The 57,671-nt window shown below is 47.2% G+C and carries 50 protein-coding genes and 1 other RNA gene (2 of these 51 cut by a window edge); 3 read left to right on the forward strand and 48 right to left on the reverse strand.

The features are described from left to right. The 6 genes from thiI to G9G57_RS03570 form a co-directional block, all read right to left on the reverse strand. Positions 1 to 528 carry the start of a tRNA uracil 4-sulfurtransferase ThiI gene (gene thiI, locus G9G57_RS03545; RefSeq protein ID WP_016821566.1) on the reverse strand. Its footprint begins 699 nt before the window's first position, so the window shows 528 of its 1,227 coding nt (coding positions 1-528); it begins with the start codon at positions 526 to 528; its stop codon lies off the left edge, out of view. Position 529: 1 nt separating this feature from the next. Further along, entirely contained in the window at positions 530 to 1,678 is a 1,149-nt protein-coding gene (locus tag G9G57_RS03550) for a cysteine desulfurase family protein (RefSeq protein WP_164964481.1), read from the reverse strand. A gap of 155 nt (positions 1,679 to 1,833) precedes the next feature. After that, positions 1,834 to 2,532 carry a lytic transglycosylase domain-containing protein gene (locus tag G9G57_RS03555; RefSeq protein ID WP_016821568.1) on the reverse strand — a complete coding sequence of 233 codons (699 nt, stop codon included), beginning with the start codon at positions 2,530 to 2,532 and terminating at the stop codon, positions 1,834 to 1,836. A 163-nt stretch (positions 2,533 to 2,695) separates the two neighbouring features. Beyond that, the gene (locus G9G57_RS03560; protein ID WP_016821569.1) at positions 2,696 to 3,091 is read right to left on the reverse strand and encodes a hypothetical protein; all 396 of its coding nucleotides are present in this window, start codon (positions 3,089 to 3,091) and stop codon (positions 2,696 to 2,698) included. Between the two features lie 41 nt (positions 3,092 to 3,132). After that, complete coding sequence (locus tag G9G57_RS03565; RefSeq protein WP_025365350.1) at positions 3,133 to 3,360, reverse strand: DUF1540 domain-containing protein; 228 nt, start codon at positions 3,358 to 3,360, stop codon at positions 3,133 to 3,135. Between the two features lie 188 nt (positions 3,361 to 3,548). After that, positions 3,549 to 4,055 carry a YpuI family protein gene (locus tag G9G57_RS03570; protein ID WP_164964482.1) on the reverse strand — a complete coding sequence of 169 codons (507 nt, stop codon included), beginning with the start codon at positions 4,053 to 4,055 and terminating at the stop codon, positions 3,549 to 3,551. 185 nt (positions 4,056 to 4,240) lie between these two features. On the opposite strand from G9G57_RS03570, the gene G9G57_RS03575 reads away from it, so the two are divergent. Further along, a complete protein-coding gene (locus tag G9G57_RS03575) occupies positions 4,241 to 6,121 on the forward strand; it encodes a S8 family peptidase (RefSeq protein ID WP_164964483.1) in 1,881 nt (626 codons plus the stop codon). 53 nt (positions 6,122 to 6,174) lie between these two features. Here the strand turns inward: G9G57_RS03575 and G9G57_RS03580 are convergent, their stop codons facing one another. After that, entirely contained in the window at positions 6,175 to 6,405 is a 231-nt protein-coding gene (locus G9G57_RS03580; protein ID WP_013372124.1) for a hypothetical protein, read from the reverse strand. 88 nt (positions 6,406 to 6,493) lie between these two features. Beyond that, positions 6,494 to 7,969, reverse strand: coding sequence for a MocR-like pyridoxine biosynthesis transcription factor PdxR (gene pdxR, locus G9G57_RS03585; RefSeq protein ID WP_113049911.1), 1,476 nt, complete (start codon positions 7,967 to 7,969; stop codon positions 6,494 to 6,496). Positions 7,970 to 8,085: 116 nt separating this feature from the next. Between pdxR and G9G57_RS03590 the strand changes: the two genes are divergently transcribed. Next, positions 8,086 to 9,306: an aminotransferase-like domain-containing protein gene (locus tag G9G57_RS03590; RefSeq protein ID WP_017428148.1), complete on the forward strand. Its 1,221-nt coding sequence runs from the start codon at positions 8,086 to 8,088 to the stop codon at positions 9,304 to 9,306. A 276-nt stretch (positions 9,307 to 9,582) separates the two neighbouring features. Here the strand turns inward: G9G57_RS03590 and rnpB are convergent. The 34 genes from rnpB to G9G57_RS03760 all read right to left on the reverse strand — a co-directional run bounded on the left by rnpB (position 9,583) and on the right by G9G57_RS03760 (position 51,572). Continuing rightward, an RNA gene (gene rnpB, locus G9G57_RS03595) (RNase P RNA component class A) lies at positions 9,583 to 9,981 on the reverse strand. 79 nt (positions 9,982 to 10,060) lie between these two features. Next, positions 10,061 to 10,627, reverse strand: coding sequence for a flavin reductase family protein (locus tag G9G57_RS03600; RefSeq protein WP_016821575.1), 567 nt, complete (start codon positions 10,625 to 10,627; stop codon positions 10,061 to 10,063). A gap of 62 nt (positions 10,628 to 10,689) precedes the next feature. Continuing rightward, positions 10,690 to 11,805: a Nif3-like dinuclear metal center hexameric protein gene (locus G9G57_RS03605; protein WP_164964484.1), complete on the reverse strand. Its 1,116-nt coding sequence runs from the start codon at positions 11,803 to 11,805 to the stop codon at positions 10,690 to 10,692. Next, positions 11,781 to 12,542 carry a tRNA (adenine(22)-N(1))-methyltransferase gene (locus tag G9G57_RS03610; RefSeq protein ID WP_126665831.1) on the reverse strand — a complete coding sequence of 254 codons (762 nt, stop codon included), beginning with the start codon at positions 12,540 to 12,542 and terminating at the stop codon, positions 11,781 to 11,783. The genes G9G57_RS03605 and G9G57_RS03610 overlap by 25 nt, the downstream gene beginning before the upstream one ends. Then, positions 12,539 to 13,378 carry a hypothetical protein gene (locus G9G57_RS03615; RefSeq protein WP_016821578.1) on the reverse strand — a complete coding sequence of 280 codons (840 nt, stop codon included), beginning with the start codon at positions 13,376 to 13,378 and terminating at the stop codon, positions 12,539 to 12,541. Before G9G57_RS03615 ends, G9G57_RS03610 begins: the two co-directional genes overlap by 4 nt. Positions 13,379 to 13,465: 87 nt before the next feature. Beyond that, the gene (gene rpoD, locus G9G57_RS03620) at positions 13,466 to 14,599 is read right to left on the reverse strand and encodes an RNA polymerase sigma factor RpoD (RefSeq protein ID WP_007431230.1); all 1,134 of its coding nucleotides are present in this window, start codon (positions 14,597 to 14,599) and stop codon (positions 13,466 to 13,468) included. A gap of 42 nt (positions 14,600 to 14,641) precedes the next feature. Then, positions 14,642 to 16,516 carry a DNA primase gene (gene dnaG, locus G9G57_RS03625; protein ID WP_017428152.1) on the reverse strand — a complete coding sequence of 625 codons (1,875 nt, stop codon included), beginning with the start codon at positions 16,514 to 16,516 and terminating at the stop codon, positions 14,642 to 14,644. Then, positions 16,509 to 16,985: a YaiI/YqxD family protein gene (locus G9G57_RS03630; RefSeq protein ID WP_016821580.1), complete on the reverse strand. Its 477-nt coding sequence runs from the start codon at positions 16,983 to 16,985 to the stop codon at positions 16,509 to 16,511. Before G9G57_RS03630 ends, dnaG begins: the two co-directional genes overlap by 8 nt. A 122-nt stretch (positions 16,986 to 17,107) precedes the next feature. Then, positions 17,108 to 19,183 carry a glycine--tRNA ligase subunit beta gene (glyS, locus tag G9G57_RS03635; RefSeq protein WP_016821581.1) on the reverse strand — a complete coding sequence of 692 codons (2,076 nt, stop codon included), beginning with the start codon at positions 19,181 to 19,183 and terminating at the stop codon, positions 17,108 to 17,110. Then, entirely contained in the window at positions 19,176 to 20,063 is an 888-nt protein-coding gene (gene glyQ, locus G9G57_RS03640) for a glycine--tRNA ligase subunit alpha (RefSeq protein WP_016821582.1), read from the reverse strand. The genes glyS and glyQ overlap by 8 nt, the downstream gene beginning before the upstream one ends. Positions 20,064 to 20,181: 118 nt before the next feature. Then, complete coding sequence (locus G9G57_RS03645; protein ID WP_155399770.1) at positions 20,182 to 20,328, reverse strand: hypothetical protein; 147 nt, start codon at positions 20,326 to 20,328, stop codon at positions 20,182 to 20,184. Between the two features lie 138 nt (positions 20,329 to 20,466). After that, positions 20,467 to 21,219 (reverse strand): DNA repair protein RecO, encoded by a 753-nt coding sequence (gene recO, locus G9G57_RS03650; protein ID WP_016821583.1) that lies wholly within the window; start codon positions 21,217 to 21,219, stop codon positions 20,467 to 20,469. A gap of 42 nt (positions 21,220 to 21,261) precedes the next feature. Then, a complete protein-coding gene (locus tag G9G57_RS03655; RefSeq protein ID WP_013372137.1) occupies positions 21,262 to 21,399 on the reverse strand; it encodes a YqzL family protein in 138 nt (45 codons plus the stop codon). Between the two features lie 449 nt (positions 21,400 to 21,848). Then, positions 21,849 to 22,751 (reverse strand): GTPase Era, encoded by a 903-nt coding sequence (gene era / locus G9G57_RS03660; RefSeq protein ID WP_016821584.1) that lies wholly within the window; start codon positions 22,749 to 22,751, stop codon positions 21,849 to 21,851. A 56-nt stretch (positions 22,752 to 22,807) separates the two neighbouring features. Further along, positions 22,808 to 23,182, reverse strand: coding sequence for a diacylglycerol kinase family protein (locus G9G57_RS03665; protein WP_016821585.1), 375 nt, complete (start codon positions 23,180 to 23,182; stop codon positions 22,808 to 22,810). Next, positions 23,182 to 23,679: an rRNA maturation RNase YbeY gene (ybeY, locus tag G9G57_RS03670; RefSeq protein WP_016821586.1), complete on the reverse strand. Its 498-nt coding sequence runs from the start codon at positions 23,677 to 23,679 to the stop codon at positions 23,182 to 23,184. The genes G9G57_RS03665 and ybeY overlap by 1 nt, the downstream gene beginning before the upstream one ends. Positions 23,680 to 23,734: 55 nt before the next feature. Further along, a complete protein-coding gene (locus G9G57_RS03675) occupies positions 23,735 to 25,981 on the reverse strand; it encodes an HD family phosphohydrolase (RefSeq protein WP_016821587.1) in 2,247 nt (748 codons plus the stop codon). A 95-nt stretch (positions 25,982 to 26,076) separates the two neighbouring features. Beyond that, positions 26,077 to 27,048 (reverse strand): PhoH family protein, encoded by a 972-nt coding sequence (locus tag G9G57_RS03680; protein ID WP_016821588.1) that lies wholly within the window; start codon positions 27,046 to 27,048, stop codon positions 26,077 to 26,079. 6 nt (positions 27,049 to 27,054) lie between these two features. Further along, complete coding sequence (gene yqfD, locus G9G57_RS03685) at positions 27,055 to 28,248, reverse strand: sporulation protein YqfD (RefSeq protein ID WP_016821589.1); 1,194 nt, start codon at positions 28,246 to 28,248, stop codon at positions 27,055 to 27,057. Further along, the gene (yqfC, locus tag G9G57_RS03690; protein WP_016821590.1) at positions 28,245 to 28,538 is read right to left on the reverse strand and encodes a sporulation protein YqfC; all 294 of its coding nucleotides are present in this window, start codon (positions 28,536 to 28,538) and stop codon (positions 28,245 to 28,247) included. The genes yqfD and yqfC overlap by 4 nt, the downstream gene beginning before the upstream one ends. 402 nt (positions 28,539 to 28,940) lie before the next feature. Then, the gene (locus G9G57_RS03695) at positions 28,941 to 30,350 is read right to left on the reverse strand and encodes an amino acid permease (RefSeq protein WP_164964485.1); all 1,410 of its coding nucleotides are present in this window, start codon (positions 30,348 to 30,350) and stop codon (positions 28,941 to 28,943) included. Between the two features lie 422 nt (positions 30,351 to 30,772). Then, entirely contained in the window at positions 30,773 to 31,351 is a 579-nt protein-coding gene (locus G9G57_RS03700) for a hypothetical protein (protein WP_019688053.1), read from the reverse strand. A 43-nt stretch (positions 31,352 to 31,394) separates the two neighbouring features. Next, positions 31,395 to 32,396, reverse strand: a complete 1,002-nt coding sequence (gene floA / locus G9G57_RS03705; RefSeq protein WP_016821594.1) for a flotillin-like protein FloA — start codon at positions 32,394 to 32,396, stop codon at positions 31,395 to 31,397. Positions 32,397 to 32,438: 42 nt separating this feature from the next. Next, positions 32,439 to 33,806: an NfeD family protein gene (locus G9G57_RS03710; protein WP_164964486.1), complete on the reverse strand. Its 1,368-nt coding sequence runs from the start codon at positions 33,804 to 33,806 to the stop codon at positions 32,439 to 32,441. Between the two features lie 279 nt (positions 33,807 to 34,085). Next, a complete protein-coding gene (locus tag G9G57_RS03715) occupies positions 34,086 to 34,529 on the reverse strand; it encodes a GatB/YqeY domain-containing protein (protein WP_013372151.1) in 444 nt (147 codons plus the stop codon). 16 nt (positions 34,530 to 34,545) lie between these two features. Continuing rightward, positions 34,546 to 34,719, reverse strand: a complete 174-nt coding sequence (gene rpsU, locus G9G57_RS03720; RefSeq protein ID WP_005547957.1) for a 30S ribosomal protein S21 — start codon at positions 34,717 to 34,719, stop codon at positions 34,546 to 34,548. 169 nt (positions 34,720 to 34,888) lie between these two features. Next, positions 34,889 to 35,248, reverse strand: coding sequence for a histidine triad nucleotide-binding protein (locus tag G9G57_RS03725; RefSeq protein WP_013372152.1), 360 nt, complete (start codon positions 35,246 to 35,248; stop codon positions 34,889 to 34,891). Between the two features lie 162 nt (positions 35,249 to 35,410). After that, the gene (locus G9G57_RS03730) at positions 35,411 to 36,754 is read right to left on the reverse strand and encodes an aminotransferase-like domain-containing protein (RefSeq protein WP_016821596.1); all 1,344 of its coding nucleotides are present in this window, start codon (positions 36,752 to 36,754) and stop codon (positions 35,411 to 35,413) included. Between the two features lie 351 nt (positions 36,755 to 37,105). Further along, a complete protein-coding gene (locus tag G9G57_RS03735) occupies positions 37,106 to 37,510 on the reverse strand; it encodes a hypothetical protein (protein ID WP_017428162.1) in 405 nt (134 codons plus the stop codon). A 262-nt stretch (positions 37,511 to 37,772) separates the two neighbouring features. After that, positions 37,773 to 41,159 carry an AAA family ATPase gene (locus G9G57_RS03740; RefSeq protein WP_164964487.1) on the reverse strand — a complete coding sequence of 1,129 codons (3,387 nt, stop codon included), beginning with the start codon at positions 41,157 to 41,159 and terminating at the stop codon, positions 37,773 to 37,775. Then, entirely contained in the window at positions 41,156 to 42,340 is a 1,185-nt protein-coding gene (locus G9G57_RS03745; RefSeq protein WP_164964488.1) for an exonuclease SbcCD subunit D, read from the reverse strand. The genes G9G57_RS03740 and G9G57_RS03745 overlap by 4 nt, the downstream gene beginning before the upstream one ends. Positions 42,341 to 42,368: 28 nt before the next feature. Then, positions 42,369 to 46,388: a helicase-exonuclease AddAB subunit AddA gene (addA, locus tag G9G57_RS03750; RefSeq protein WP_164964489.1), complete on the reverse strand. Its 4,020-nt coding sequence runs from the start codon at positions 46,386 to 46,388 to the stop codon at positions 42,369 to 42,371. Further along, positions 46,385 to 49,951, reverse strand: a complete 3,567-nt coding sequence (gene addB, locus G9G57_RS03755; protein ID WP_164964490.1) for a helicase-exonuclease AddAB subunit AddB — start codon at positions 49,949 to 49,951, stop codon at positions 46,385 to 46,387. The genes addA and addB overlap by 4 nt, the downstream gene beginning before the upstream one ends. A 241-nt stretch (positions 49,952 to 50,192) precedes the next feature. Beyond that, a complete protein-coding gene (locus G9G57_RS03760) occupies positions 50,193 to 51,572 on the reverse strand; it encodes a class I SAM-dependent rRNA methyltransferase (protein WP_153794752.1) in 1,380 nt (459 codons plus the stop codon). Positions 51,573 to 51,869: 297 nt separating this feature from the next. Here G9G57_RS03760 and G9G57_RS03765 point away from each other — a divergent pair, with 297 nt between their 5' ends. Continuing rightward, a complete protein-coding gene (locus tag G9G57_RS03765; protein WP_044785368.1) occupies positions 51,870 to 52,892 on the forward strand; it encodes a Na/Pi cotransporter family protein in 1,023 nt (340 codons plus the stop codon). Here G9G57_RS03765 and G9G57_RS03770 read toward each other — a convergent pair. The 6 genes from G9G57_RS03770 to G9G57_RS03795 form a co-directional block, all read right to left on the reverse strand. Next, positions 52,882 to 53,316: an NUDIX hydrolase gene (locus G9G57_RS03770; RefSeq protein WP_016821604.1), complete on the reverse strand. Its 435-nt coding sequence runs from the start codon at positions 53,314 to 53,316 to the stop codon at positions 52,882 to 52,884. The genes G9G57_RS03765 and G9G57_RS03770 overlap by 11 nt on opposite strands. 103 nt (positions 53,317 to 53,419) lie before the next feature. After that, complete coding sequence (gene mtaB, locus G9G57_RS03775) at positions 53,420 to 54,763, reverse strand: tRNA (N(6)-L-threonylcarbamoyladenosine(37)-C(2))-methylthiotransferase MtaB (RefSeq protein ID WP_016821605.1); 1,344 nt, start codon at positions 54,761 to 54,763, stop codon at positions 53,420 to 53,422. 1 nt (position 54,764) lies between these two features. Continuing rightward, the gene (locus G9G57_RS03780) at positions 54,765 to 55,529 is read right to left on the reverse strand and encodes a 16S rRNA (uracil(1498)-N(3))-methyltransferase (protein ID WP_044785369.1); all 765 of its coding nucleotides are present in this window, start codon (positions 55,527 to 55,529) and stop codon (positions 54,765 to 54,767) included. 159 nt (positions 55,530 to 55,688) lie between these two features. Continuing rightward, positions 55,689 to 56,381, reverse strand: coding sequence for a site-2 protease family protein (locus G9G57_RS03785; protein WP_016821607.1), 693 nt, complete (start codon positions 56,379 to 56,381; stop codon positions 55,689 to 55,691). A 2-nt stretch (positions 56,382 to 56,383) separates the two neighbouring features. After that, on the reverse strand, positions 56,384 to 57,349 hold the full coding sequence (gene prmA, locus G9G57_RS03790) for a 50S ribosomal protein L11 methyltransferase (RefSeq protein ID WP_113049923.1): 966 nt from the start codon (positions 57,347 to 57,349) through the stop codon (positions 56,384 to 56,386). 230 nt (positions 57,350 to 57,579) lie between these two features. Next, positions 57,580 to 57,671: the final stretch of a YfhD family protein gene (locus G9G57_RS03795; protein WP_016821609.1), read on the reverse strand. 94 nt of this gene lie beyond the right edge of the window; 92 of the gene's 186 nt are visible here — the last part of the coding sequence; the start codon falls outside the window, past its right edge; the stop codon is at positions 57,580 to 57,582.

The raw sequence follows: 57,671 nt of genomic DNA on the forward strand, positions 1-57,671 counted from the left end.
TCCTAACGGAAAGCCCCCGACAGCCATAATGACATCACTAAAAATATATGCCGCCTGCTCTCTTACCTCCACACGCAGCTCAATATTAGGTTGACGTACATCGACCCTCAGCGCCGGAAAATTCCGCAATAGAGGAGATCCAATTAAATGATTCATCTCTTGTGAAGAATGGGGAAACCCCTTCCATACTCTGCGGGCATTTACCTTGAATGTCGTTCCCTCGTCTACGTTCAGCTCATGCATTAAAGCTACAGCCGTCTCAATGATAGCATCCAACTCAACAGGAGCCATTTTGACAGGGCTAATCGTCGTGATGCCAAACACCTTCTGCAACACTTGAATGATCTGTTCATAAGGCTCTCCTCCGAGAACCACATAAATCCGTCCAAATTCCTTGCCCAAAGAAGCACCTGGAAAAGGCTTAAGCAACAGTTTTACGTGTTTCAGTACAGCCTTTTCAAAACGAGCACGATTCTTCCCTTTTAATGTAAATTCGCCAAAGCGAAGTAACAGCATATCATAGTGCATTTTAACGTTTCCACCTTTCAAGGGATTCCAGCTTGGCTACAGCCTGTCGAAGTGCGAGTATGAGCTCGTCGATATCCTGTTCCGTATGTTCATCACCAAAGCTGATACGAATGCCGCCGGCTGCTTCTGCCTCATTGCGGCCCATCGCCAGCAGTATCCGGCTGGGCTCGGCTAATTTTGAAGAGCAAGCCGATTTGGTGGACACTGCCACACCCAATTGCTCCAGCGTATGCAGCAGTACCTCGGCCTTCATGCCCGGATACGAAAAGTGGACAATATGCGGCGCTTCTTTCCCACTGTTCAGCCGCAGTTGTGGGATTGTTTTCAATTCTGCAGCCACTCGTTCTCTCCACTCAATCATGCGCTGTGCTGTCTCTGCTTGTCGTTCGCCCGCCAGCCGTACCGCCTTGGACATACCGACAAGCGATGGTACATTTTCGGTACCCGCACGAACCCCTTGCTCCTGAGAGCCGCCACTAAGCAGTGGGAAAAGCTCTACACCTTCTCGAACGAATAGCAACCCCACACCTTTGGGTCCACGTAGCTTATGCGCTGAAAGACTATACAGATCAGCTTGCCACCCCCGGATATCAACCGGCAGCTTTCCAAACCCCTGTACACCGTCAATATGAAATAGGACACGAGGGAACTGTTTCTTCAGCGCAGCTCCGATATCATGCAACGGTTGCACTCTTCCCGTCTCATTATTGACATGCATGATACTAACTAAAATCGTATCTTTACGAACAGCTGCACAAACCTGTTCGGCAGTCACATGACCTTCCTCATCCACAGGTAAAAAAGTAACCTCAAAACCCAAATTTGTTAGCTGTTTGCATGCTTCATACACAGACGGATGCTCTGTCGATACAGTAACGATATGTTTGCCTCTAGTCTGATACTGCAAAGCTGCTCCCTTAACGGCAAGATTATTACTTTCCGTTGCCCCGGATGTGAAGACAATCTCCGAAGGAGATACTCCCAAAGCTGCAGCGCATACTTCGCGCGAGCGCTTAATCAACTTAGCCGCGTCCTCTCCATACCGATGCATGGAAGATGGATTGCCATAATGGCGTCTCATTACCTCGGCAACGGTTGTAATCACCTCTTCAAAAGGCGGAGTTGTCGCGGCATAATCAAAATATTTCATCAAACTCCCCTTTCTGCCCCACAACTGCTACAACAAAAAAAGACCAAAACAGGGAAAGGCCGCTTCATTACAGCGACACCCTTTCCCCATATTGATCCTGTCTGCGGACCTAATCGAATTGAAATTACGCACTTTTATGCTATAAGCTATAGGGCTTAGATGGTATATTTTTCACGTGCATTCTGAATTTTGGAAATATATCTTTGCGTTTCTACCGGAAGCTTGTCCAGTACAGACATCAACTGCTCATCACTACTTACTCCAAGCCGCTGCACCCGTCCAGGACCTGCATTGTACGCAGCCAGCGCCATATTTTCCTGTCCGTTAAAACGTTTAATCTGGTAAGACAAATAGCGTACGCCAGCATCAATATTTTGTGCAGGATCATAGGGGTCACTAACTCCCAGACCTTGAGCTGTAGCATCCATCAACTGCATAAGTCCTTTGGCTCCGGCCGAAGAAGTAACCGATGGATTAAATGAAGATTCCGTATCAATAACTGCTTTAATCAAAGCTACCGGAACGCCGTATTTCTGACTTGCCTCATTAATCAAACTATCATACGCTGTAGCTTTTGTAGGTCCGTCCGTTGCCGCATTGGAAGAAGCCGGATAGACTGCCAATGGCGAAGCCGTTCCCCTCGAAGGTCCCAGTTGTAGCCAGAGCAAGCCGTTTTCATCTCTGGTAACATCGCCTGAATTTTCTTGGGTGACAGCATCATCTGTTTCCAGCTGACCTACTTGTTCCAGCAATCCAGAAAAAGCATCCGCTGTACCCGTCTGGGTCGTAGCACTCATATTATTTAACAGCTGCATGTCTAACATAGATTTGGACACGCGCGGATCAATTTGCATGTGGTGTTCCCAACTTTCTATAGTTGTTATATCCCAAATAGCTTGTCGTTATTGCTATGATACAACTTTTTACTATGTACTTCCATACTTTTTAATGAAAAAAAGCTCCGTTTCTGTCGAAAAGACAGCGGAGCTAAGATATCGGAACCTTTACCCAACAGGGTTAGCGCACAAACGGGATAAAAGCAAAATAACTCAAGGTTGCCAATGCGCCAAGACCAATCGACCAAATACCGGTTGTTTTACTGCCATTTACATAAGCAAAAAATCCTAAAACTGCCGCAATGGGTCCCAGCACAATAGACCACATAAACAATGATGCGATACCAGCAGCCAGCCCAATATAGCCGGAAATACGACCACTATTGTTTATAACCTGCTCTTCACCCTTGTTCTCATGTTTGGTCACAACTGGCGAGCCAGGAGCAACCTCTGCGGCATATTCCTCACGATGATGGCGGCGCTTGGCAGAGCGCTCCTGAACGTGACGAGGATAATCTACACGTTCACGGCTAACATGCTCTTCATTCTTATGCTTATCGTTTTCATGATCTTCCATAATTCCTGCACCTCCAAATGGAAATGAATCGCGTAATAAATCTACAGAGACTTCGGCTTAAAGGTGTGGCAACAGGTTGCAGCAGACGTTGCAGCCTTATCACGTTCTTCTGAACTAAAGCTTTCCCCCGCATATTCTTCTTTAAATTTTTTCCCGGCATGACCATCTACTTCAATCATGATCAAATCTGCCTTGCAAAAGTTGTTTTCTCCCCAATAATGGCAATTGGCTACACTGCACTTTACGATTGGCTTGGCCTCTTGGCTCATGATCATCACCTCGGATTCATTGTCCCCCCGCTCGTCTGCACCTATGCGTTCATGGCATATGGCAGTTGGTGACATACGAAAAAAGCCGCTTCCCTTCGTCTCCTCCAAACTGGCAGGAAACAAGTAGAAAACGGCTTGCTTGTCTTGTTTTAGTTTTTGATTAGAAATGAATTTCTGGATTGAATGCTTTAGGCATGAGTACGACGAGTCTGCATCCGGCGCTGTGTCAAATAATCACTTTCATAATAAGTCAGATCATCACGCAATTCTTCAAAGTTTTTCGTAATGTCCATGATCACTTCGCGTGCGGCTGGCACTGGCGTTTTACGGAAGCGGATAGCATCTTGTCCCGTATAAGCATAGCGTCCGTCCTCTGCGTAAGATTCATTTTTGGGATAAAAAAAGCTGTTCACGCAGTCATGGTATACGTTATACAATGCCTTTTCCGCAAAATCGACGTCAAAGTTGGCACGGCGCAAAGCCACACCCAACTTTTCATAGGATACTTCGGAAAAAACAAGGACATGGCGGAGATCCGACAAAAAACCTTTGTAAAAAAGTACGGACTCCTCATTGCTATCCACAGCCAGTTGCGGCAGAGCATGCTCATTGAGGAATGTTTCCACACGTTTTACGGCAGTTTTCAGTCTCTCCTGCGCCGACTCACATAATTTTTGTACGTTGACTGCTGACATCAAGGCAGCTCCCCCTTATTTGTTGCTTGTTCATCAATTTGGTTACCCGAAAATAGTCCCTTCTAACCGAAAGAGCTGTAATTTTCAGTATTTATCCTACCACAAATAAGCATTGAAAGGTATAAAAACATGCCAACCTCCTCACGCTAAACCATAAATTTATGAATACTTAAGGAGGACGGTTCATGTCTCGGCGAAAATGGTTAAAACCCCTGCTTGGAGCAGCTGCCGGGGTGCTTCTGATCACACTGATGCTACCTTCACGCGATCACCGCCACACACCACAGCCCGAATATACGACCAAGATGGTACCACAGCAGGAGAAGCAGCTTAAAAAAGGAATGTTGGCTTTGGACCTGTCCGCTACAGATACCCTCACACGGATGGACGCAAGACAGGATATTCAATACGTAATGCGGGAGCTGAATGGTAAAACTACCGATCAGAAAAGACAGTTCACCCACACATTGCAGCAATCACACAGTCATCTTCATACGCTCCAGTGGATTCACATTAGGGACGGAAAGACTAACACCTATACAGGTAGCAAAGCACAGACAAGTCTGCTAAGCCATCCTCAAATTCAAAGCAGCTTGGCTGCAGCTCGTCGTTCCGTCACGCAAAATAAATCCTATGAATCGGCTGCTTTTCAGGTTGAAGGCGGTAAATATTTCGTCATGGCTGAACCATCGGCTGACGGAACATGCGGTGTTGCTGCTCTAGTCAGTCAGCAAGTATTGCGTGACGTGGAGAAGCACCAGCGCAAAAATTTGCGTTTAATTCCCTATCCAAGAGAAGGTAGCTACAAAATCGAATCCGTACATCCTGACACATTGCACGATATCACTGTCAAAACGGGACACGACAACGAAAATGCAAGCCATTATTTTGAAAACGAAATTGTCGTTCGCTTCCGTCACAATCCTGATTCACGACAACTGCAGGAAATTGCAGCAGATTTGCACTGTGAGCCAGGTCGCAGGCTTGGTTATACTTATGTATTTCATTCGGATAAGATGAACTTTAAAGAGCTAAAACAATACTTTTCCCGAAAGTGGAACCCGCTTTATGCTGAGCCACACTATATGTATCTAACCAATGAGAAAACGACGGCCGATGCAGACAGCTCCGTTCCCAATGATCTGCTTTTTTCTCGCTATCAATGGAACCTGCCTGCTACCGAAACCAACAGAGGTTGGAAACTAAGCAAAGGCAGCAAGGATGTAATTGTCGCTGTTGTAGATACGGGAGTCGATTTGGATCACCCTGATCTAAAAGGCCAAATTCTTTCTGGGCATAACGTGGTCAACCCGTCCGAAAAGCCTTATGATGACGTCGGTCACGGAACGCATGTCGCGGGCATCATTTCTGCGCTCGTAAATAATGGTGAGGGAGTCGCCGGTATGACGTGGTACAACAAGGTCATGCCGATCAAGGTACTTGACCAATCTGGCTCCGGTACGACTTACTCGGTTGCAGAAGGTATTATATGGGCAGCTGATCACGGGGCCAAGGTCATCAATTTGAGTCTCGGCAACTATGCACAAGCTTCATTTTTGCATGATGCAATCAAATACGCTTATGACAAAGATGTTGTATTAGTTGCAGCCACAGGCAATGATAATACGGAGCGACCTGGTTATCCAGCAGCATACCCTGAAGTATTTGCCGTTTCTGCTACAGATTCTTCTATGCACCGCGCATCCTTTTCTAACTACGGCGATTACGTGGACGTCATGGCTCCAGGTGCAAGTATTGCCAGTACGTATCCAGGGAATCAATATGCTGCGCTGTCGGGTACTTCAATGGCCAGTCCACATGTATCAGCGCTAGCTGCCCTGATTCGATCCATTAACCCTGATCTAACCAATAAAGAGGTAATGGATTTAATGAGAGACAGCGTAATTGATTTGGGCACACCAGGACATGACAAATATTTTGGGTATGGTCAAATCGACGTGTATAAAGCATTGAAAGCAGCACAACGTCCGTATGTTCCCCTGCAATTCTATCCCCAGCATTTCAGTGACAAGTTAAAATCCCTATTGAGGAAACTGGAAGCCTAGGATACCCCAGAAAAAGCAGCCATGTTGCTCCATGGCTGCCTTTTTAGGCTTTCTTAACGCTTGGAACTGGTACGGACAGGCCGCTTTCCATGACTGCGAGTATGACAGCATGGGTCACCAGGATCCTTGACAACCACCGGAAATACGTGGTGGGGCACAGGTATAACATGCGCCTGATTAATAATTTCAATCGGATGAACAACAGGCACCACCTGTGGGTAAAATTGATGATTTACAAATTGGATCGGCGGGCACACAACCGGGTCGTAATGGCAATGACTCATAATGTGCAACTCCTTTCGGTGAATTAGTACAGCATATTAAGAAGGCGTATGCTGTGCTTGGATGTTTACCCCCTAATACATTTATCCCTTATAAAATAGGCTTTCGTTCCACAATGACCGAATGATCAAGAATTTCGCCTAACAAAGTACATAACTTGCGCAGACCTGATTTAAGTGTTTCCTTGTCCGCATACGAAAAAGAAATACGGATATGATTACTATCCATACCACCTGCATAGCACACCGCACCAGGCAAAAAGGAAATGCCTTCACGGTCAGCTACCCGCTCCAATTCTGGAATATCCACCATAGAGGGAAGTTTAATCCATAGATTGAGACCACCTTCAGGAGCATACCAGGCAACCTCTGGCGGAGCATAGCGCTGGAGCGTATTCAATGCGACAGTTAGACGATCACGAATTTGTTCTCGCAATGAAACAAAATGCTGATCAAGTCGATTTCTGATAAAGGGTAGCAGTGCTTTTTGCGTTAATAGAGGGCTTCCCAAATCCGTAGTTGACTTGGCAGCCACTAAACGATCCATTACGCTCCCAGTTGCCGCTACACAAGCTATACGGCAACCGGGAGCAACAGTTTTACTGAAGCTTTTGATATAGACAACATGCCCGGATTGATCATGCGCCTTGATAGAAAGCGGTGGTTTTGCTTTGTAATACAGGTCGGAAAATGGATCATCCTCAACAATGAGACAGTGATAACTTTGAGCCAGATCCAGTAATTGCGTGCGTCTGGCCACCGTCAAAGTTACGCCAGTAGGATTGTGGAAGGTAGGTATCGTATAGATCAATTTTGGGGGATGGGTATCACAGAGACGTGTCAAAATATCAATCCGCATCCCCTCCTCGTCCATCGGAATCATAATTACTTTAGCACCACGACTAGTGAACACATCAATGGCCCCAGTGTAGGTAGGAGCTTCCATGTAGACCACATCTCCCGGGCCAACAAACGTACGCGCCACCAGGTCAATCCCCTGTTGAGCTCCGCTGGTCACAAGCAGTTGCTCTGCCACTATAGGTATACCACGTTCACTCAAGTGGTCTGCGAACACTTCTCTTAGTTCTAAATCACCTTCAAAAGTCCCATATGCAGCCATTACATTGGAATTTTCAGAGGATAAACGTTGAGTATCTGCGATGATTTCGCGCGTGGGAAGAAGCTCCGGTTGTATTGCGGCTATATGAAAAGAATAGGTAGCCTTTCGGCTGTGGTTAAAGTTTCTCCATAATTGTGCGCGCGGCAAATAATCGATGAGCGACATCTGCCAAGACAAATCCTGCGCCCCCTCACGATAAATCGGTACTGAAGCTTCCGCCACATAGCAACCTTTTCCCTGTGTGCACGTAACCAAATTCATGGACTCTAGCTCGGCATACGCCTTGCTTACAGTTACAGGACTCACTGCAAGCAGACTGGACAGATGACGGATAGAGGGAAGCTTCGTACCCTGAGGTAGTAGCCCTGACTGAATGCGATCCGCTAATGTTTTGGTAATCTGTAAATATAATTTGACACTGCTGTTGCGGCTGAGATCAATATGCATCGGAACCCTTCCCTCCAAAAATCAACTGTTACATTTAGACGTTTACTGTTATACTTCATTATCGATATAATACAACAAATTTCTTAGCACAGTATAGAACACAGGAGATGATTGGATTGGAATACAAATTTTCGGGTATGGCTCGTACTCAGGGCTCGTCCATGGTAAGGGACATTTTGAAGCTGACACAGGGAACAGATGTATTATCTCTCGCAGGTGGCCTTCCGGCCGATGCCTTCTTTCCCGTCGAAGCGGTTGCTAAAGCCTATGAGCGGGTATTCCGCCTCGGCGGTACTACCGCACTTCAATACGGCCTAACCGAGGGATACATTCCTCTACGGGAACGTCTGGCAGCAATCATGTCATCCCAAGGCATCTCCGTCACCAGAGATAACATCCTCATGACAACAGGCTCGCAGCAGACCATTGATCTAGTTTCACGTGTGTTGCTTGATCCGCAGGATACTGTATTGGTGGAGTCCCCTACTTATTTGGCAGCTCTTCAGGTATTCAATTCCTATGGCGCTAACATTGTAAGTGTAAATACAGACGCTAACGGTATGCAATTAGATGATCTTGAGTCCAAAATCAAACTGCATCAGCCAAAATTTGTGTATGTCATCCCTACCTTCTCTAACCCAGCAGGAAGTGTATGGAGTATGGAACGCAGAACAGGCGTTGTTGAGCTATGCCGTAAATACGGAACTTTAATTTTTGAAGACGATCCTTACGGGCGACTCAAATTTGATGAGAACCTTAACTTCCCATCCCTATTTTCTATTGATCAACAGCTAGGTGGCGACGGTCATGTAATGTACACTTCTACATTCTCTAAAACTGTCGCTCCAGGTGTTCGCTCTGGATGGTTGGTAGCTGATCAAGCGATCGTCGTTAAGACCGCGAATGCCAAACAATCTGCTGATTTGCACTCCAGCAGTATTGACCAGCGTGCTTTGAATGAACTGTTGGACTTCTTTGATTTGGAGGGACATATACGTACCGTGTCCGCTGAGTATCACACTCGTATGCTGCGTCTTACATCGTTAATGAAAGAACGCCAATGGGAAGGAATCACTTGGAATGATGCACTTGGTGGCATGTTTATGTGGGTTACCTTACCTGAAGGCTTCCGTTCTGAGCAGTTGCTGCAACTCGCGATTCAGGAAGGAGTCGCATTTGTGCCTGGACAAGTTTTCTATGCTGACCTTAGCGGCAGCAACCATATGCGAATCAACTTCACGCATACCGATCCAAGCCTGCTTCCAAAAGCAGTTGACCGATTGGATCGGGCGTTGAAGATGTATATGGAGGAAAATGTAGTAAGAAACGCGCGTTAATAGAGTGCTGATTGCACACCTCATCCTCGCACGTTTTTACGACAGAGAAATTATAAGTCAAAAAAACAGAATGAAGCCCCCAGTGCTATGCTGGGGGCTTCATTCTATAAATGTACGGATTTTGCGCAATCCGGCTGTACATTAAAAAGGGTGCTTCATCATTCCCACAGGAATATGACGCACCCTTTTTAATGCAACAAATACATTTGGATTAAAGATTTCTCATGCAAACAGGTCATTAATAAAATAGATTCATACATTTTAAGGTGTTGCAGTGGGGAAAGTTTTCCGTAAGCCGGGTTCTGTGCTATTCGTGGTACAGACGGGAACTACCCTCCCACTAAAAGCGACAATCATCTATCTAGGCCGAACATTGCTATCCAGCTCCAGCGACCAACCTAGACACGCCTCGGGCTAAGGCTGCTTCGCGAAGAAGCTGTGTCCCTTTAGGTCTTGCTCCAGATGGGGTTTACCAGGAACGAAGTCACCAGCGTTCCTCGGGGTCTCTTACACCTCGGTTCCATCCTTGCCTGTGCCGCAAGCGGCCATCGGCGGTCCATTTCTGTGGCACTATCCTTCAACTCGCGCTGACTGGACGTTATCCAGCATCCTGCCCTATGGAGCCCGGACTTTCCTCTCGTGGCTTACGCCACCAGCGATTGTCTGTTAAACTTTCCGAACAACATTACATAGTATACAGGGAACGCGTGCATGATACAACCCTGAAAATATTGTAAATTATAGAGCACTCTTTTTACTTGCTCAAATAAAACGGATGTACCTTTCTCTGTAATGAATCATCTGCCACGTAATAAGCAGATCTTCCCACGTATAACGGAATTGAAAGCTTACTAAAATCAGGAACGTCCTCATCTAGGAATAGTTCATCATCCCGGTAGGTCTGCTGTATTTCGCCGACAATCCAGTCATGATCTCCGTAGGTATGAATATCCACTACTTTACACTCATAAGCGAGATACGCTTCCAGCAATATAGGCACATCCACTGAAATTCCGTCTTCATATGCAATCCCAAACTGCTGAAACTTATCTACATCTCTACCACTAAAGGTACCTACAGCCTGAATCCATTCCGATCTGTGCGCAGGCAGAAACTGAACACCAAAGCCTCCGCTTTTCTTAATCAGTCCGTAAGAATACGTTTCCTTCCTCAATGAAATGCCATACATGCCCGGTGATGATCCGATATATGTATGCCAGCCTGAGGCCATTACATTATTTACTCCCTCATAACGGGAAGTAACAATTGCAACCATGCCTGGATAGGCATGAATCGCAGAATCGGCTATCATCGTTCGCATACAACCTCTCCCTACGAAAAAATGTAATAGTACGCCTTTATTTTCTCATAGATGTGAAGGTTTTACAAAAATTGAAAAGGTTCGGTGTCCACTTCTGATACATATACTTCTGTTGAGTATCGACCTTCTGCCAAGCGTTTGCGCATCCATTCTGCGGTTTTAGGCTTCATAATCTTTTCTGCGTTATGTCCAGGGTCAATAATAGCAATGCCGGCCATCAGGGCATCGTGAGCCGTGTGATAGTCGACATCCCCCGTCACTAATACGTCAGCGCCTTTAAAAAGCGACTTATTTACATAGCGACTGCCAGAGCCTCCAAGCACGGCTGCTTTTTTGATCCTACGGTCCAAGTCACCCACCACACGTACATGCTCAACGTTGAGACCGTTTTTCACAACATCTACAAACTCCCGCAACGTGCGGGCTTCCTTGAGCTTGCCCACTCGTCCCAATCCAAAGGTACGGCCTTTCAAATCCATAGAGTAAAGGTCATAAGCCACCTCTTCATAAGGATGAGCCTTCAGCATCGCTTGGACAACTTTATTGCGTACACCCTGCGGTACAATAGTCTCAATACGAACCTCTTCACTACGTTCCATTTTACCTGGCTCACCCAAAAACGGCTGTGTGCCTTTACCCGGTACAAAAGTTCCATAACCATCGATGTTAAAGCTGCAATGGCTGTAGTTACCGATATGTCCAGCTCCCGCATTCAGTACGGCATCCAGTACACGTTGATGATGTGTTTTGGGTACGAAAACGACAAGCTTAAATAATTGCTCGGTGTGAACATCCTCCAGTGTACCTTCACTTTGAATACCCAGTGCTTCTGCCATCCAATCATTCATGCCATCCTCTGCCGTATCCAGATTCGTATGACTGATGTAGACAGCAATATCATTCTTGATCAGCTTTTCATACAATCTGCCTGCAGGCTGGTCCGTGTTCAAAGCTTTAAGTGGGCGGAATATAATCGCATGATGCGCAATAATGAGATCAGCTTTTATGCGGATCGCCTCTTCAACAACCTCATCATTGACATCCAGGGCTACTAATATGCTTTTGATTTCCTTTTGCAGGCTACCCAGTTGAAGACCAATTTTATCGTCTGGAACTGCCAAGTATTTCGGAGCCAGCTGCTCCATATAGCTAATTACTGTTTGTCCTTTGGCAAACATGCAAGTACCTCCTTCAGCTGTTCAATTTGCTTGCGCAATTGCTCCTGCTTATGCTGCGCGGATGCCTGATCTGACCGTGCCACTTGCGCCAGCACATCCTGAAGCTTGCGAATCTCCAATTGCCATTTCGAAAAAAAGGTTTCATTTGGTGCTTTGACCAATAACGGTCCAAGTAGCATCAACAAATCCTCTGTCAGTACCAGCGAACTACCAGGAAGTTCCCATGGTCGATACAGCTCGTCCTGTTTCAGTGTGCTTTCGGAAGCAGGTACTGCTGTCAGAACTTCATATATTTTACCATCTTCTTCCATAATATGTTCGTTTATTAATACCCATTGATGCTTAATTAGCCAGCGTCGTAAAATATCCTCGCCCACGTTGGGCTGTAAAACAAGCTGTTTCACTGAATCAAGCTTGTCTTTCCCTTGTTCCAAAATGGAAGCAATCAAGGCACCACCCATACCCGCTATCGTAATAACATCTACCTCATTGACCTTAACTACAGCCAAGCCATCCCCTTTTCTAACCGCAATGCGATCTGTAAGGCCTGCTTCAGCCACCTGCTTTTGAGCCGCACGCAATGGTCCATCGTTGACCTCACCCGCTACGGCTTGTGATACTCTGCCAGAGCGCACTGCAGCCACAGGGAGTAATCCGTGATCCGAGCCAATATCAGCCAGTCTGCTACCGGCAGGAATTTGTTCCAAAATATATTGTAATCGCTGAGAAAGTTTCATGACGTCACCCACGTAATCCATTTTTTTCGAGTCCAAAATAAAATCCCTACGACAAAAGCCAACTTCAGTATGCTAAAAAACATCACTTCGCCTGCTGCTTGATGGCGCAGGACGACCGTGTCTGCTTCCGCCATAAACACAAGGGTCAGTCCTATAGTAAAATAAACCAACGCGAGACGGGGAAAGCGGCGATGTACCCACCAGCTTAATCCAATCAACAATACTGCGTGTAAAATCCAAAATACCTCAAGCATCACTAAAGTAGCTGTAGGCCAATAGCGGCCTATAAGCACCGCATACACTAAAAGCAGCCCAGCAAGACCACAGTAATGAAGCAAGCTGATGCGCAAAGTTAATCCTACGAGACACCATATCAAACCGCACAGGCCCACCAGCACTAGAAACCAAACCTTAGCTTCACCCTGATGAAGCTGAATGATCCATACACCTGAACCCAGCATAATTGCACTGCCTAAAGTGCTCAACATTGCACTCATACTCTTTTCGGAAGACCGCCAAACCGCGGCCATTCCATAGCAAATGGCAGTAACTGCACTTGCCGAGCATATTTGCATTGCCAACGGAAAAGCGGTAAAATAAAAACCGATCAAACAAATGCAGGAAATAATGACAAAACCAAGAAGCCAGGCGATCCCATGCCCGTGTCTAAGATATGTAAGCAGCCCAGTGTTGTTACGGTTTTGGCTTTGTGCCGGATTTTCATCGTCCCGATACAGGTTGGATAGAAAATCGCAATATTGCTCAGGGAGCAGTCGACTTTGCCGCCAATGCTCAATTTCATGTAACAGTATTGTCCGTTTTTTCTCCTGGTCCAAGCTTCTTCCCCTCCACCAAGGCTGCCATGAGATAAAAAAAGACCTTCTGCGCGCTTCAAGCCGCAGAAGGTCCGCAATGTTACGCTTCTATTCGAGGAAATCCTTCAGTCGCTTACTGCGGCTTGGATGGCGCAACTTACGCAGCGCTTTGGCCTCAATCTGACGAATACGTTCACGTGTAACACCGAACACTTTACCCACTTCTTCAAGAGTTCTGGTTCTTCCGTCGTCCAAACCAAAACGGAGACGCAAAACATTCTCTTCCCGTTCGGTCAACGTATCCAGTACATCCTCGAGTTGTTCCTTCAGAAGCTCATAGGCAGCTGCATCTGCAGGCGCCAATGCTTCCTGATCCTCAATGAAATCCCCCAGATGTGAGTCATCCTCTTCACCAATTGGTGTTTCCAATGAAACCGGTTCTTGGGCAATTTTCATAATTTCCCGTACTTTTTCCACGCTCAGCTCCATCTCGGCAGCCACTTCTTCCGGCGTAGGTTCACGCCCCAGCTCTTGCAACAGTTGACGCGATACGCGAATCAGCTTGTTGATCGTTTCCACCATATGCACTGGAATACGGATCGTTCTCGCCTGATCGGCAATTGCGCGTGTAATCGCCTGACGAATCCACCAGGTTGCATAGGTACTGAATTTAAACCCTTTTTCGTAATCAAATTTTTCTACTGCCTTAATCAAACCCATATTACCTTCTTGAATTAGATCGAGGAAAAGCATGCCACGACCAACATAACGTTTGGCAATACTTACAACCAGGCGCAAGTTAGCTTCAGCCAACCGACGCTTAGCTTCTTCATCGCCGTTATTGATCCGTTTGGCAAGCTCCACCTCATCATCAGCAGAAAGCAGCGGTACACGACCGATTTCCTTCAAGTACATCCGGACTGGGTCATTAATTTTAATACCGGGAGGCAGGCTCAGATCGTCATCGAAATTAAAATCATCCCCGTCATTGTTTTCCGGGTCGTCATTTTGACGCAATCTGGTAACTTCTTCGTCGTTGTCATTTACAACCTCAATCCCCAAGTCACCCAGCTGCTCATAAAACTCATCCATTTGCTCGGGGTCCTGATCAAACGGCGACAGTTTTTCCATGATATCTTTGTAGTTCAGAGAGGAACTTTTTTTACCCAACTCAATCAGTTGATCTTTGACCTGATCCAGTGTTAATTCCGTCTCCAGTTCAGTATGCTGATCATTCGCCATCTTTCGACTCCCTCCTCCTAGAAACATCCGACCTCTGTGTGTTCATTGTCTCTCTAGGGCTATAATCTCACTTGCAATTTGTGCTGCACGCAAAAAATCACCTAAGCGCTCAGCGGTTCTCATTTCTTCCCTTTTCAAATCCAGTTGCTCCTGCAATGGAAATTTTCGCACTTGACGAATATAATCATCCAAAATGTGCGGTGCCCATACGCCTGGAGCATCCATCATCATGATCGAACTTACGTTCTTCTCCAGTCGGTCGTCTTGCAAAGATGAAATAAAACGGCTTGTATCCGGTAACTTCCCTTGCGCGTAATAGGCATATAGATAAGCAGCAATTGCTGCATGATCCTCAATATTAAAGGCGTCCCCCAGATGCTTCTCTACATACTCTGCAGCTTCTAAATCCTGCATCATCCAGTGAAGCAGCCTACGTTCAGCCACATGGTAAGCCGGCAACAGATTGGGCGTAGAAACCTGCCCTTTTTTATGCCTACCATTATTCCACCCATTTTCGTTATTATCCCCAAAGTTCTGTTTTTTTTGCAGGGTTTGGCGGAGTAAATTGCATTCTTGCTTTAAGGTTTCAAAATCAACCTTGACTTCGGCTGAAACTTCGCGCAGATACACTTCCCGCTCAGTCGGGGATGACAGAGGTGCAATGACATTTAATGCTTCGCGGGAATACGCGATTCTTCCTTCTTCCTCTTGCAGTATATGGTTTTTTTTCAGATATATAAGCTTAAATTTCACCGTTGAAACAGCACTTTCGATAATTTGGCGCTGAAATCGTTCGGCGCCGTATTGCCGGATAAAATCATCCGGGTCCATACCGTCGCTGACCAACGCTACTTTTACGTGAAGTCCCGCATTTTCCAACAGCGGAAAATTTTTAAGCGCTGCCGCTTGTCCTGCCCGGTCACCATCATAACAAATAATAACCTCGTCGCACAGTCCCTTTAACATCGTAGCATGATGCTCCGTTAGAGCAGTCCCCATGGCGGCCACTCCATTTTGTACGCCAGCTTCCCATGCCGAGATGACATCGCCATAACCTTCAAAAAGAACACTTTGACGAAGCTTGCGAATTGAGGTTTTAGCATGATGGAGATTGTACAGCGTTCGGCTTTTGTTAAATAGCTTGGTCTCCGGTGAGTTCAAATACTTCGGCTGCCCCTCGCCAAGTATACGGCCCGCAAAGGCAATAACTTTTCCGTTTCGATTCCAAATGGGAAACATGATACGATCTCTGAATCGATCTACATATCCGTCACCCTCATGTCGGGGAGAAATAAGCCCTCCCTTCTCCATCTCGACAGGATCAAAAGAACGCTTCTCAAGAAACTGAACGATCGTATCCCATCGGTTGGGTGCATAGCCAATTTGGAATTGGTCAATGATCTTGTCACTGAATCCCCGTGAACGCAAATATTCCATGGCTGGTTTGCCGTGCTCCGTATTTTTAAGCAAAAAATGGTACATCTTAGATGTTAGTTCATACGCTTGCAACAGCCTGTCCAACTCAGGATGCTGATGCGATGAATCACGTCCCTGCCATTCGCCGAGCGGAATATGACTTTCTTCTGCCATTGTCCTGACAGCTTCGGGAAAGGATAGTCCTTCGATTTCCATCATGAACTTGATGGCATTGCCTCCCGCGCCGCAGCCGTAGCAGTAAAAAATCTGACGATCCGGTGTCACGGTGAATGAAGGGGTTTTTTCGGAATGAAAAGGACAGAGGCCTTTCATATATTTCCCCTGTTTGGTCAAATGCACGTACTTGCTTACCGTATCTACAATATCATGATGTTGTAAAACTGACTCGATGATATCGTCCGGTATGTTACCTTGTCCGGCACTCATATTAACCACCTTCATCTCTTTAGCACGTAAATATAATTCGATACCGTTATTCATTCTCCTGCAAGCGAAGTAAAAGTTTTGTCAGTTTATGTTGAAAAACTTCACGATCCTCTAATGTAAACGGTTTAGGACCTTTTCCATAACGTCCTTTTTTCCGTTCTTTGGCAGAAGTGTGGCGTCGGTCCAGCATGAAGTCTATCGAATCGTTTCGATACATCGTTCCGCGAAAAGACATCACTTCACACCCTTTTGCCAAGGCAAGTGCAGCAAGACCATAGTCGTTGGTTGTTACAATATCTCCGCAGCGGATATGATTGGCAATGTAGAGATCGGCACTCTGGTCGCTTCGGTCTACTTTAACAACGCTTACGCCTTTGCTGCCCTGAATGAGATGATCATATGAAGATACCATAATAACGTCAATATGAAAACGGGAAGCTGTCTCTGCTATTTCACTTTTAACCGGACAAGCGTCCCCGTCAACAACGATCCGTATATCCGGGAAATTTCCGGACCCTCCCATGAACATCCCCCATCTCGCATCCGCATTCGAGTAAAATACGGAACGGCTGCAAGATCACTCTTACACCGTTCCGTATATTTATACCCATTTTTTCAAGTTGTTCATACTACCACAACCGACGTTTAAACTACAAGCTTGGAAAAATCAGCAAAACGCTTCAATTCTGAGTCAATAGCAGCCAGCAATGCCAAACGATTATTACGTACAGCATCATCCTCAGCCATAACCATAACGGAATCAAAGAACGCCGTCACCGCAGGAGTAATGGATGAAGCAAGCGTCAATGCTTGTGTCGCATCACCTTCCTGTAAAGCTGTACAATAAGACTCATAGGCGCCATACCATGCTTCATATAGGTTTTTCTCGCCCTGTTCCGTAAATTCACCCGTATTCACTGACTTATGAACTGCTTTAGCAGCCAAATTACCTACGCGATTAAAAGACTCGACTGTTGCCTTGAAGGCATCCCCTGTTTGTACAGCAGTCATTAACGCAGCTCCGCGGTTAACAACGGAAGCAACATCGTCATATCCAGCTGAAAGCACAGCATCCACAACGTCATAACGAAGTGTCTCGGACAATAGTTTCTTCACGCGTAATCCGAAAAACTCATGTAATTCTTTACGTATTTCATCTGCGGAACGTTTCATATTTCCAAAGTTGCTGTGCACATCAAGCGCGATATTGAACACATCAGACAACGTAGCCGAAAGCTTACGATCTAACAGGATCTGCACGATACCCGCTGCCTGGCGACGAAGCGCGTAAGGGTCCTGTGAACCTGTCGGAATAATGCCGATGGAGAAGCAGCCTGTAATGGTATCTATCTTGTCTGCGATACTTACAATCGCTCCAGCGTTCGTTGAAGGAACCGTTTCACCTGCGAATCGCGGCTGGTAATGCTCAAACACCGCTCTTGCCACTTCTTCCTTCTCTCCAGCCTTACGAGCATAATCTTCGCCCATAACCCCTTGCAGTTCCGGAAATTCATAGACCATTTGTGTTACAAGGTCAAATTTACAAATATCTGCTGCTCGGCTAACCGATTCCTGTGTATCTTGGGAAACACGTAGCTTCTCTGCCAGAGCATCGGCAATGCGGCGAATCCGGCGCACTTTGTCTCCAACCGTTCCCAGCTCTTCGTGGAAAACGATGCTTTCCAGCTTGGAGAGTGCATCCTTAATTTCCAGCTTCTGATCTTCTTCATAGAAGAATTTGGCATCAGACAGCCGCGCACGCAATACTTTTTCGTTTCCTTTTGCAATGACTTCCAGCGATTGACTGCCACCATTACGTACCGTAACAAAGTATGGCAGCAGCTTTCCTGTGCGATCCAGCACTGGGAAATAGCGTTGATGTTCACGCATGGAAGTAATCAATACATCCTTCGGAATGTTCAGGAACGCAGGGTCAAAGCCTCCGAACAGCACTGTTGGAGTTTCCACCAGATACAGCACTTCTTCCAGCAAATCGTCCTTGACCGCAATCGTCCAGTCTTTTTCGGCTGCAAGTGCTTCAATCTGCTTCACAATAAGCGACTGACGTTCCTCAATGTCCACAATGACATGCTGCTTGCGAAGTACTTCGACATAGTCCGCCGGGCTTTCTACAACGGCCTCCTGTCCAAGGAAACGATGTCCTCTTGTCACATTCCCTGACTGTACGCCAGCAATCTCCAAATTAACAATATCGTTGCCAAACAAGGCTACCAACCAGCGGATTGGACGAACAAATTTAAAGTCATAACTCGCCCAGCGCATAAATTTAGGGAATGTCATGGCATGTAAAATGTGTAGTAAACCTTCGGACAGCACATCTGCCGTTGGTACACCTATGCTGCTCTTGGTCGCGTAAATATATTCCACGCCTCCAAGTTCTTTGAACGTAAACTGTTCAGGATCAACACCTTGGCTACGAGCAAAGCCTAGAGCAGCCTTACTCCAGTTACCGGCTTCATCAAGTGCGATTTTGCGGGAAGGTCCTTTAACTTCTTCGTTAATATCTTCTTGCTTCTCTGCCACTTCCTTAACAAGTACTGCCAAACGACGAGGTGTAGCATAAGCCTCTACAGCACTGTAAGCAATACGCGAGCTGTCGAGCCACGCTGTCATACGTTCCTTCAACTGCTGAATCGCATTCGGGATAAACCGTGCAGGCACTTCTTCCAGCCCGATTTCAAACAATAAATCCTTAGACATTTGCCGCACCTCCTTTCTTCAACAGCGGGAAGCCCAGCTTCTCGCGCTCCTCTAGATAGGTCGCAGCGACCTGGCGCGCCAAATTGCGTACTCGTATAATAAAGCCAGTCCGTTCCGTTACACTGATTGCTCCGCGAGCGTCCAGCAAGTTGAACGTGTGAGAACATTTCAGCACATAATCATAGGCTGGGAATACAAGATGCTGCGCCATCGCTTTATTCGCCTCTTCTTCATACATATTAAAAAGAGTAAATAGCATTTTGACATCAGATACTTCAAACGTATACTTGGAATGTTCGAATTCTGGTTGATGGAAAACATCACCGTACGAGATTCCATTGACCCATTCCAAATCGAACACATTTTCCTTGTCCTGGATGTAGGAAGCAAGACGCTCCATACCGTAGGTAATTTCAACCGCAACCGGACTGGCATCAATACCACCCACTTGCTGGAAGTAGGTGAATTGGGTAATTTCCATACCGTCCAGCCATACTTCCCAACCTAACCCCCAGGCTCCCAGCGTCGGTGCTTCCCAGTTGTCTTCCACGAAACGAATATCATGCTCCAGTGGGTTAATCCCCAAACGGTTCAAACTCTCCAAATACAATTCCTGAATATTATCAGGTGAAGGCTTCAAAACCACTTGAAACTGATGATGCTGATACAGGCGGTTCGGGTTCTCACCATAACGTCCGTCAGACGGACGGCGAGAAGGCTCAACGTAAGCTACGTTCCACGGCTCAGGTCCAATTGAACGTAAATACGTCATCGGGTTCATCGTACCTGCCCCTTTTTCCGTATCATAAGGCTGTACAATAATACAGTTGTGTTCAGACCAAAATTGTTGCAGCGTTAAAATCATCTGCTGAAAATTCATGGGCACACGCTTCCTTTCCAATTCCCTAAAATGTTGGTGATTTCTAAACATTAAGCTCATATGTACAGGGCTAATTTATCCCATAAGCCTTGCTAGAGACAGCAAAAAGCCCCCGCCTCTACGCCTGTACAGACGTAGGGACGAGAGCTGACTCCCGCGGTTCCACCCTACTTGATTGCGATCCTACATCACCAGTCAGATCGTAATCCTCTTTTCCGTGTCCATTCAGACGCTCCAGAGTGCCATGTTCACGAACAATTCCCACTGGGCTTACACCGTCCCCAACTCGCTAACTACAGAGAATACGTCTCGTTACTTTCTCGTTCAATGCATCTGCTCCCAAAGGAGATATATAGTAGGATATTACACGTTTTCAGGGATACAGTCAAGAGAACACCGTATTTCACATATCGTACTTATCAAGCTGATCCAGGAAATTACGGGATTTCAGCTTAACCTCCAACTGCATATCCATGAACTGACGCATGACATGTTTGATCTCCAGCTTGGTGGAGTCCTTCACGTCGATATTGCCGAGTCGATTTAGATCCATTTGGGCGAACAAGCGCAGCAGCTTCAACGTACGTGGAGCAACACTCAACGCAGCTGGATCAAAATGCTTGTAGCCCCGACACAAAACCCCACCTAACCTCGGACTGATAAACATATCCTCATCAGCACATTGTTGACCGCTTGAAATACAAGCATCAAGCTGAGGTGCATATCCGGCCGCCTGCAATATTTTAAATTCATAAATACTCATGACGATCAGCGGATCTTTGCCACTCTCCAATGCCTCCAAACAGGCTTTGAGCTGCTTAAACCAAAATGCACCTGTTTCCTCATCCTGTAATACCCGATCAAGCAGTTCACAAGCATAGGAAGCGTAAGCAGCCTTTGTAATATCCTCGCGCAGTGTATGGTGGGATTGGATAATTTCACCGGCATTCAGTGTGCCTAAGCCTGTGTTACGAAAAAAAACAAATTCACCGTACGTAAACGGCTGCGTTAAAGCAGCATGACGGCTTTTGGATTTTTTCGCGCCTCTGACCAGCACACCTACTTTGCCTCCGCTTTCGGTGCAAAGCGTAATAATTTTGTTCCCCTCACCGTAATCCATGCTGCGGATGACGATTCCTTCCATCCTGTAAAGCATGCTTCTTCCCCCAAACATTCGCGAAGAAGCCAGTGGTTCGCTCTATTCACGGGCTTCTTCATGCTCGTCCGACTCTCCTTCATCCGTGTCTTGCTCCCTTGTCACGGCGCTCTCCCTGTATAACAGATACGCACCGACATCTCCAGTCATCGCAAAATACTTCCACGAAAAATCTCGCATTCGTATTCATCCTTTCTTCGGAAATGACGTCTGCATCTCAAAAATAGGATGATGCGAAGAGGGAAGAAGTATGCGATGAAACTAATGGATTACGTTGAAAAAGGCTACTGTGTACGGTCTGGTCACCGCTTCGCGAATGATTTGATCTTACGATCGCTGACGCTTCTTCGGATTCAAATTCTTCGCTCCGCTACAACGTGCATACAGTTACAATAGCTCTTTTAAAAAGCACTCCTTATTTCATCGCTGGAAGAAAGGGTAAGAGCAAGAAGTTAAGCGCCGCTTATGCGCGGCGCTTGGGATGATTAGAAGACTGATACTTATCTCCGTCGTAGAGATCGGTACGGCTTTTTTATGATACTTACAACAACTATACATATTATTTAACATCAATTTTAGCCTCAATAAACCTTTGACGACCAAAGTGATGGTAGAATCGATATCTGCTTTTAAGCGTCGCGATGGAAGCCCAGGTCACGAAGGACACGTTCCTGGTTGCGCCAGTCTTTTTTGACTTTAACCCAAAGTTCCAAGAAAATTTTGGAGCCTAGCAAATTTTGGATATCCTGGCGAGCTTGTTTGCCCACCTCTTTGAGCATGGCTCCCTGTTTGCCGATAATGATCCCCTTCTGGGAATCACGCTCTACAAAAATAACCGCCATAATATGCACTACACCATTATCCTGTACTTTCATGTCTTCAATCATAACCGCAATAGAATGGGGTACTTCCTCACGTGTCATGTGCAAAATCTTTTCCCGAACCAGCTCGGCAATGACAAACTGCTCTGGATGGTCGGTAATTTGGTCATCAGGATAATATTGCGGACCTTCTGGCAAGTATTTTTGAATCTGGTCCAACAGAGTGTTTACATTATTGCCCATTTTGGCCGAGATCGGCACAATTTCCGCAAAGTCATACAACTTGCGATACTGCTCAATCAGGGGCAACAATGCCTCCGGCTCAATGCGGTCAATTTTATTCAACACCAATATAACTGGTGTTTTGACTTGTTTAAGCTGTTCCGCAATAAAACGGTCGCCTCCGCCCAAACCTTCAGCAGCGTCAATAAGAAAAAGTACCGCTTCTACCTCACCCAATGTATTAAAAGCGGTCTGATTCATATAATCGCCCAGTTTTGACTGGCGCTTGTGAATCCCCGGTGTATCCAAAAATACAATTTGTGTGTCCTCTGTGGTGTATACACCGTGAATTTTATTCCGTGTCGTTTGGGGTTTGTCTGACATGATGGCAATCTTCTGCCCAATGACATGGTTCATCAATGTTGATTTTCCGACATTGGGTCTGCCAACAATTGCGACAAAGCCGGATTTAAACTGTTTCTTAGCCATTTTTTTTATTTCCTCCAGCGCGATTAAGCACCTAATTTTTATTTTTGTTTTTTTCATTAAAGCAGCTGACTCATTAACGTCAACAAAGGTCTATAAAATACAAATATGCCAATAATTACAGCAAAAACCGCTGCCAGGAGCACGGCTCCGGCGGCGGTGTCTTTAGCCGCTTTGGCCAGCGGATGAATATCAGGTGAGATTAGATCCACCGCTGCTTCAACAGCGGTGTTGATCAGTTCGGCTACCATGACTATGGCAATGGCCATGCACACGAATAACCAGTCGAGCCGGGAGATGCGCAGAGTTAACCCTGCCACAATGACAAGGAGCGCCACGACCGCATGTATCCGCATATTTACTTGCGTACGCAGAGCGTATACCACGCCTTCTGCGGCATAGCGAAAGGTCATTCTCCAAGGCTGACGTCTCATTACCGTGTCAACCCCACTTGAGCCAGCACAGCTTCCTGCTTACCCATCATTTCCGCTTCACTTGCATCGTCTTGATGATCATAGCCTAACAGATGCAGAAAACCGTGAACAAACAAAAAACCGATTTCACGCTCAATCGAATGTCCATATTCTTCGCTTTGAGCTTGGGCTGTCTGTACAGAAATAATAATATCTCCTAGAACATCCGGTACATCGTTTAAAGGATTTTCTTCCGTCGGTTCGTAAATTATTTCAAGCTCTTCATCTAGTGTTTCCTTCATAGCAAAAGACAACACATCAGTAGGACGATCAATTCCGCGATAATCCCTGTTCAACTCATGTATTTGATCATCATTCACGAAAGTAAGGGCAACCTCACCGTCCATAACCCCTTCCGCTTTGCCAGCCTCCTCTAATAAGGTGTTCAGCAGCGTGATCAACGATTCGTTAATTACCATATCGTTTTGTTCATTATTCCAAGCTAATTGAAGGCCCATGCCAACCGCTCCTTTTAATTCTAATCCTTTAGCTGTGCTTCATGCACAAGTAATATTAAGCTTTTCCACTTTCGGGCTTAGGTCTTTCCTCTGGATATTCAATACGGGAATGAAAAATTCCCATTACTGTTTCCTTGAGCGTTTGGGCCACGATATCAAGCTCCCTCATGGTCAGTTCACAGTCGTTAAACTGGTGATCATCAAGACGGCTCTTAATAATTTTTTCAATCATGGATTCTACCTGCTCCACCGTAGGTTTTCGCAAGGATCGAACGGCTGCTTCCACGCTATCAGCAATTCCTACTACAGCAGCCTCTTTCGACTGAGCCTTCGGTCCCGGATAACGGAAATCATCCTCTGTGAAGTCAGGCTCCACCCCCCGTTCTTCCGCCTCACGCAATGCCTTGTGGTAAAAATAGTGCAGAAATGTCGTTCCGTGGTGTTGTTCGGCTATATCACGAATCGGCTTGGGTAGCTTGTAATCCAATTGCATTTCCACACCATCACGGGCATGGGCTATAATGATGGATTTACTAAGCTTGGGCTCTATTGTATCATGCGGATTTTCCATCCCATTTTGATTTTCAATGAAGTACGAAGGCCTTTTGGTTTTACCAATGTCATGATAATACGAACCAACCCGGCACAACAACCCATTTGCTCCTATAGCCTCCGCTGCGGCCTCCGACAGATTACCTACCATTACACTATGATGATATGTTCCGGGAGTCTCGGTAAGTAGCTTGCGGAGCAATGGATGATTAGGATTTGACAATTCGACAAGCTTCAGTGCCGACAAGATGCCAAAGGTGGATTCAAAAAATGGCATTAGCCCTATAACAAGGATCGCTGTAACCAGACCACCTGCAAAAGCAAAGGCTACCCCATAGAGTGTCGTTGTTTGAGTCCAGTTCCCTTGGTCAATCAGCGCCAAAGAAAAAACAGCCAGAGCCCCGAACAGGCATACCATAATAGATCCCTTGAACAGCGTTGAACGCTGGCTGGCCCGGTGGGTAGAAAAAATCGACGCCAGACAGACCACAAGGGCAAAAAAACCAAAATTAAAATCAAAAATTTGTCCCTGACGAACATTCAAAATAACACTTGCCAATATACTGAATATAACGGCACATACGAATGCCAGCGACATATCAAGCAACAACGTTACAAGCATAGCTCCAAGTGCGATAGGTGCCAGATAGCCGAGGTAGGATCGTTCACTAGTCTGCAGTATAGAAATTAACAGCATAGCTCCCACTGTAATCACAAAGATTAACACCAGCATGAGCAACTGTGCATTATTATACTTGAAGTTTCGTGTTCGTGATTGAAATTGACGAATATACATAAACAGACCCAATGCCAGCATCATAGACAGCAACAGCAGGCCAAATTGTGGCCAATAGTTGATTTTATCCTTGAGCAGCTCATTCTCATCAAGCAGTGTATAGATTTCCTGGGTAATAATCTCACCCTTTTTAACAAGTACTTCACCCTGTTTAATGTAAACTGTCGGTGTATCTTCACGAGCCTGTACTTTAGCGTCCTTCGTAGCTGTATCATCATAAAACTTGTTGGCTGTAATCACAAGCCTTGCAAGTTCCTGAACAACCTCCCGGGAGGTACGTTTAGTAAGAGAGCTTGTACTCACCCGTTCAGCTACCTTGGCTCGAGCCGTCTGGGCATCCGTAATTTGATCATTCATCAATCCTGTTACAATCTCACGGGCTACGGGCCGCATTTCGGCAATATCCTCAGATGTAAGTCGCGGAATTTTGATGTATGTCTCCTCTGGGATTCGGTACGTTTGCTCTTTCGTTTTTTCCAGCACCTCATCCAGCAATTTATCTGGGTAGGCATCCGCATTACGGCTGTTGTTCACAAAATTTTGCACGAATTCCCGTGCACGTTGAGGAATCTCATCCTTATAAATCGAAATCTTGTCTGCTCTGGAAACCTGATCATCCTGATTGAGCCGTTCAATTCGATCCAAAATACCGGTAATCAGGTTATCGTTGCGGATCGGTACAATGGTATACATGGGCTGCACGCGCTCAGCAGATTCCTCTTGGGCCTTCAAAGTCGCCTTACTGTTAGGAAGCTGCATTGGAGCGACAATTTCCTTTTCACTCGGTTGATTCACCCGGATGTCATAGCGTTCGGGAAGCAGCTTGGACGCAAAACCCACATAAAAAAGAACCACCAAAAATAAAAACAGAAGATAGCGTGTCGCCACGCTATACTTCCATCCATTCATTCTATGCTGGAACGTTTTTCCTTTAGATAATTCCTTCGAGGTCATCTAAAACAATCCCTCTCCATCATCTTTTTCAAGGCAGCTATGCTGCTCATTTTGTTCGTTTTCTGATCATACCCACTATACTCGTGCTCAAGGGCTTATGCTTGATTTTCAGCAACACGGTCATAAGCGACGATGATTTTTTGAACCAGGGAATGACGGACAACATCCTCTTCCGCAAACTGGACAAAGCCTATTTCCTCAATCCCTTTTAAAATCGCATTTGCTTCAATTAGACCGGATTTTTTGCCACGAGGTAAATCAATTTGTGTAACATCGCCGGTAATAACCATTTTGGAACCGAAGCCAAGTCGAGTCAAAAACATTTTCATTTGTTCTGGTGTGGTATTTTGGGCTTCATCCAAAATAATAAATGAGTCATCCAGCGTACGACCCCGCATATAAGCCAGTGGCGCAATTTCTATCAACCCGCGCTCCAACGCTTTTGCCGTCTGCTCAGGACCCATCACATCGTATAGGGCATCATACAACGGGCGTAAATACGGATCAACCTTTTCCTGTAAATCCCCGGGCAAAAAGCCCAAGTTCTCACCAGCTTCTACCGCAGGACGAGTCAGTACAATACGCTTGACTGAACCTTCCTTTAGAGCAGCTACGGCCAGCACTACAGCCAGATAGGTTTTACCAGTACCCGCTGGGCCAATCCCAAATACAATATCGCGTTTTTTAATCGTGGTTACATAGTGCTTCTGTCCAATCGTTTTGACACGAATCGGTTTGCCCCGAAACGTTGTCGTAATTTCTCCCTTGAACAAATCAAGCAACTGATCGGCGCGCAGATCTTTTGCCAGCTCAATCGCATAATGGACATCCCTTTCGGTCAGTATATACCCATTACGAATTAACTGGAGCAAAACATCGAACAATTGTTCGAGCACTTCCACTTCGTGAGCATCTCCAAAAACATTAATTTCCGCCTCACGAGATGCTATTTTTGCAGGAATAGCTGCTTCGATCAATTTTAAAAAGGAATCCTGCGGGCCGAATAACGCCTGACCTTCTCCCGCACTGTTCAATGCAATTTGTATGCTGCGTTGTTGTTCTGCCAAATAGCCTCATTCTCCTTGGTTATGAACTAACGGAAGTTCTTCCGCAATATCCTGTTCCACTTCAAAAAGTACTTTCATATAAACTTTACCATTCTCTCTCTTCTCATGCAAAATTTTTTGGCTCATTATTTTCGTTCCTTTGCCGTATTTAGCTAAAATATCCGCGCGTGCGCCTTCTATTCCTGACATTTTGGCTTCTGTTTCCGTTAACTTCTGCTCTTGTATCTTGGTCTCCCTCACACTTTCATTCATCCAACCCATCGGAAGTTTGTAAGAACGCCATGTTAGCGGATCATGTTCAACGGTTGTTTTATGTGTAGAATAAGGTATTTTCCCATATCCCCACAATTGTATCGCACGGTTGCCTAGCACCAGATACAAGCGATCGTGGCTATTCCCCGTATATGTGCTGCTGCGTCGTACCATGGGACTACTAATTTCATATTCATGCCACACAAGCCCCTTAATCTCTCCTTTGGCTACGACCTGTTGCTGATTCTCCTCATCTCCAAGCGTTCCTGAAATGAGAATAGCTCCTTTTTTGACCCGTGTATTTTTATGCACAACAGGACGTCCCTGCTCGGCAAAAATTTCAGTGACTACCGCGTCCGCCTTACTGATGAGATGACGTGGACTGTAGAGCGGCGGGGGAGTAGGCTGTGAAGCTTCAACGACCTGAATTGTCACCAAGGTTCCCTGCCTTTCCACACCGATCCAGGATGCCTCTGGAAGCTTCTGCATGAGTGCGCGCGAAAGCTTGTCCTGGCTGGAAAGGCGAAAACTCCATTGAAACGGATAAAGCCCCTCCTGTCGGGCTGCTTTGAGAACAGCTTCCGTTGGGAGCTTGTCATTCCCCTTCACTTCAATGTCCCAGATGAGCGATGACATCAGCAGGAGTCCTATCCAGAACAAGGCCAGTCCTGCGAGAAAAAATTTACGTTTGGCGAGTCGTACAACAGTAAAGGGAAGTCCTTGACGTTTGAGAACATGCATTTTGCAGCCTGTCCTTCTCAAAAGCGGACGCAACAGGAAGACGTGCGGCAGCAGAAGGTTCATTTCTGCAAGTCTAGTACCCATCGGCCGCACGTTCCAAACAGGTATATGGTGATCAGTGAGTAAATTAATGAAAGCTTCCACACTTTCGCCCTCGACAGCTAGGGTAACCGTGCCACGCAGCTTTGCTAAAGCGGGATGTTTCACGAGCCTTCCTCCGTTCCTTCCAATTGAATATCCGTAATATGTCCCTCTACACTTACCTGGTCTGGCAGGATAGACGTAATGATTAGATCATGGCCTGACACTCTTAGCCTGCCTTGCGCAAGTGCAAGTACGAGCTGGTCTGGTGTAAAATCCACCACACCCCGGTGATTTTCTACATAAAGCTGGCGGCTGCCGATGAGGGTTAACCGCGGCAGATCAAATAGAATATCCTGCGGAAGCTCCAACGTCTCGCTGGCCCACTTTCGCAGTTTGCGGCTCATCCGGCTCATACGGCGAAATCTCCTTTCCTGTCATCAGAACAACTGTTATCCAACGGCTAATAGTTGTGTTGATGGCAGCTATGCTGCTTTTTTATAATCTTCTGTTATTACCATTAGCACTCCATCGTTGTTACGACAGCAGCTATGCTGCTTTTTTAATCGCTTGTTATGACTATTCGGTTTATCCTATGTCTCGATCATCACTGGACACTGTTACACCAGCGTCACAGATATCTGTACTGTACATTTTATGATCCAGTCATCGCATTTATGAGGCTAAACTTACAATTCGTAGCAACTGCAATATTAAAGAGGAAAAAGACCATGCTTTATAAAAATTCACATAAAAAAAGACAACCTCGTTTTCATATCAAAACAAGGCTGTCTTTTTAGTTTCACAGTATGAAATGGTTAGTTTTCGGAATCCTGATTCAAAAGAGAGTTTTTTCGGGAGTATAAAAAGTAAATAACCATACCAATAACAAGCCAAATGATAAAACGAATAAACGTTTGACCATTCAGATTAAGAATAAGAACCCCACATGAAATGATAGCCAGAATAGGAATAAATGGAACCCCAGGACATCGGAAGGCTCTTGGCAAATCAGGTTGTGTTTTTCTCATCACTATGACAGCGACTGAAATCAGAATAAATGCTGATAAGGTTCCAATGTTCACCAAGCTTGCTAACTCATCCAGCGGGATCAACCCACCCATTAATGCAGATAAAGTACCAAAAAACAACGTGTTAATATAGGGTGTTTTATATTTGGAATGAACCTTTGACAATACTTTAGGTACTAAGCCATCACGTGACATCGCAAACATAATACGGGTTTGACCATATAACATTACCAGCATGACCGTTGTCATCCCCAAGATGGCTCCGATATCCACAATACCCGCCACCCAATTCTGACCGGCAACCTGCAAAACTAATGACACCGGATGGGAGATACCTTCAAATTGCATAAACGGCACAATACCTGTCATAATCGCGCTAACGATCACATACAAAAGCGTACAAATAGCAAGCGAGAAAATAATGCCACGTGGTAAATCACGAGCTGGATTTTTGGTTTCTTCAGCAGCTGATGAAACAGCATCAAAGCCAATGAAAGCAAAAAACACAAGGGCTGCGGCTCCAAACACCCCACTGAACCCAAACGGCATAAATGGTGTCCAGTTGTCTGGCTTCACATATTTAGCAGCAACAATAATAAACAATAAAACGACAACAATTTTTACAATAACCATGATGTTGTTAATTCGTTTGGATTCTTTTATTCCAAAATAAAGCAAGAATGTGATAGCCATCAAAATTAAAAAAGCTGGAAGGTTAAAATAAGTAGTTCGGTCTTTTAAAGCTCCTGGCGCAGCAGTGAATTCAACCGGGATATGAAGACCAATTCCTTTCAAAAAGGATACAAAATAACCCGACCAACCTGCTGAAACAGCGCTGGCAGCCAACATATATTCCAAAATTAAATCCCATCCGATAATAAAAGCCAATAGCTCTCCCATCGTAGCATATGTAAAAGTGTAAACAGAACCGGATACTGGAACGGTGGAAGCAAACTCAGCATAAGCCAATGCTGCGAACAAACAAGCGAGCCCCGCAATCACAAAAGACATTACCAAACCCGGACCAGCCGTAACTGCTCCCGTACCTGTCAAAACAAAAATTCCCGTTCCGATAATGGCTCCAATCCCAAGCATTGTTAAATCAAACGCACCCAATTCCCTTTTAAGTGCTTTTTCCCCACGTGTAGCAGCGATCAGTTGATCAATGTTCTTCTTTCTGAACAAGCTATTCCCCATCCATCCCATCCTCCTAAACATAAATTTTTACTTTTTGTATAACCCTGTGACATCACCTCGATATAAATCAAATTTTAGCTAAATATGGGGTAAATTTTCATAAGTTCTATCGTTGAGAACATTATATATAAAAAAGAAAAAATGAAAACGACTTTTGGAAGGCTTCGTTCATATTGTTACATTTGATCATTTTTCACATAAGTATTTTCACAAATGAGATTCTAAATTAGACAAAATGCCGTCTTTTTAGATGACAGTAAATGTCAGAAGAATGTAGCATATATGAGATCATCACATTCGTTGTTAGGTAATTTGAGCATTTGTCGTTAGGTCTTTTTTTATTCTAGCAAGTTTATGTATTGCTAAAAACATCGCAAAAAAAAGATCCGCCACAGCCAAAGCCGTGACGGATCACTATCATTTTAACGTCTTCCTCCACCCATGTAACGCTTGGAACGCGGAGGGCCTAATATCTCTGCCCAAATTACACCTCTGCGTAGGTCAGCTGCATTCACGGTACCCCGCTCTTGAGAAGTTTGCTCTAGCCCATCTGTAATTTCCTCCGAATCACTCGCATTGGATATACGATCGAGTCGGGCTAAAACCATCCTTCGCTCTTCTTCCATAATACGAATCCGATCCTCTAGAGTCGTACCGTTATCTAATGAATCTTGGTCCATCTGTTCTTCCTTTTTCAGCCCGTCCCCCACTTCTTCTATACGACGAGCTTCCATCACCGCCCGTCGCTCATTAGGAAATTGACGTTGCAGCTCTCCAGTAACATCTTGCTGACGTCGCTCTATCTCAGGTTCCGTTGTGAAAGGTCTGGACGACGTCGAGGACCCGCGCGAACCATGATCACCACCAAAGGTAGGCATACCTTGCCGCGGGGAAGATTTCCGATCTCCACCTTGAATGCTTTTCCCCAAAAAGGACACCAGTGCAAAGCCAATCACGATCAAGATATACAAATGGTCAAAGATCCAGCTGATAAAATTCATTACTCACCGCCTAACTGCTATAGTTCATCGGCCCGTCCATTAGTTAATCCCGGTTCTTGTTATCATTCCCCGAGTTCTCATTCGGTTTGCCTAAGGAACTACGCATTTGCGTATCTGCCTCAATATTTTTTAAATTCATATAGTCCATGACGCCAAGTTTACCACTACGCAGCGCTTCAGCCATTGCCAGAGGCACTTCGGATTCGGATTCCACCACGCGCGCTCTCATTTCTACAACACGTGCCTTCATTTCCTGTTCTTGCGCTACAGCCATCGCACGCCGTTCTTCGGCTTTTGCCTGCGCAATACGTTTGTCTGCTTCCGCCTGCTCTGTTTGCAGGAAGGCACCGATATTTTTACCTACATCAACATCTGCAATATCAATCGACAGAATCTCAAATGCTGTCCCTGCATCCAAACCTTTGGATAGTACGGTTCTCGAAATGGAATCTGGATTTTCCAGCACGTCTTTATGCGAGTTACTGGAACCAACCGTTGTTACGATACCTTCACCAACCCGAGCAATAATCGTTTCTTCTCCTGCACCACCGACGAGTCGATCAATGTTGGCACGCACCGTAACACGAGCTTTAACCTTCACTTCGATACCATCCTTGGCGACCGCAGCAACAATAGGCGTCTCAATAACACGCGGATTAACGCTCATTTGGACCGCTTGCAGAACATCCCGTCCCGCAAGATCAATCGCAGCCGCACGTTCAAATTCAAGCGGAATGTTAGCGCGCTGCGCGGCAATCAACGCATTGATCACTCGGTCTACATTCCCCCCTGCGAGAAAATGACTTTCCAGCTGATTGATATTCAAGCCCAGACCAGCTTTGGTAGCCTTAATGAGGGGATTGACAATTCGGCTTGGCGTGACGCGCCGCAACCGCATAGCTACTAGCGTAATGATACCGATCCGCACACCCGAAGCCAGCGCCGAAATCCACAGCATCACCGGGAAGAAACTAAAAAACACACTCAATACAATAATCACTACTACGGCAATCAGCAAAATACTGACAATACCCGATTCGAACACTCGCATCATCCTCCATTAATCTAATTCTTCGTTGTTAGCTCGCTAGACGCTCGCGTCTGCCTTGACTACAATTCGCCCGCCTTCTACTTTGGATACGATAATCGGCATATCCGGGGCGATAAACTCCCCATTCGTTACGACATCCACTCGCTCGTCAGCGATTAGCACCGTTCCAGCTGGACGTAATGGGGTCAGACTGACCCCCCTCTGACCTAGTAACGTTTCCCGATTCACAACCGAAGAAAACCCTTGGTCAGCCGTTAAACGTTCCTGAAGTATAAAACGGTTCCATATCCCTCGGTCCTTAAAGACAACCGCGATGATCGCCACCACGGCAACAGCCGCTGCAAAAGCAATCCCTAACGATATAAACGCATGCTGCATGTTGTATGCAGCACGGACTACACCCGCGACAAGGCTGATGGAACCCAAAATACCCAGAATGCCAAAGCTTGGAATAAACATTTCAAGTATAAGCAGTGCCAGACCGATAATGAACAACAGCCACGTCTCCGAACCTGCAAAGCCAGCGATATAATTACCAAAGAAATACAATCCAAATCCAAGTACACCTAAAATTCCCGGTACACCAAAGCCAGGTACAAGCAGTTCAATAACTACACCCGCGATACCAACAAATAAAAGCAATGTCTGCACGATCGGGTTGGTCAATATCTCGGCGGCTTTTTCAGCCCATGTGCGCTCCACATGGATTACATCATCTGTACTGTAGCCCATCCACTGGATAACTTCTTGTTCCGAAGACGCGATGTAATCCGCGTACCCCAATTTCAGCGCTTCCTCACTGGTTAAAGAAATGATCTGGCCATTTTCCTTATTAAAATTCATCTCCGGGATAGATACAGTCGATTTGGAGTCGACCATGCCTCTAGCAATATCGGGATTGCGCCCGCCAGCTTCTGCGGCAGATGCCATGCTGCTCTTCCACCAAGCTATCGTTTTTGGGTCTGTAATAGCATTCCCCCTGCCGTCTACTAACGCTGCTGCTCCGATAATACTCCCCGGTTTCATAGCAATCTTGTTAGCACTCAACGCAATATAGCTACCCGCTGAGGCCGCTTCGCCCTTTATATAGGCTACGGTCGGTATGGGACTGTCTTTAATCAGTTTGCCCAGCTTCTCCGCTGTATCTACCCGTCCGCCGGGAGTGTTAATATCCAGTAAAATCAGACCTGCTTTGGAATCAACCGCTTCTGCAAATCCACGCTCCATAAATTTGCCCAGACCCTGTTCAATTTCCTGATCAACTGGTATAACAAACACAGCTCCACCCTTTGTTTGAGCTGCCGCTGATCCAGAATAAACTAAGGGTAACAACAGAACGGATATCATAATCCACAACGTTAAAAAGACCAATTTGCGGCTGGAGTGGTGATGCTCTCTATGCATTTCTTTCCCCCCTTTCGATCTTTCCTTGTTACAGCATACCAAACTTTGTTAGACAAACTAAACAGTTTTCAGGATTTAATGTGAAATTATTGGGTATATTGCTAATCCTGACGCCTGTCAAATACTTTACGCCCCTAATGGACATCACGTTTCACACAATTACGGGAAGCGCTTTCATGAAGGCGTTTTCCACCATTCTCTTTTATGGCAGGCATCACACATATAGAAATAACACCCTCTGTGAACAGAGGGTGTTGTGTTTTCCTGTTTGTCGCAGGTTTATTGCAGAAATTGCTGAACCGCTTGGTTCACGAGCTTACCGTCAGCACGACCTTTTACCTTAGGCATCAAGGCCGTCATTACTTTCCCCATCTCGGCTTTCGAAGAAGCACCGGTTTCCTGGATGGTCTGCTGTACAATAACTTTAATTTCTTCTTCAGAAAGTTGTTCAGGAAGGTACTGAGCGATGATCTCTATTTCTGCTTTAGTGCTTGTCGCAAGTTCATCACGACCGGCTTTTTCAAACTCATGGAGGGCATCTTTTCGCTGTTTGATCTCACGACTCAGAATATCAAGCACTTCGTTGTCGTCCAAATTCCGTTTCAAATCTATTTCAAGATTTTTAATCGTAGAACGAACCATTCGAATGGTGGAGAGTTTGAACTTGTCCTTACTCTTCATTGCTTGCTTCATATCTTCGTTCAATCGTTCGCTCAAATTCATGATTACTTAGATCCTCCTAGAACTTTCTCTTACGAGCAGCCTCGGACTTTTTCTTGCGCTTTACGCTTGGCTTTTCATAATGCTTGCGTTTCTTCACCTCAGCCAATACGCCATCCTTAGCAATGGAGCGTTTAAAGCGACGAAGTGCAGCATCAATTGTCTCGTTTTTGCGAACTTTAGTTTCAGACACCAGTTTTCCCTCCCTCCGACCAGACCGTCCAAGAGCAATAACACGGTTCATCAAATTTTATTATAGGTGAAACGGAAACCAGGTGTCAACCTATAAGAAAAAATGAGTACATAGAAGGAACTTTTTTCCCGTCACTTCCGCATTACTGAAAAGACTAGCTCTGTCATTTTTAAGAATGTGAGTCCGAAATACCTGTCAAGGCACCTAATTTGGCGCCGCCCAGCAAGTGATAATGCAGATGTCCTACCGCTTGTCCACTATCCGGACCGCAGTTGTTAATCAACCGATAACCAGACTCAGCGATTCCCAACTTTTTCGCAACCTCAACCGCAACACGATGAATCTCCGCGATAAGAGGAAGATCCTCCTCCGTTACAGCATTCATTGAAGGAATGTATTTTTTTGGAATAATGAGCACGTGTACTGGCGCCGCAGGCTGGATGTCATGAAATGCGAGCACATTGTCGGTTTCCAACACCTTTTTGCTGGGAATGCTTCCATCCACAATTTTCAAAAACAGATCGTCCATTCAAAACCCTCCTTTGGCAGTGAGCCGATCATAAGCAATTAAACATCAGCAGTCCTTGCTCTCGGCATTCAAAGTTATGTATTTTCCACACCAAACAGAAACATAACCAATCATGATTGGTTATGCCTTTGTTTCTATATGTATCATAACGGAAAATGGGGCTTAATACCAGTTTCCCTTACTAACTTCCTCTACTATAGATTTAACTCCTTTATCAATTAGATCCGGCTGTGCACGCGAAATACTTATGCGCAAAAATTTTTCTTGTTCCCTGTAGCTTGATAAATAAAAGCCTTTTCCAGCTACAACTTGGATGCTTCTCGCGTTAAGACTGTGTACCAAACGTTCCAAATTCACCGTCCTCGGCAGCTTAAACTGCGTATAAACACCTGAGGTTGCAGCTGGAGTTTGAATGTACCCGGACTGATTGTATCGTTCCACCGCCTTGTTCAGAATACGAACGCGCTCCGAATACAGTTTGGATATCGTGTGTTTATGGCGTTCATACATTCCATTTTTAATATAGATATCAAGTGCTGCCTGAGACAAAATGGATGTGTCAACATATCTTTTATAGGTACTGAACGTCTTTAATAAGTTTTCTGGCAGTACCGCAACCCCTAATCGCAAGCCAGGGAAAATGATTTTTGAGAAGCTTTTCAAGTAAATAGTGTGCTCTGTCTGATCGTATGCATAAATAGGATCAACAAGATGATCAACTCCCAAATCAGCCATATAGTCATCTTCTACGATGTACACATCATATTTCGCAGCCAAGGCAGCTATCGTTTTTCGTTCCTCCGTGTTATATGAGATACCAAGAGGATTATGATGCCTTGACATGGTATAAAAAAATTTGATGTTACCCTGCTTAAATTGGTTCTCCAACTCATAAAAATCTAGACCTTCCGCTGTCCGTGCAATCGCATTGACGGGTATGCTCTCTTCCTCCAAAAAACGCAAATAAATATCGTAGCTGGGCTGCTCGACCAAAATCTTTTCTTTGCCATTGGGAAACGGCATTTTCGCGAGTATTTCTAATGCTTGTTGAACACCTGAAGTAACGATAATCCGATCTGTTTTTGCAAACACCTGAGTATCAGCCAAATGAGAGACGAGCGTATGTCGCAATGTTTCCAATCCTTGCGAATCCCCATATGTGAACAGATGATATTTGTAAGTGTCAATAGCCTGATTTAGACAATGTTGAAAATCTAGATATGGAAATACATTTAAATCCGGGGATGCTGAAGCAAAATCAACGTAGTCGGAAATATGGCTATGGTGTACGTCACTGGGGTTTTCCACTACATAGTATCCGCTTTGCGGTATGGAATAAATGGCATGCTTCCTTTCAAGTTCAGCATAGGCTCGCAGAATTGTGCTTTTGCTGCACTTGTATAGCTCCGAAGCATCACGGACCGATGGCAGCTTGTAACCAGATCTATATTGTCCCTCGCGAATTTTAAGCTCTATATCTAATAAAACCGAAACATATTTTTTCACGATATCCTCCTGCCTGTTCAGTACATCCTCTTTATATGCTTATTCCTTCTTATGTTTCTGTACACGCTTGATGTTAACATGGTTTTTAGATAAACAGGATACCTCTTTTCACTAAACTGTACCCATACAGTCTCCATTCATAAATAATTGTAACCTCGATAAAGGCTGTAAGCGTTATAGCTCATTAACATATTGAGACGGTAGATGTGAAAAAGAGGCTGTTTCTTCATGCTGGAAGAAACAGCCTTACTTAGTGATGATGTATGGATACGCCTATATAGCCACTTATACTGTACAAGGGCTTTAGGCGGGAGAGAGTAGAACGATGGTCAGGCAACGAAGAAGATCGGATTAGTAGTAAGGCAGTAAACTAATCGCTGTCAACGCAGCAAGTGGCAGAATCAAGCGATTAAAGCGGCGACGTCCGTATGGGAATCCATACGCATAGGCGGGTACTGGGACCGGGTAAGGGTACGGATAAGGGTACGGAGGATAAGATGCATAGCCGCCATAAGCACGGGAGCCGCATCCACAATTGTTGGGCGGATAGGGGAGATTAACATTCTCCATTTCTTCTCCACCCATAGGAACGGCTAAGTATATCTTTTCATCATCCACATGCTCTACTATTCCGTCATACATTGTCCCATCCTTTACCCATACGCATACATAACGATGCATATGCTGTTGACATAGTGTTTTAGCATCCATCTGTTGCGATGCTGTAACATTTTCGGTTATCATGCTTTTTTCCATGGTTGTTTCCTCCTAGACTCTTGCATGTATACCGTATGTTATTCAAAAACGGGCTTTGTGCTACATCAAATTGGGCGAATTCCGGCTACAAAAAAAAAAGAAGCACCCCGGGAGCTCTTGGCAGAGCCCCTCTGAACGGACGTATGACGGGAAGACTTCTTCCGCAGCATACGTCCGCCGGGGTGCTGTATGATTAACTTGTCGGCTTAGCTGTATTATAACAACAGTTTGAAACTGTATCTGTGATCCGTATCACATTGTTTCAAAATGTTTCCATAACTACACGAGAGCCTCCACCAGCCTGCTCTGCGGGAAGAACAACCAGCTTGCGTGGGAGCCGGGCCCGCAATTCAGGCACATGGCTAATCACACCAACAGATAATTGATCGTGATGCAGCTTTTCTAGCGAGGTAATCACTGTGTCAAGCAGTTCGGGGTCCAACGTTCCAAATCCTTCATCCAGAAAGAAAAATTGTAGAGGGTATTGGCCCCGCAATTGAATTTGAGCCGACAGCGCAAGCGCAAGCGACAAAGAGGTCAGGAACGTTTCGCCGCCGGACAAGGTCGATACCGGACGTTTGACCCCACCGTTGGCATCATCACTAATGACAAAACCACCGCTGGAATCTACTTCTAGCGCATAACGCTGCTTAGTCAGAAAACGCAGGCGGCGTGAAGCGGATTGGCTGACCTGCATGAGCTGCTCTTCGGCAATATATTCAACGAAGGCATTGCCTCGAAAAACAGACTGGAGCTTGGACATTTTTTCCGCCTCGCTACGCAGATGTAAACGATTGGACTCCAGCTCCATCCAGCGGACGTGCCGACGCTGCAAGTCCTCTAAATCACGTTCAGCCTTGGCGCGATTCTGAAGCGCCTCTTCGTCGCGTGCACGGCAATCACGCAGCCTCGCAGTGGTCGTTTCCCACTGTTCCTCTGTTACTGTTGCTCCATTCAACTGCTCTTCGACATGTTTTAAGCGGGAAGACAGCTCCTTCTCCCGTTCTCGGTGCAAATTCACTTCACGCTCATAGCGTGTGGCTTCTTCCGGTCCCAAGCAGCATTCCAAGACCTCTGCTTCCGTAGCAAAAGAGGAAGCTTCCAGACGGATGCCCCAACGGGATGCTGCCGTCTGCCGTCTTTCTTCTGCCGAGTCGGAGGCCTGCCGCGCTATCAGTGAAGCATGAACAGCCTGCTGCTTGCGTTCTTCCGCTTCGGTACGGCGGCGGGCAGCGGCTTCGGCTCCGTTTTTCAGTCCCAACAAGCGTGAGGTCGCTTCTTCCAGCAATGAGGCTGCTTGGCCTTCTCCAACCCACTTTCGGAGCTGTTCTTGCTTTTCACGCAGCAAATCATCTTTACTTTGCAGCCCTGTACGACGGGCAATAATGATTTTGTCCTCCTCGATGATGCTTTGCTGTATCTGCTGTACACGCGCTGCCTTTTCTTCGAGGAAAGTCACGCTCGTCTCCAGTCGAGATCGCAGCTCCTCCGCACGCCGGTCGCGCTCCTGCATGGCGCGATAACGCTCCGCAGCTTGGTCGGGGCCGACATCCGGCAGCTGCGCTGCCCATTCGGCGCGCAGCCCCTCGCTGCGCGTGGTACATGCCTCACGCTTGCTCCGCGCCTGCGCCAGGGCTGCAACCGCCGCTTCCTGCTCGGCGGCTGCACGGATACGCCGCTGCTGTCCGGCGGCGTCCGCCTCACTCAGTGCCTGTGCCTCGGCAGGCAGCGTATGCGCACGCGCTGCCAGCTCAGCCGCTGTACGCTCCAGCGCTGCACAGCGCTCCGCCCATACGGCGACACCACGAGGCACAGCAGCCGCAGGCGTAAAAGGCTCGCCCGTGGCGGCAGCGCCGCTGTCTGCGGCGGGCTGCGCCAACAGGCTGCGCTGCTCGTGCAACTGCTGGCGCAGTGTGAGACGCAGCTCCTGCAAGCCGAGCCGCAGGCGGTGCAGCTCATCCGGCGCAGCGGAATCCGCGCCATGGGCCGCAACAGCGGCAGGCGCGGGATGATGCAGAGAGCCACACACTGCGCATGGCTCTCCTTCGCGCAGCTCGGTAGCGAGATGTTGCGCGAGACGCGCTAGCTCCTCGGCACGGAGCTCGTGACGCAGTTGCTCCTCCTCGGCAGCCAGTGCCGACACGTCGGCTGTAATTTCCGCCTCTAGCGCCAGCAATGCCTCGATGCCTTCAGCCGCCTGTGCAGCAAGGACAGAACGTCGTGTCTCGGTCTCCTGTGTCTCCTGCTCCATTAGCTTTAGACGTTCGTCTGCTAGTGCAAGCCGTTTCTCCTGAGCTAAATACTCCTGTTCAGCTTCACTCCATTGCTCATGCGCTGTCTCCAGCTGTTGTAGCCGCTGCACAGCCTCTTGCAGCATACGCCGCTCATCTGCCCGCACTTCATTTTGCTTCAACTCCTGCTGAAGCTCCTGCTGCCGCTTTAAACCTCGTGTCTGTAACTCTTGTTCCTTTGCGAGACCTGCAGCATGCTCCGCAAGGGTTTGTTCGCTATGCACCAATTCGGCTGCCAAACGTTCTCTTTCGGTCCGCAGCACCTCCGTATCACGTTCCAGTTGAAGCGCCTGCTCCAGTTGGTCGATCCGAAGCAATAGCTTTGGTTCTTCGGCACTGAGTGCTTGCCGCGCCTGCTCATCTGCTTGCACAGATACAAGCGCCGCCTCCGCTGCGGAGGTAGCCAGGACTGCCATTTGTTCAGCATTCTTTTGCCGTTTTTCTGCTTCGGCAACGGCTTCCTTCCAATCTGTCAGTGCAGGCAGCAACGCCTCCGCTGCAGATGCTTGTCGCAGCTTGCGCTCCAGCAAAGCAATGCCTGGTTCCTGTCTTGCCATATCCTCCAGCTCACTCACTCTTTGGCTAAGCTCGATGACCAGTTCCCGTGTTTTGTTCAGCGCCTCCGCTTCCCGTGAAACACGCTCTAGTTCGCGGCGTGAAGCCTCTGCATGGTCAATCGCTTCTTGGAGGCGCAGCTTTACAAGCTCAAGCGCTTCAGCACTCGCATCCCCCAGCCCTTGCTGCTCCGCTTCCAACGACTTCAAGGCGATGTCGTTATCCTTCACACGACGGCTCAGCTTCTGAGCAAGTTGATCTCCGTACTTCTCCAGATGGAACAAACGCTGAAGCATCTGTCTACGTTCACTGCCCTTTAAGGATAAAAATTCCGCAAACTTCCCCTGCGGCAATACGACAGCGCGCGTAAAATCGTCCATTTTCAGGCCGATGTACTCCTCCACACAGCGTGTCACATCCTGTACTTTGTCAGCAAGTACTTCCTCGCCGTCTTCTGTATATGCAATAAAACGGCTAAGCGTATTATTAACCGATACGCCTCCTGCACGTTTGAAACGTCGTTCTACACGGTAACGGCGAGGTCCTTGAGCTGACATTAATTCAAATGTAAATGCTACAGACAGCGTATCCTCGGCATGATTCATGATGCCTTGTGTACCATTCACCGCCCGCTCTACTTTACCGTACATGGCCAACGTAATGGCATCCAGCAATGTTGATTTACCACTACCCGTTGGACCAAAAATTCCGAACAGCCCCGTTTCGGTCAAATCGTCAAAGCGAATTTCCTGCGACTCCCGGTAGCTTTGCAATCCCGCCAGTTTCAGAAGGATCGGCTTCATACCTCATCCTCCTCAGCGTGGTCTCTTGTATCATCCTGTTCTACCAATTCTAGAAACAACTGTACTAATCCTTCATCCGGCTGTGCTCCGCCCGTATGTCGTTGGTAAAACGCCCGGAACAGCTCATGAACCGGCAGTTCTGAACGTTGCTGTTCCAACTGTGCCGCAGCCATTTCTGGGTACACGGGGCGAATATGAATGATGCCTTCACGGCTTTTGCGCAACCGTTGAATATCTCCCATTGACATCGCTTCATCCAGCGTAATTTCCAGGTCAATAAAGGCATCAGCATCCAGTCCTTCATCCAGCCAGCGATATACTTCCTCCAGACCTCCCCGTGCTCGCCACCTCACTAATGGGCGTCCACTGGTAATATACAGTTCCTCAACCTGTGCTGGCTTGCCGGCAATCACGTCAATTAACGTAACTGATTTGGCTTGTCCAGCTTCGGAAAAGCTATAAGCCAGCGGAGAACCACTATAACGCATCAGTCCATCGCCCTTCACATATTGGGGACGATGCAAATGCCCCAGAGCCGTATACTGCGCTCCAATGCTCAAAGCAGACGGATCTACGGTATAGGCTCCCCCGACCTGAATCGGACGTTCCGAATCCGACTCCAGCCCGCCAAGCACATATATATGGCTCATCGACAAATTAACAGTATCGGGCCGAAACGCTGTACCCAGCTGTGACATCAGCATCCCTACACGACGGCTATATGCCTCGCGTAATATGGTTTCATCCCCGTCTTCAGACAATAGCTCATTCAGACGAGACTCAGACGGATATGGCAAGGCCGCAATACATGCCATTTCGCCCGTTCGCGGTGTATGGACACGCACTGCTTCCCCATGAGGCAGTCCCAGCAATGTAATTCCACGCCCGCTCACCAGCGGGGTGACCGAGGATACTCTTTCCGGCTGATCATGATTGCCGGCAATGACGACTAGCGGTCTTCCTCCAGCCGTAAGACGAGCAGATGCTTCATAAAACAATTGCTCTGCGGCGGCCGAAGGATTGACTGAGTCGTACACATCCCCAGCCATCATAATCAAATCAGCCTGCTGGTCGTCAGCCATTTTCACCAATTCTTCCAAAAACGCCTCCTGCTCCTTCAGACGGCTTCGACCTTCCAACGTGCGACCCAAATGCCAATCCCCTGTATGCAAAATCCGCATGCTATTCCCCCTCTCCCTATCTATATCACTACAGCTGTACACTCTCTCCAGCTTCTATAAAATACAACCATTTCTCAGCAACCTTTTTGCCTGTAATCTCTTCAATCACACGGGCATACAGCTCCAATTGAAAACGATATTGGTCTGTTAAATGTGACAGCGTACGATATTCGGTTATCCGGTCTGTTTTATAATCCAGCAGCACAAGCCCTTCGGGAGTTTCAAACAAACAGTCAATGATCCCGTTCATCAGCACTTTATCGTCCTGCCCGCTTTCCGTAACTGTCTTCTGTTCTGGCAACACCGCAGGTAAACTGTGGTTCCAGTAATCGGTTGCCCGCATGGTATAAGTAAACGGAAGCTCACGCTGAATACGGGATGAACCCAGCATTCTCTCCCCTAGCTCACTAGAGAAAAACCGTAATATTTTATTCGTATCCAGCGCCTTTGCATGAACATCCAGTAAGATACGTTGATTCAGCAAACGAGCTTTGGTTTCCTCAATAACCTCAGCGCTCATGACTCCATCTAGGGGCACATGCAGCATCAACGTATGATAGACCGTCCCTCGTTCTGTAGGAGTCAGTCGCTGATTCCCCATAAACTTAGGTCTGCGCAAGTGTAATTGACTGCCCCTAGTGTCAGAATCTTCGCGATCCTCTGGTAAGTCTGCTTGTTGGGAGATAGAAGATAGATTCAGCCAATCATCAGATCCTATCTCCTGCATCTCCAGCCATCTTTTCATCTCTGTGACCGATGTATTGGCTGCTGTCTTGCCCGCCCGTTCATACGGGTAGGTCCAGGAAAGAGCCGCAGCAATATCCGTTTCACTTTCTTCGTCTAATTCGATTAGCTCAACATTTCTCAGTGCTTCTGTTTTCTTTTGGCGTTCTTCGGCCGATACCTCTTCTCCACGATCCGAGTTCACACGAGAGCCAGAAAGTGTTTCTGAGGCTACGATTTTAAATAACCAGTCTGCCCCGGGCATGTGTTCCAGTCTGTGATAGTACCCCTCCTGATCCCCTGCCGCTTCCCTCAGCGAAGTTGCAGAAGGATGCCGAATCAATGCAGGACCTACCCAGTCCAGATAGCTGCGACCTGCCGCCAGCATATAGTCTGGCAGTACTGTTTCCGCATGTTCCTTGGCACGTGCCCAACCTGCTGCGCGGGAAGCGAGATCCTTCACGGTTCCGGTCATAATCAGCTTTTCACGCGGACGCGTAAGCGCTACGTATAGCACACGCATTTCTTCAGCCAAAAGCTCCAGCTGTGAGCGTCGACGAATCGCTAAATTAGGCAGCGTAGGGTAGCTAACGCGGTTTTGTTCCTCCACATATTTAGGACCAAATCCCAACTCCTTGTGCATAAGAAACGGCGCATTCAGATCCTGCTGATTGAACATTTTTGCCGTCCCGGCAATAAACACGACAGGAAATTCAAGTCCTTTACTTTTATGAATGGTCATAATGCGGACAGCTTGATCTGGTTCAGTCCCCCCGCTGATGGATCCTAAATCACCGCCTCGCTCCCGCAGACGGGAAATAAAGGTTAGGAATCGAAACAAGCCTCGGTTGGACGTAGAAGTCTCATACTGTCTCGCTCGGTCATATAAAGCCCGTAGGTTGCTTTGACGCTGTGAGCCGCCAGGGAGTCCACCCACCCAATCCAGATATCCTGTTTCCTCCAGCACATTCCAAATCAATACACTTAAGCTGCCTTGTCTGGCTTCCTGCCGCCATGCGTCCAAATTACGCAAAAATGAACGTAGTCGGGTAGACAACGTATTCCCGTCATTCCTATGGACTGGGTCAGGTGAAGATAGCGGGTCCTCAGTGAAAAGATCCATCTCCATAACATCAGCAGAGGTCTCTTTTAAACTCTCCTCAACTTGTTCAGTCTGTGCCGCCGCCAGCAATGCATCATAAAACATTCCATCCGGCTTCTCTAGACGAATTTGTGCCAGTTCATCTTCGGTCAAGCCGACAATTGGCGAACGAAGCACGGATGCAAGCGGGATGTCCTGCTGCGGATTATCAATAATGTGCAGCAGGGACAACATTACCTCAACTTCCGTTGCTTTAAAAAAGCCTGTCGTCTGCTCTCCAGAGGCTGGGATGCCCTCAAGCCGCAATTCTTCCACAATTAAGGGAGCCCATACGCTTGCTGAACGAAGCAATATGACAATATCACCGTAGACTGCTGGACGCATCGCTTTTAATCCCCTGTCATAAATCAACAGTGGCTGTCCAGTATCTCCAGTCAGCTCCTTAATCCGTTGAGCGATTGCACGAGCCTCCAACTGAGCCGTTTCAAGCTCCGCAAGCTCGGCCAGCTCACTTTCCTGTAAAGCCGATTCGTCCCCCGTTTCAGACAACTCCGAAACCTCAGAAAGACCACGCCCGCCTTTATCAACTAACAGCAGCTCAGGTGCGTATGCAGATGTAGCGTCCTGCTCTGTCTTTTCGGGATAGGACGCGCCATGTACGAGCCAGGCTCGCTCATCGTACTCAATTTCCGCCACATCCACACTCATAATCTGGCGGAACACCAAATTAACCGCATCGACAACTTCCTCTCGACTGCGGAAATTACGCGCCAGATCAATCAAAAAGCCATCTTCCTGCTCCTGTATACCGTACCGTTGATACTTATTCAAAAACAGCCCTGGCTCTGCCAGCCGAAACCGATAAATACTCTGTTTCACGTCTCCCACCATAAAACGGTTACCCGGTTCCTCGCGCGATACCAGTCTAACGATATCTTCCTGTACGGTATTCGTATCTTGATACTCATCCAGCAGTACCTCGTCGAACTGCGCCTTGTATTCAAGTGCAGCATCGGAAGGTAACAGCTTGTACGGAGTAGATTCGGGGTGTCTTAATATTTTCAAACAATAATGCTCCAAATCCCCGAAATCCACCAGTCCTTTTGACTGCTTGTGCTGTTGAAATCGTTCCCCGAAAGCAATCACAGTCTCCACCAGTTCGTCCATCAGAGGAGCGGTCGCATGCAGTTCCTCCAAATAAGCTTCTGCTCTCCGACCGAACAGGGAAGCCTTCATATCTGTAATCATTTTTTTGGCAGCCTCGCGCAGCGTCTTAACCCGTTCCTGCAATGCAGGCTCGGTTTGATCTTTTTTAACTGGCTTGAGCTTGCCAAAGGATGCTGCTTGAAATTGATCATACAAGGATGCCCACGGCTGTGTCTCGAGCTCTTGCAGTAATTCCTTCACCATCGCCGTATCCTCTTGCAATGTCATGGCATAGGGTGCAGGACCGCCAGGCTGCATAGCTGTTTCATGCGCCTGTTCCAGCAAACTCGTTGCTCCGCGCAACGAAAGGGCAGCATCCGTCAAAATACTACGAACCCAGGGAGTCTCCCCCAAAGCTGCTACATCCTGTACACGAAATGCTGCTGCCGTCTCGCGCAGCCAATGCTCCGGCCAAGGATGACTTTGAGAAAAATCATACAAACGCTGAACAAGCACATACATGGCATCATCGGTGCGTTCTCCACTAAACCAGTCGACCAGTCTGCGGAATGTGCTGCCTTCATCATGAAGCTCATATTTCTCCTCAAACAGTTCTTCTAAAAGCTCTTGGCGCAGCAATTCTGTTTCATGCTCATTCATAATCCGAAAGCCGGGATCAAGAGGAATGGCCTGATAATGCCTGCGGATGACCTCCATACAAAAAGAATGAAGCGTCGTAATCGAGGCTCGATTCAACAACGATAGCTGGCGACGTACATGTTCACTTTCCGGTTCCTGTTCCAGCACACGTTCCAGCGCTTCGCGTATCCGTTGACGCATTTCTGCGGCTGCAGCCTTCGTAAAGGTCGCCACCAGTAACCGATCTACACTGAAGCCGAGCTGAGGATCAACAATTTTGCGAATAATACGCTCTACGAGCACCGCTGTTTTACCAGACCCCGCCGCTGCCGCAACCAGCATGTTGTTACCGGATTGCGAAATGGCACGCCACTGATCATCGCTCCACATGCTTCCTTCCGGCTTCGGCAAGCCTTTAGCATTTGACGTGCTTATCATTGCTTCATTCCTCCTTTCCCTTCCTGTGTATGACTCAGCAGATCCCAGACCTGATCCTTACCCGGTTTCCCCCATTGGTTGTAACCACTGCCTTCCAGACTGTCGTCAAATTGACAAACAGGCTTAAAAGAACAGAAGGTACATGCCGTTTCTTGCTGGATGCGATAAGGTTCAATGGCAACATCGCCTTCCGTCATCCGTGTGCCAATCGTCCGAATATTGTTGCGCACCGACGCTAACAGGCTATCCCACTGTTCAGGCGAAGCAACGGAAGCACTGCTATAAAAACTGCCGTCTGCTTTCACTGCAACAGGTAAAATAGAGGAATATCCTTTGTCCAATGCTGTATCCATTTGCCCAACTACATCCCGGTCCGCGAGCAATAATCCCTTCATCTTAAAACGTTTCAAGAGCTCCTGACGCGCCTGTTCTGCGCTAAGACCGTTAGGCGATTGCAGCATCGGATTGTGGACGTGAAAATACAGTGTACCCGCCGGATAAGCAGTCTCGCCCAACCATTCCTCCGCCGCATTCAGCAGCACGTCCAGGTAGGTGAGCATTTGCAAAGACAAGCCATAATACACCTCATGCAGCTTAAGATCCTTTTGGCTAGACTTGTAATCGATGACACGCAAAAGCAATCCTTTTTCTCCTTCTGCCACATCCACACGATCAATTCGTCCGACAATTTCCATCACCACGCCGTTATCTAACCGGAAGCTTAAGGGAGGAAGCGGCTGACCCGGTCCGAAGTCCAACTCCAGCCCAATCGGCTCAAAGCTACCTCTCCGTGCATGTTCACCCAAAATTAATGAAGCACGGCTCACAATGTCTTTTAACTTGCGCAAAATATAGCCATACCGCTTGGAGCTCATTAAAATCTCGCCTTGCAGGCGAGGAGCAAGACGCTCCACCGTACTTTCCGCCTCTTGGCGACATTCCTCGGTAGTGAGGCTTCCCCAACTGACATTACGTTCACGCAGATTGATCGCCATCTCACCAAGCGCTGCATGGAATAATTGTCCGATATCCGGAGCCTTCAGACGATACATTTGACGTTCCTTCAAACGAAGACCATGAGAGGCAAAGTGAGAAAATGGACATGCGACAAAACGTTCCATCCGAGATACACTGGTACGCAGCTTGCTGCCATACAGACGGCGGCTCGTTTCCTTCTGCATTTCGGCATGATTCTCGTAAAAAAGTGAGGTCAACAGCTGACGCAACTTGTCCTTCTCACCTCCCTGCTGGCTGGCATACCAGTTATATACCTCCCACCAGGGAGATAAAATATCACCGCCACGCCGCCAATGCCGTAATTGCGCAATGAGCTGCGGCAATGCCTCAGACGGATGGGAAGCATACTCCCATTGCGTCGTCCAAGCGTCTTCAGGCAGAGGGTATCCAGCCAGTGGACGTTCGTTCAGGCCAGGAAACAGTTGCCGCACATGTCGCACTAACTCTGACGGCAGCAATGACTTGCCTTCTTCATCAGTCACTGCATAGCTCATCCACAGGCTTTTACCAGCAGAGGTCAGGGCTGTATAAGCGAGAAACCGTTCGTCCAACAGACGTCTTGTCATATCTGGCGCCAGCTCTACGCCTTGTTCATTTAATGCCGTACGTTCCTGCTCATTGAGCACCCCATCCTCATGGAACACAGCCGGCATTACTCCTTCGTTCATACCTATCACAAAGGCATGTTGAATAGCGGATACACGTGTACGGTCCGTGTTTCCGAACAGTACCTGATCCAGAGCCGGCGGAACAAGCCCCATACGGAACTCAGCTAATCCCGTTTCCAGCACTCCCGCAAACAAAGCAGTATCCAGTCTCTCATCACCCATCATTTCGACGATTTGATCCAGCAGTTCAAGCACCGCCTCCCATACCTGACGGTGCTCCTTCGCCTGCTCGGGATTTCCAGCTTCTTCTGCCTGATGAATGAAGGCGTCCAGCTTGTGACCGATTTCTGCATCCTCCAGCAACAGATATACGGCTTCGCTCTTCTCAAGCGCCGTTCGTGCCTTACCTATACGCTTCTCAAACGCATGCAAAGGCGTCACAATCACATCTCGGCACAACTCCATCAAATCCAGCGTTTCATCCCGTTGACGGTTCCGTTCCTGTTCCTCCAGCTCCAGCGACAAACTGGGCACAGCCTGCCATGCCCGGCCATCTGTCCAACGGCTACCTTGTATGCCGCAGGCCAGCACATAGTTTTCCAGACGGTCCATCTGCTCGCGGCTCACTCGACCGTCCAGCGGCAATAGAAGGTCTGTTTTGACCGCACGAAATACATCCTCGTATCGCCAGCGTCGCTGCACGATATCCAGTGAAGCCCGAATCAATTCCACCAAGGGATGATGAAGTATACTTCTCCGCTGATCCAAAAATACCGGAACTTCATATTGCTTGAATATCGGTTCCACCCATGGCTCATAATCTTCAATATGACGCACAAACAGGGCCATTTCCCGATAACGTGCACCTTCATCGCGGGCCAGGCGGCGCATTTCGCGTACGGCTCCTTCCAGCTCGGCACGACGATTTGCCGCAGCATGCAGTTTTATACCCTTAGGTTCTGTACCTGCCCATTGCTCTCGTAGCTGCTGTAGCCGCAGCCGCTGTTCCTGATTCCGCAGCCCTGTGCGATGTTCGAAATTAGCCTCCAAATACGCCAACGCTGGACGTTCCTTAAACCTAGGCATCGGATCGGGGCGTAATAACTGTGTCTGCGTTTCAATCATCAGCTCCTCTGCCATTCCTTTAAGCTTGACGTAGGTAGCCGCTGAAGGATGAAACAAATCCAGCTCATGTGGAAGCTGTCCGCTATCGTAGCTGCGGTTACAGGTAAGCGCCACTGTCAGCGAGGAGGCGTGCAGCATAAGCTGCTCCACCACCTTGTATTCATGTGGTGTAAACCTCCGGTAGCCATCCATCCAAATGTCTGCTCCGCGCACGAGGGAAGACTGTGCAATCTGTTCTGTCAGCATGCGAAGCGTATCTTCACCATCGATATATTTAAGCGTCAGCTCCCGTTCAAAATCCTCATAGATTAGACTGATATCCTTGAGCTTGCCTCTTAATATCGGAGTGGACTCCCCCGCAGCATGCATTCTATCCAGTTGCTCCGGTACAGACCGAGCATCATTTCCGTACTGCTTTAGCTCTGTGAACAACGTATTCAACCGATCCACAAAACCGAGTTGGTCTCCTGAATCTTTAAATAAACTCAGTTCATCCTTGCGACGACGAATAATTTTATATAAAAGCATCTTCTTGCCTTCTTCTGTTACAGGCACCAGTGCTGAACCCCCTGTTTCCTGCATGACTAAATAGGCAAGACGATGGAATCCCATCACTTGGGCGCGCACCGATCCCTGAATACCGTTTCCGACTTCGGTGAGCAACGCATGCTCTGAAGCAAATGACGATTGCTCAGGCACAAGTAACAGCATAGGCTTACCTAGCGGCTCCTCGCGTAACATAGAGGTCATTTCATTACGGATTAACGTGCTTTTACCACTACCAGAGCGGCCAATCAATAAGCGGACCGACATGATGCCGCCTCCTTTCTAACCAACAACATTCTATTAAACAGTATAGCATATCAGGCAAAGGAGAAAAGAACGTACGTTTGCCATGTTGTAGCAATTGGGCTCTTCTCAAAAACAAAGAGTCCCGCAGGATGGCTTGGTGTAAGCCTTCTCTACAGGACTGATTTATACTAAAAATGAGTTTGTTTTCACCTATTTATCTTTATCGCCTAATAGTAGATTAACTTTGACAAGGGTATGAAATCTACAGCTGTGTCCGGCTGCGCACCTCAAAGATGGCAAATTTCAAATAATGACCTTCCTCCACACCTAAAATTTGGGGATGGTCCTTCCCTGCCGCTCTCCAATCTACCAGTCGGAGGATTTTGCCGGCATCTGCAGCCGCTTCCTTAATCGTGTCCAAAAACAGCTCCGGCCGCATATGGAACGAACAACTCGCCGTTACCAAATAACCGCCCTCATTGACGAGCTTCATTCCGTGAAGGTTGATATCTTTATATCCACGTGTAGCTCCTTTGACAGCACTCTTCGTTTTGGCAAAAGCCGGCGGATCCAGAATAACTACGTCAAAGGTACGTCCGCCACCCGCAGTCAGCGGCTTAGATGTATCTCCTTTACCGCCCGCTCGCGCGGTGCGTTCCTCTACACCTTTAACCTGATTACGTAAATATTGAAAAGCATCGTCGACGACAAACTCGACGCGATCCTCAAAACCGTTCAGCTTCACATTATCCCGAGCACTTTCAATCGCATGTTCAGAAATATCAAGACAAGTTACTTTTTTCGCACCATGTTTACACGCATTGAGCGTAAAGCTACCTGTATGTGAAAAACATTCCAATACAGTTGCACCGTCCCAGAATGGGAATTCAACAACCTTACCACTTTTATTCACAGGCTTTATGACCGTTGTGCCGTCATCCCCTGGGTTTGCAGCTACTTCTTGCAACGTAATTCCGCTACGCGCTCCCCAACCTGTCATCAACGGCGCGATGGCCGCACGATTTTCACGCTGGTCAAAGAAATACCCCGTCTTTTGTCCCTCTTCGATATCGACCTTGATTTGTAAGCCATTTTCCGTCACCACCACATGGCGCGGGCAATCGCCGTACAAAGAACCCTTCGTCTGTTCCAACCCTTCCAGCTCACGGATGGATACATCACTACGCTCATATATACCAACTGGCCCCATTACTTCAACAAGTGCATCTCTGATTTCTTCCCTGCGCCGATCCATGCCAAGCGTTAACAGCTGAACGACCAATACATCACCAAAACGGTCTACAATCAGCCCAGGCAAAAAATCAGCCTCGCCGTACACCAAACGATAAGCGTTTCCTCCGGTCACAAAGCGTTCGCGGTGCTCCAAGCAATTGCGGAAACGTTGGGCAAAGAAGCTTTGGTCCATCACTTCTAGCGGCTCATAGGACATCACACGCACTGTAATTTGTGAAGCAGGATTATAGTAACCTGTCGCCAAATAACGCCCCTGATGGTTCAGGATGCTGACCAAGTCACCAGCTTCTGGATCACCCTCAATCTTGGCTATTTCATTTTTAAACACCCAAGGGTGTGCTTGCTCCAGCCTTTTTTTACGGCTACGCTCTAATATTACTGAAGGCAAAATCCTTCACTCCTATTCTTGGATTACTCAAAGTGTTAAAACATTTTGTTCGATAGGGGCGCGGCTCCACCGATTCATTTGGTCTTACGATCGCTGGCGCTTCTCCAGCTTCAAATGAACCGCTTCGCTACTGCCCGCCTATATATCGACGTCACGCTTTAAAAGCTTGTGAAGATACTACAAAATGTTCGTTCCATAAAAAACTGCTCGGCCATGCTTGTCATGGCTGTCCTAGGTAGATCATAGGCTGTTACATAAGTATTCTCATTTTCGCCTAGAAAAGGGGGGGCTAAAGCCGTGTTTATACATGTTATATTGCCGCTGTGCGGTGGGCTGCTTATTTTTTTAGGTGGAATGAAGCTGATGGAAGCTGCCCTCCGGCATTTGGCCGGCCCCTTCCTTACTCGCTGGCTAAACCGGGCTACGGTTTCCCCTTGGCGGGGTATGTTGTTTAGCTCAGGCATTACCGCCCTACTGCAAAGCAGCACCGCCGTAACGGTGCTGACGATCGGACTAGTCAATGCCGGGCTGTTGACCTACGGCCGCACGCTCGGCATCATTCTTGGTACCAATATTGGTACCTGCCTGACGACCGAGCTGATGGGCCTCCAGCTCGGCAAGCTGGCTACTCCACTGCTATGTGGATCACTGCTATGCTGGGGCACAGCTGTTCTGTGGGGGGAAACGGTCACTGGCCGTCAGTATGCAGCTGCCGGAGCTTCAGCCACCTCCAATGGGCTTAGCCGCCCACAGGCTGTACAATTTATCAGCCTCGTCTTTGCCGGATTTTCGCTGATTCTTGCAGGTATCCGCGTGATGCAAGCCGTTGGCCCCTGGATTGAGCAAGCCGGACTATTCCGCTGGTTTCTTGATCATGCTGCAGCCAACATGTGGTGGGCCTTCGCTGCTGGAGCCTGCCTAACCGCACTGGTTCACAGCAGCGCAGCTGTCATTGGTATGGCGATTAGCCTGGCTGCTGCGGGTGCCTTGCCAGTTGATGTAGGGATCGCCATCGTCATCGGCTCCAATGTGGGCACCTGCGTGACTGCCCTGATTGCCGCTGTTGGCGGCAGCGTGTCCGGCAAATTTGTGGCCTGGTCCCACGTGCTGCTGAACGTAGGCGGGGCATTGCTCTTTATGCCGTTAATCCCCGGGCTGGATATGGCCGCTTCTTGGATATCTACTGAGCCCGGAGCCAAGGTAGCGCATGCCCAAACCCTGTTTAACGTCATCAGTTCTCTGCTTGCCTTGCCCCTCTGCTATTTACCTGCATGGACTCGTATAGAGGAGCAAGTGTCTTCCCATAGGGTTAAACGTTAATTCCTAGCATAGACAGCGCCTTGCTCAGAATGACATCATTGTTGTCATATCCACCCTGACGCTGGAGACGCCATGCTTCTTCGGGCGTATGCCACGCGACGCCTTTGATTTCTTCTATCTGTGCCTGCAAATTCCCATCCAGTGCCTCTACGAGATAATAATGAACTTCCTTGTCCACTTCCCCATATTCAGGGTGCTGGTACGTATAAGCAATCATATCCACATGCTGAATAATCCGCCCGTTCAGCCCTGTTTCCTCACGAATTTCACGTAGAGCAGTTTGTTCGATTGTTTCACCTGGCTCCATTTTGCCTTTAGCCAGAGATGTCTTGCCATATCGGTCGGTGATCAGCTGAATTTCAAGCTGCTCCCCCTGTTTGCGAAACACTACGCCACCTGCGGAAATTTCCTTTTTTGCTGCCATCCTGTAATCTCCTTTCCTTGCGCAACAAGGATTCCGTCCTCTCTGTAGGGAAAGGCGAAATCCTTGTTGGCCATCGCTATTGCCTGTTCAGGCTCTTTTTATTTTACAAAGCTGTTTGCAGCCCGTTCTCCAATACGCGGACCAATTGGCCTTCACTTTCATTAACGCCCGCCTTCGTCAGCTTCACGCGGCACACCTTGCCAACCAGATCCTTATTACCTTCAAACACCAGTTGAATGTAATTGTCACTATAACCATAAAGTATACCGCTATCTTCAGTCCCTTTAGGGGCTACTTCAGGAATAACCTCCAGCACCTGACCAACAAACTTTTCAGCATATGCCAGCTGCATTTGCTCTGACAATGCAATCAGGTCACGCACACGCGCATTTTTCACGTCCTCGTCCACCTGATCCTCCATACGTGCCGCAGGCGTGCCAGTACGCTTGGAATACGGAAACACGTGCATTTCCGAGAAGCCGATTTTTTTCATCAGCTCATAGCCATTACGGAACATTTCGTCCGTTTCTCCAGGGAAGCCGACAATTACGTCTGTTGTAATTGCTACATCTGGCATCGCTTTACGAATCATGAGCATTTTGTTATAAAACTCTTCTGTCGTGTACTTGCGGCGCATCCGTTTCAGCACGGTATCGTCCCCTGCTTGAAGCGGTATGTGGAAATGGCGAACCAGCTTATTGGAGCGTTTCAGTACATCCAGCATTTTTTCATCAATCTGACTAGCTTCAATCGAGCTGATACGGATACGTTCCAGCCCTTCCACTTTCTCCAGGTCCCACAGCAGATCGGACAGGTCATAATTATCCATATCGTCGCCATAACCACCAGTATGGATACCCGTGAGTACGATTTCCTTGTAGCCTGCGTGCACCAGTTGACGCGCCTGTGTAATAATGCTTGCGGCATCACGGCTACGGGATAAGCCCCGCGACCACGGGATAATGCAGAAGGTGCAGAAGTTATTGCAGCCATCCTGAATTTTTAGAAACGCACGGGTATGATGAGCAAAATCAGGCACATCCATTTCCTCAAACACACGGGTCTTCATTATATTACGCACAGCGTTTACAGGTTGACGCGACTCTTGGATCTCCTTCACAAACGGAATAATCTTATCTCGATCCTGCGTACCAATAACAAGATCAACACCTGGAATATCCATAATTTCGGCCGGAGAAGTTTGAGCGTAACAGCCCGTCACTGCCACAATGGCATCTGGATTTCGGCGAATCGCACGACGAATGATCTGACGGCTCTTCTTATCACCGGTATTCGTAACCGTACATGTATTAATTAAATAGACATCAGCAGTCTGCTCGTCAAAATCCACCTGCTCATAACCTTCTTTTTTGAACAGCTGCCAGATCGCTTCTGTATCATAAAAGTTTACTTTACAACCTAATGTGTAAAATGCCACTGATGGCATATTAAACCCCTCCCATTTCTCCTGTCTCATATAAAATGCATGCCAATGCAACCATACCTGCGGTTTCCGCACGTAAAATACGTCTTCCCAGTCCTGTAGACTGTGCCCCGGCCTGCTCAGCCTCTAGGCTTTCCGCTTCAGTAAAGCCGCCTTCCGGGCCCACCACCACCAGCACACGCGGCTTGTCTGTGGACACCCATTGTCCTGCGAAAGGCTGGATTACATCCCGTAGCTGCCGCCCCTGCTCTTTTTCATAACAATAACATATCAAATCATACCCAGCAAAAGAAGCCAGAAGTTCTTTCCACGTCAGGGGTGCGCTAATTTCCGGAATCCGGTTACGATGGCTTTGCTCAGCCGCTTCCTTCACAATCTTGCGCCAACGCTCCAGTCGCTTGCCTTCCTTTTTGGCATCATACTGTACGACCGTACGCTCGGATAAAAACGGTACAAACCCGGTGGCTCCGATTTCTGTGCACTTTTGCATCACCGTCTCCATCTTGTCCCCTTTAGGAAGACTCTGCGCGATGGTGATCTGAACATGCGGTTCAGAGGTCATCTCCAGCGGTTCGATAATCGTCGCCTTCACATGGTCCTGCTCAATCGTATCCAATGCAGCCAGCGCTTCCCTGGATACCCCGTCACTGACTATAATTTTGTCACCACTACGGCCTCGCATGACTTTGGCGATATGTCGCGCGTCCTCACCCGTAACAATTACGTGATCTTCTAGAAATTGCTTTGCCGGAATAAAATAACGCTGCATTCTCTCACACCTATTCTAAAAATAACTATTATCCACTAACGTTCCGTACAAAATCCGATGAAATCACCAAGCACCATCATATCATCTTTTGCGCCTGTATGACCAGTCTGTTCCCTTTTCCGTTTATGTTATACCAATTCTCGTAAAAAAAAGGAGCCCTTAGGCTCCAAACAATCCGGTAATGTAAAAAGAGAACTGTAAAAACTGTATATAAATCATCTGAGACAGCGTGTAAAGAGGTTCAATCGTTACAGCTCGTACTTGCGGAATTACCAGTATAAGCAGAAAAATAAAGATCGACCATTGCTCAAAGTGCTGAAGCTTGCGGCGCACAGGAGTCGGAGCCACGTCCTCCACAATCCGGTAGCCATCGAGTGGAGGCAGTGGGATCAGATTAAAGATAAACAAAAACAAATTTAAATTGATTAGCGCATTGATAAACAAATAGATTGCCTGAGCCACCCGCTGGTTCTCCATTCCCGGCAATACCTGAAAATGAAGAAGCACAGCATAGATCAGTGTAGTCACAAATGCAAGCAGCAGATTGCTCAGCGGACCAGCAGCCGATACAATAATGCCCATAAGGCGCGGGCGGCTAAAATTGTCACGATTGACCGGGACTGGCTTGGCCCAACCAAAGCCTCCGATCAACAGTAACAGCGTACCCAGCAGATCAATATGCACTGCCGGATTTAAAGTCACGCGCCCCAGTAGCTTGGCCGTAGGATCACCAAATTTATTGGCATAATACGCATGCGCAAATTCATGCACCGTAAACGATATGATCACAGCCAACAAGTAAAATGGAAGGACATTTAAATTTACACGAAAAATACTTTGTAAAAAATCCATGCTTACCTCTTTCTCGCCACAAACGCCAGCCAATCTTCATCCCGGTTGATTTCGGTAATCTCAAAGCCAGCTGCTTTCAATGCGGTTTCGACAGCCTCTTCTTTGTTCTTCCAAATTCCTGATGCAATATAAATACCGCCTGGCTGTAGGGCATTATATACATCATCAATGAACAACAAAATGATCTCGGCTAAAATATTAGCTACCACCAGCTTGACTGGCAGTTGAATACCCAGCGTTGGATCGCTTGCATTAAGCACGGAGAGCAAATCGCTTTCTTTAATGGTGATGCGCTCCTCCAGTTCGTTCAAACGCGTATTTTCACGCGCACTGGATACCGCTACCGGGTCAAGATCCAAGGCAAGTACATGCTTTGCTCCCAGCTTTACAGCTCCAATCGCTAAGATACCGGAGCCCGTACCAACATCAATCACTTCTTCTCCACCCTGAATCACGGATTCCAGCGTTCTCAGACAAAGGGACGTCGTCGGATGTGTTCCAGTGCCGAAGGCCATACCCGGATCAAGCTCAATAATTTTTTCATCTTCACTCGCAGGCTCATACTCTTCCCAAGTCGGTTTGATGGTCAAACGATCCGATACACGTAAAGGCTTAAAATATTGCTTCCAGGCATTAGCCCAGTCATCCTCGTGGACCGTTTTCAGCTCATACCGAACCTCGCCAGGGTCAATATCAAAAGTTCTCAATTGTTCAACCCGCGGCTCAATTTGTGCACGCACGCTGTCCATGTCTACTTCTTCGGCAAAATAGCCCTTGATGATCGCTTGTCCTTCAGGAATGTCGTTCAAAGGACGATCGTACCATTGTCCATAAGACGTGTCCCGGGGCTTATTAAGCGAACCGGATTCTTCAATGGAAACCCCTCCCGCACCTGCTTCGTGCAGAAAATTCGAAATCATTTCGACGGCTTCTTCACTTGTATGTATTGTAATTTCATTCCACAACATGGTTTACATTTCCTCCTCATTTCACATGCATACATTACATTGTACTATATACTCGCATAGGAGTTCAAAAAAGCCAGTATGACAAAGACAATATTAGATTATAATGCTAGTTATTGTTACGGCTATCATCTGGTATAAGTCTACTAATGAATAGAACAAAGGAGAAACATAAATAAGACGGGCTATCCCACAAATCACCTTTATAGGTGGGATACCCGTCTTATTGTATTCTACTCGTTGTCGTTTATGATCCGTTGCTGACGGCGGTCAGCTACTTCACTACGTCGGATCGCTTCCAGATCCTCAGCATCTGCCTGCTCTG

The organism is Paenibacillus sp. EKM211P, from assembly GCF_011066175.1.
In the GTDB taxonomy this organism is placed as follows: domain Bacteria; phylum Bacillota; class Bacilli; order Paenibacillales; family Paenibacillaceae; genus Paenibacillus; species Paenibacillus polymyxa.

What these genes read in the sequence shown, in the direction of transcription:
- G9G57_RS03550 (WP_164964481.1), bottom strand. Translation starts at nt 1,678, where the DNA reads ATGAAATATTTTGATTATGCCGCGACAACTCCGCCTTTTGAAGAGGTG.
- G9G57_RS03555 (WP_016821568.1), bottom strand. Translation starts at nt 2,532, where the DNA reads ATGCAAATTGATCCGCGCGTGTCCAAATCTATGTTAGACATGCAGCTG.
- G9G57_RS03560 (WP_016821569.1), bottom strand. Translation starts at nt 3,091, where the DNA reads ATGGAAGATCATGAAAACGATAAGCATAAGAATGAAGAGCATGTTAGC.
- G9G57_RS03565 (WP_025365350.1), bottom strand. Translation starts at nt 3,360, where the DNA reads ATGAGCCAAGAGGCCAAGCCAATCGTAAAGTGCAGTGTAGCCAATTGC.
- G9G57_RS03570 (WP_164964482.1), bottom strand. Translation starts at nt 4,055, where the DNA reads ATGTCAGCAGTCAACGTACAAAAATTATGTGAGTCGGCGCAGGAGAGA.
- G9G57_RS03575 (WP_164964483.1), top strand. Translation starts at nt 4,241, where the DNA reads ATGTCTCGGCGAAAATGGTTAAAACCCCTGCTTGGAGCAGCTGCCGGG.
- G9G57_RS03580 (WP_013372124.1), bottom strand. Translation starts at nt 6,405, where the DNA reads ATGAGTCATTGCCATTACGACCCGGTTGTGTGCCCGCCGATCCAATTT.
- pdxR (WP_113049911.1), bottom strand. Translation starts at nt 7,969, where the DNA reads ATGCATATTGATCTCAGCCGCAACAGCAGTGTCAAATTATATTTACAG.
- G9G57_RS03600 (WP_016821575.1), bottom strand. Translation starts at nt 10,627, where the DNA reads ATGCGAACGATGATAGCCGATTCTGCGATTCATGCCTATCCAGGCATG.
- G9G57_RS03605 (WP_164964484.1), bottom strand. Translation starts at nt 11,805, where the DNA reads ATGTTTGCCAAAGGACAAACAGTAATTAGCTATATGGAGCAGCTGGCT.
- G9G57_RS03610 (WP_126665831.1), bottom strand. Translation starts at nt 12,542, where the DNA reads ATGAAACTTTCTCAGCGATTACAATATATTTTGGAACAAATTCCTGCC.
- rpoD (WP_007431230.1), bottom strand. Translation starts at nt 14,599, where the DNA reads ATGGCGAATGATCAGCATACTGAACTGGAGACGGAATTAACACTGGAT.
- dnaG (WP_017428152.1), bottom strand. Translation starts at nt 16,516, where the DNA reads ATGAATAACGGTATCGAATTATATTTACGTGCTAAAGAGATGAAGGTG.
- G9G57_RS03630 (WP_016821580.1), bottom strand. Translation starts at nt 16,985, where the DNA reads ATGGGAGGGTCCGGAAATTTCCCGGATATACGGATCGTTGTTGACGGG.
- glyS (WP_016821581.1), bottom strand. Translation starts at nt 19,183, where the DNA reads ATGTCTAAGGATTTATTGTTTGAAATCGGGCTGGAAGAAGTGCCTGCA.
- glyQ (WP_016821582.1), bottom strand. Translation starts at nt 20,063, where the DNA reads ATGAATTTTCAGCAGATGATTTTAACGCTGCAACAATTTTGGTCTGAA.
- recO (WP_016821583.1), bottom strand. Translation starts at nt 21,219, where the DNA reads ATGCTTTACAGGATGGAAGGAATCGTCATCCGCAGCATGGATTACGGT.
- G9G57_RS03655 (WP_013372137.1), bottom strand. Translation starts at nt 21,399, where the DNA reads ATGCGAGATTTTTCGTGGAAGTATTTTGCGATGACTGGAGATGTCGGT.
- era (WP_016821584.1), bottom strand. Translation starts at nt 22,751, where the DNA reads ATGGCTAAGAAACAGTTTAAATCCGGCTTTGTCGCAATTGTTGGCAGA.
- G9G57_RS03665 (WP_016821585.1), bottom strand. Translation starts at nt 23,182, where the DNA reads ATGAGACGTCAGCCTTGGAGAATGACCTTTCGCTATGCCGCAGAAGGC.
- ybeY (WP_016821586.1), bottom strand. Translation starts at nt 23,679, where the DNA reads ATGGGCCTTCAATTAGCTTGGAATAATGAACAAAACGATATGGTAATT.
- G9G57_RS03675 (WP_016821587.1), bottom strand. Translation starts at nt 25,981, where the DNA reads ATGACCTCGAAGGAATTATCTAAAGGAAAAACGTTCCAGCATAGAATG.
- yqfC (WP_016821590.1), bottom strand. Translation starts at nt 28,538, where the DNA reads ATGAGCCGGATGAGCCGCAAACTGCGAAAGTGGGCCAGCGAGACGTTG.
- G9G57_RS03695 (WP_164964485.1), bottom strand. Translation starts at nt 30,350, where the DNA reads ATGGGGAATAGCTTGTTCAGAAAGAAGAACATTGATCAACTGATCGCT.
- G9G57_RS03700 (WP_019688053.1), bottom strand. Translation starts at nt 31,351, where the DNA reads ATGAATTTTATCAGCTGGATCTTTGACCATTTGTATATCTTGATCGTG.
- G9G57_RS03710 (WP_164964486.1), bottom strand. Translation starts at nt 33,806, where the DNA reads ATGCATAGAGAGCATCACCACTCCAGCCGCAAATTGGTCTTTTTAACG.
- G9G57_RS03715 (WP_013372151.1), bottom strand. Translation starts at nt 34,529, where the DNA reads ATGAATTTGAGCGAACGATTGAACGAAGATATGAAGCAAGCAATGAAG.
- G9G57_RS03725 (WP_013372152.1), bottom strand. Translation starts at nt 35,248, where the DNA reads ATGGACGATCTGTTTTTGAAAATTGTGGATGGAAGCATTCCCAGCAAA.
- G9G57_RS03735 (WP_017428162.1), bottom strand. Translation starts at nt 37,510, where the DNA reads ATGGAAAAAAGCATGATAACCGAAAATGTTACAGCATCGCAACAGATG.
- G9G57_RS03740 (WP_164964487.1), bottom strand. Translation starts at nt 41,159, where the DNA reads ATGAAGCCGATCCTTCTGAAACTGGCGGGATTGCAAAGCTACCGGGAG.
- G9G57_RS03745 (WP_164964488.1), bottom strand. Translation starts at nt 42,340, where the DNA reads ATGCGGATTTTGCATACAGGGGATTGGCATTTGGGTCGCACGTTGGAA.
- addA (WP_164964489.1), bottom strand. Translation starts at nt 46,388, where the DNA reads ATGATAAGCACGTCAAATGCTAAAGGCTTGCCGAAGCCGGAAGGAAGC.
- addB (WP_164964490.1), bottom strand. Translation starts at nt 49,951, where the DNA reads ATGTCGGTCCGCTTATTGATTGGCCGCTCTGGTAGTGGTAAAAGCACG.
- G9G57_RS03770 (WP_016821604.1), bottom strand. Translation starts at nt 53,316, where the DNA reads ATGGCAGCAAAAAAGGAAATTTCCGCAGGTGGCGTAGTGTTTCGCAAA.
- mtaB (WP_016821605.1), bottom strand. Translation starts at nt 54,763, where the DNA reads ATGCCATCAGTGGCATTTTACACATTAGGTTGTAAAGTAAACTTTTAT.
- G9G57_RS03780 (WP_044785369.1), bottom strand. Translation starts at nt 55,529, where the DNA reads ATGCAGCGTTATTTTATTCCGGCAAAGCAATTTCTAGAAGATCACGTA.
- G9G57_RS03785 (WP_016821607.1), bottom strand. Translation starts at nt 56,381, where the DNA reads ATGGATTTTTTACAAAGTATTTTTCGTGTAAATTTAAATGTCCTTCCA.
- prmA (WP_113049923.1), bottom strand. Translation starts at nt 57,349, where the DNA reads ATGTTGTGGAATGAAATTACAATACATACAAGTGAAGAAGCCGTCGAA.